Below are 57,671 nucleotides of genomic sequence, written 5' to 3'. Positions count from 1 at the left end.
ACCCATTTTCGTGCTGATATCACTATGGCTGGATAGTACCTTGCAGCTTGTCAGCTTTTCTACGATTTCTTCCGATTCTTCGCTGTACATCTCACGGAGAACCTCGCGCATTTCTTTGACGATGCGGCGACCTTTATCGTGACTGGACAGATGCTTTTCTTCGACGGTGAGAACACCTTTAAATCTGACGATGACCATATCACCGACGATGTAGGTCTTCGCTTCCTGTGGACCTCGTCCAATCAGATCGCGCTGAAATTTTATGAATGCTTCGCTGATTTCGGCTTCCAGCTTTTTTTTGTTAGAGATGGCCAAACGCCATACCTCCCATAATTTATCATTGTGCCTAATATTACTCAGCCGTCTTGGGGCTGTCAACCTACGAAAAAAGAGGGGGGAAACATTCCTGTGGTGATCGTCTCCATTTTTGCTGTTGGTATTTTTCTCTATTTGATCTATGCGTTATTGCATGTGGAGGAGCTATGAAACAATTGATAGGAAAGGCTCTACTTGATAGTTTTCGCAAGCTGAACCCGTTGGTCATGAAATCGAATCCCGTGCTGTTTGTCGTAGAGCTCGGGACGGTTCTGATTTTGCTGATGCTGTTGTTTCCGAAGTATTTTGGTACGGAGGATCAGGTAGGGTGGAATACAGTCGTTTTTTCCGTTTTATTATTCACGGTGTTGTTCGCGAATTTTGCTGAGGCATTGGCAGAAGGACGCGGGAAAGCACAAGCAGATACATTGCGAAGGGCCAAGCGGGATACGGAGGCCAAGCGACTCAAAGCCGATGGCAGTGTGCAGGTGATTTCATCTGGCGAACTGCGTAAAGGTGATCACGTCTTGGTCGAAACAGGAGATATCATCCCAGGAGATGGTGACATTATCGATGGCTTGGCCTCCATTGATGAATCTGCGATCACGGGCGAGTCGGCTCCGGTCATCAAAAGGGCGGGCAGCGACCAGACGTCTGTAACGGGTGGGACACGTGTCATTAGTGACTCTATTATCGTGAAAATTACGACGAACCCCGGGGACTCTTTTTTGGATCGGATGATTATGCTCATTGAAGGGGCCAAGCGTCAAAAAGCACCGAATGAAATTGCCTTGAATACAGTTCTTATCGTCTTTACGCTTATTTTTTTGATTGTCGTCGTCACGCTGGTTCCGATTGCTTCGTATGTGGGTATCGAGCTGGATATCTCCGTCTTGGTCGTTTTGCTCGTTTGTCTCATTCCGACCACGATTGGCGGTTTGTTATCGGCCATTGGCATTGCGGGGATGGATCGTGTCACCCGCTTTGGTGTCATCGCGATGTCGGGTAAGGCAGTAGAAGCGGCTGGTGATGTCAACACGATCATTTTGGACAAGACAGGCACGATCACGTATGGTAACCGACTGGCGGCAGAATTCGTTCCTGTAGCAGGAGTCGACCAGAGGGAGCTGATGGAAGTCGCTGTGCTCACTTCGCTGTTCGATGATACGCCAGAGGGAAGCTCCGTCATGATGCTCGCCCAAGCAAATCAGGTTGTCTGCGATGTCAAAGCGTACGAAGGAGAGATTATCCCGTTTACTGCTGAGGAGCGCATGAGCGGTTTGAATTACAAAGGCGTCCACTATCGAAAAGGAGCAGTTAGCGCCATTAGTGCCTATGTCAGGGAGCGGGGGGGCATGGTGCCACCAGATCTTGAAGAAAAAAGCGCGCGAATCTCGCTGCAAGGTGGTACTCCGCTCGCTGTATGCAAGGACAGTCAGGTTCTTGGCCTGATTTACTTGAAGGATACGGTGAAGCCCGGGATTCGCGAGCGTTTTGAAGAATTGCGGAAAATGGGCATTAGGACCGTCATGTGCACAGGCGACAATCCACTGACAGCGGCCACCATCGCCAAAGAAGCTGGGGTCGACGACTTTATTGCCGAGAGCAAGCCCGAGGACAAAATCAGAATCGTTCGGGAAGAGCAGGCACAAGGGAAAATGGTTGCGATGACCGGAGATGGCACGAATGATGCGCCAGCGCTGGCCCAAGCCGATGTAGGCATCGCGATGAACAGCGGGACAACGGCTGCGAAGGAAGCGGCCAACATGGTCGATCTCGATTCAGACCCGACGAAGATTTTGCAGGTCATTTCCATCGGGAAGCAGCTTCTCATGACCCGCGGTGCATTGACGACCTTTAGTATCGCGAACGACTTTTCCAAGTATTTTGCGATCATCCCTGCGATGCTGGTCGAGCAAGTGCCCGAGATGCAGCTTTTGAACATCATGAACCTGCAGTCTCCGTCCAGTGCTGTTCTATCCGCACTTTTATTCAATGCGATTATTATCCCACTCTTAATCCCGCTGGCATTGCGGGGAGTGCGCTATGTGCCCATGAATGCGAACCAGCTTCTCGTCCGGAACTTGTTGATTTACGGCGTAGGAGGAATCATTTTTCCGTTCATCGGAATCAAGCTGATTGATATGGGACTGCAACTGTTCTGGTAACCAAACAGCTATGAATGACATACGGAGGTGTACTCACGTGAACGTATCGTTGCGTTCCAAAATCATGTGCGGCTTTGTCGCTACGGCCCTGCTAATCGGAGTGCTGGGGCAGCTCTATTACACAAAGCTGGTTGAAATCAATACGCGCTATGATGCCAGTTTGGGACTTGGAGAAGAAGCAATCAGGCAAGTAGAAAAGAGTGTGCTTGAGGAGCTTTCCTACATTTATGTGACGAGTGTTGGGATGTTTGTTTTGATCATCGGATTGGGCTGGATCATCTCTGGAAAAATTAGCCGATCCATTCGTGTCATTGCCGATGCGACAGAAACAATGGCAGCAGGAGATTTGACAGGAGCAGAGATTCAGATCGCCACGCAGGATGAGGTGGGGCAGGTAGCGCAAGCGATTAACCAGATGGCGAGGAATTTACGCAATTTGATCGGGCAAATCAGTACGGGAGCGGATCATGTCGCGAATGCTTCTGAGGAGCTGGCGACGAATGCCTTGCAAGCAACGGAAAACAGCCGATCGGTTGTCGCAGCGATGCAAGAGCTGGTGGATGGAGCTGGGGAGCAAATGAAAGGCTCCGATCAAACCGTCGATTCGATGGAACGCGTAGAAGAAGCTGTGAAACAAATGGAGGAGTACGCGCAGCATGTCTTCGGATCAGCCAAAAGTGCCTCTGCGGCGGCCGAAACAGGAACGGAAGTCATCGCGAAAACCGTGCAGCAGATGGCAGACATTGCGGCTGCTTTTACTACGACAGAGAAAGCCGTGACGCAGCTGGGCACGCGATCAAGGGAGATTGAAGCGTGTGTGGCTATCATTAAGGCGATGGCGAATCAGACAAATCTTTTGGCGATCAATGCTGCGATTGAAGCGGCACGAGCGGGAGCGTCAGGCAAAGGCTTCGCCGTCGTAGCCGGTGAGGTGAGAAAGCTCGCAGATCAATCCAGGCAAGCGGCGGAGCAGATTGCCGACATGCTCGAACAGATGCGACAGGATGTTGCCCGGGCAGTAGGGTCTATTGAAGGAGGAAATACAGAGGTCGCTTCTGGCGTGACGGTCGTAAAGGAAGCAGGAGATGCTTTTGCAAAAATTAGTCTGGCGGTCCAGCAAGTATCCATGCACATTAACCAAGTCGCGACAGGTCTGGATCATACCTCGGGCAAAACGGTGACAGTGACAGCCCAAATGGGTCAGCTGGCACATATCGCGAAGGCGGCGTCTGAGCGGGCTGATCAAGTGGCACAAGCGGCCTATCAGCAAAACAGTGCGGTGGAGGCGTTTCGTGAGTGCCTTGATTCACTCAGCAAGCTGGCTCACCAGCAAAAAAGTTTGATTCGCAGATTCAAGACATAGGTGATGGGTATGGGACTATGGCTAGAGCAGCAACGGATCGAGAGGCAAAAACAAACGGCGCTAAAGCTGGCTGTTGCGGTTGCCGCGCTCATGCTTGTCATCGTCTTGTTGCTGCTCTTCTTGACGGAGGAAACGCGAGGAGGTGTATGGCTGGCTGGGTTAGTGCCTATCTTGATCATCACGGCTATCTGCTATCGCATGGCTCTGAGGTACGCATGTGATACGCATCAGCTGGAACAAACGTATTGGGAGAACGAGGAAAGGAAGATTCACTCGATATTGGAGAGCATCAAAGACGGTTATTACGAATTGGACGAGCGAGGTCGGTTTCTCGCTGTGAATCCTGCACTCTCTGAAATACTTGGAGCACCTGCGCATGAGTTGCTGGGAGCAAGCTATCAGGAGTATGTGGGCAAGCAAGATGCTTTGAAGCTAAAGCACGCGTTTCGGTGGGTGTCGCATACCGGGACGCCTGTCCAGCAAATTGACTGGGCGTTTGTCCAGCGTGACGGTCAGAGGCGCTTAGTGGAGGGCTCCATTGTGAAAATTAGCGAAAAATCGGGTGGTGTCACCGGGCTGCGCGGGATTATCCGCGACGTGACGGATCGCAGGCAGGCAGAGCAGACAATCAATCACATGGCGTACCACGATGCGCTGACTGATCTCCCGAACCGTCGACTTTTCGAGGCGGAGCTGACGATTGCGCTATCCCAGGCGAAGCAGCAAGGACAGATGATGGCGATCCTGTTTTTTGATTTGGATCGTTTTAAATACATCAACGACTCCTTGGGGCATTATTTCGGGGACTGCTTGCTCCAGTCGCTCTCTCATCGATTAAAGGAAAATGTCGGCACGACAGGCATACTGGCTCGCATGGGCGGAGATGAGTTTACGATGATCTTCCCTGCGATTTCTGACGAGACAGAGGTGATTGCGTTGGCAGATCGGATCATTGCGTCCTTGCAATCGCCGCTTCAGGTGGAGGATCGGGAATGCATTGTCACGACAAGTATCGGGATCAGTATTTTCCCGAGAGATGGAGAGGATACGCAAACCCTCATGAAGCATGCAGATGCCGCTATGTACAGTGCCAAAGAAAAGGGCAGGAATCGGTACAACCTGTACTCGTCTACGATGAGCCTTCATGCGGCGGAACGGCTGGCAGTCGAGCAGGAGCTGCGCAAGGCGTTGGAGCGCAATGAGTTTTGTCTGCATTATCAGCCGCAGCTCGATTGCAAAACAAATCAGGTGGTCGGGGTGGAGGCACTGCTCAGGTGGCGGCATCCTGAATGGGGTTTGGTCTCGCCAGCCGAATTTATCCCCTTGGCGGAAGAGACTGGCTTGATTGTGCCCATTGGGGAATGGGTGCTTCGAACGGCTTGTCAGCAAAACAAAGCATGGGCAGAAGCAGGCTATCCTTCCCTGCGCATAGCGGTGAATCTATCCGCCCGCCAATTTCAGCAGGAGAATTTGGTTGGCATGATCAAACAGGTGCTCCAAGAAACGCAGATGCAACCGCAATTTCTGGAGCTAGAGATTACAGAAAGTGCCGTCATGCAAAACGCCACGCATTTCATCGGAATCCTGCATGAGCTGAAAAATCTGGGGATATGGCTGTCCATCGACGATTTTGGGACAGGCTACTCCTCGCTAAGCTACTTGCGCGATTTTCCCATTAACCGCTTAAAGATCGATCGGTCGTTTGTGAATGATATTACAGAAAACGAAGATGCCGTCATCGCCAAGTCGATCATTGCCATGGCGCACAGCTTGCAAATGAACGTACTGGCGGAGGGGGTGGAAAACGAAGTTCAGCTGACCTTTTTGCGTGAGCAGCAGTGTGATGAAATGCAGGGCTACTACTGTAGTAAGCCATTACCTGCGGAGCAATTGGAAGAATGGATGCAGCAATCAGGCACGACTGCTCTCGCAGTATGGGGAAAATAAATGAAAAAAGGAGAGAAACGATGAAATATCATGATCGGATGAGGCCTGATAGGTTTAAATCGCTTACACGGATAAAGAACGCAAAAATCGTGTGAAAAAGACTGAAATAGGACATTAACATCCGATTATGCCGGACGTATAATGAGACTCGTAACCAACAATTGCAAATATGGCCAAATCCCGAGGCACTCGGGAACGGAGGACCCAATCAGTAGGGGTTAATCCCACGCATGAATCGTGGGAGGGATGAGAAACTCTTTCGCCATCCTACCCGTCAGCTAACTTCGTCGGCTAAAGCGAGGGAGGTCTAAAGACCGCCTGTTTGAGGAGGCCTTTTTGTTATCCATTGAGGGACGACAAGGGTTGACTCGAAACGTAATGCAGGTCTTTTCGTTTTGCTCAAAAACGGTCAATGACCGTTGTTACTTACAAGTAAATAACTGTTTTCGGAAAAAGGAAACGGGAGACAAAACGCAAAGAAGGCAACTTCAAGTCGGCTGGGCGTTAGGTAGACCAATGAGTACTTTTTCTCCGATACAAAGGATCGTTTTATTTGCCGCGGGATGCGGGCGACTTCGTTCGTCTGTCCATCTTCAGTTCGGTCAAATGCGGCGGTCTTTCGGGGAAATCGTAAGCATTGGTCTATTTTTTTCCCAAATGGCAGGTTTTTTCAAAAAAGGAAGCCTGTGCAGGGGGAAGCGAGAGAGACGAGTCGGCCAGACTTCACGGAATAGTTAGTACGGCAAAAAAGGAGGGACATTGCATGGACGTGGTTTCCATACTGCTCTTGGCGCTTTCATTCGGTGTATTTTTTGCACTCATCAAGTTTTGTGACGCCGTGGTAAGAGAACAGGGAGGGAAAGAGAAATGATCTGGTTGCTGCTGATTGTGGCAGGGCTTGCGATGTACCTGTGCCACGCATTGATTTACCCGGAAAAATACTAGGGGTTAGAATCATTCGTTTATTTGGAACCATTTTTTAGAGGGAGTAGGAGGAACTGTCGTGGACTTTTTACAAATAGCGTTGGTTTTGGTGGTGCTTTTCGTGCTCGCCATACCGATGGGAAAATATTTGGCACGCTCCTTTTCGCTGGAGACGACCCGATTGGACCGTGTTTTTGGCGGGGTGGAAAAAGCGATATACAAGCTGTCTGGCATTCGCGTAGCAGATATGACCTGGAAGCAGTACGCAATGGCTGTTCTGGTCAGCAACATTTCGATGGTAGCCATTGCCTATCTCTTGCTTCGTTTGCAAGGGATGCTGCCGGGAAACCCAAGTGGAATTACGGCGATGGAGCCGTTGCTTTCCTTTAACACGGCCGTCAGCTTTTTGACGAATACGAATCTTCAGCATTACAGCGGGGAGAGCGGACTGTCGTACCTGTCGCAAATGCTGGTCATTATTTACCTGATGTTTACGACGCCAGCGACAGGGATCGCGGTCGTGATGGCCTTCATGCGCGGGCTGACAGGGCAGCGCAGCATCGGTAACTACTACGTAGACCTAGTACGTGCTCATACACGTGTGTTGATTCCGCTGGCGATTGTCGTGACATTGCTCTTGGTGTCCCAAGGCGTGCCGCAGACAATGGAGCCGACGGCAACAGCGACAACTATTAGCGGAACGGAGCAACAAATCGCTCGCGGTCCGGTCGCTTCCCTCGTATCCATTAAGCATTTGGGAACAAACGGAGGCGGATTCTTCGGAGTAAACTCCGCGCATCCATTTGAAAACCCGACACCGCTAACAAACGTGATCGAAATTATGTCGATGTTTTTGATCCCGGCTTCACTGCCATTCACATTCGGCTTCTTGGCGAAGAGCCGCAAGCAAGGCTGGGTTATTTTTGGAGCGATGTTCGCGATGTTCCTGGCGTTCCTGGTCACGGCGTATGCCAATGAAGTAAACGGTAACCCGGCGCTGGAACGGGCTGGTCTGTCACAAGTAATGGGCAGCATGGAAGGAAAAGAAGTCCGTTTTGGTATCGCACAAAGCGCCTTGTTCACTGCCGTGACAACAGCGGCAACGACAGGAACCGTGAACAACATGCACGATACATTGACGCCACTTGGCGGTTTGGTTCCGCTCGGTGAAATGATGCTCAACTGCGTATTCGGCGGAGATGGCGTCGGAACGATTAACATTTTGATGTATGCGATTTTGGCTGTATTCTTGGCGGGCTTGATGGTAGGGCGTACGCCTGAATTCCTCGGCCGCAAGATCGAAGGAAAAGAGATGAAGCTGATCGCCATTGCGATTCTCGTTCATCCCCTGATTATTTTGGCGCCAACCGCTATTGCATTGGCGACAGAAATGGGATCATCCGCAGTGTCGAACCCAGGCTTCCACGGCATTTCACAAGTGCTGTACGAGTACACTTCTTCGGCAGCCAACAACGGTTCCGGTTTTGAAGGATTGGGAGACAACACACCTTTCTGGAACATTTCTACGGGACTCGTTATGCTGTTCGGTCGATATGTTTCGATCATTACGATGCTGGCGGTAGCAGGCTCCTTGCTCGCAAAAACGCCGGTACCAGAAACGATGGGTACACTGCGCACAGACAATAGTGTATTCACGGTGATTTTGATTGCGACTGTGGTAATCGTAGGCGCACTGACATTCCTGCCTGTGCTTGCTCTTGGCCCAATCGCTGAGTGGCTAACGATCCGTTAATTAGAGGAAGTTCAAAAAGTCGACTTTTGATCACGATGTAATCGTGGAAGCAAATTCGGCATCGAAAGTAGCGTTCACCTTCGAAGTCCGGTGCTCATGTAGGTCCCCTACACTCCGCTCCTCCTTCTTCAGGTTCTCGCCACTTTCTCGGTGCTGAAAAGCCGACTTTTTGAACAAATATCCATACTAGAGGCAAAGGAGTAATTTTCCATGAGTAGAACGCGCACGGTTGCGCTTCCTAAAGATTTGTACCAGCGGGCCTTTGTCGAGTCTTTCAAAAAACTGGACCCGCGTGTGATGATGAAAAATCCTGTCATGTTCGTGGTAGAGATCGGATTCTTCATTACGCTCCTCCTGACGTTTGCACCCAATTTATTTGGGGGAGCTTCGGACCCGTTTTTCAACGGCGTTGTCAGCTTTATCCTGTTCGTGACGATTTTGTTCGCCAACTTCGCAGAAGCCTTGGCAGAAGGGCGCGGCAAAGCACAGGCAGAGAGCTTGAAAAAAACGAAGCAGGACACGCAAGCAAAAAAAGTGGGGAAAGATGGACGCATTCAAGTCGTCAGTTCCACAGAACTGCGAAAAGGCGATCTGGTCATAGTGGAAGCAGGTGAGCTGATTCCATCCGACGGGGAAATCGTCGAGGGTGTCGCCTCTGTGGACGAATCTGCGATTACAGGTGAATCCGCTCCGGTCATTAAAGAAGCAGGTGGCGATTTTAGCTCCGTCACGGGAGGTACACGTGTCGTCAGTGACCGCATCCGCGTCCGCGTGACGACGGATCCCGGCGAATCGTTTTTGGATCGCATGATTTCGTTGGTAGAGGGCGCGAAAAGACAGAAGACCCCGAATGAAATCGCGTTGAATACGCTGTTGGTCAGCTTGACGTTGATTTTCCTGATCGTCTGCACGACCTTGCAGCCTATTGCGAACTATGTGAATGCAGCCATTCCGGTTGCGACACTGATTGCTTTGCTCGTTTGCTTGATTCCGACCACGATTGGCGGACTCTTGTCAGCGATTGGGATTGCGGGTATGGACCGGGTCACACAGTTTAACGTCATCGCCATGTCTGGTAAAGCCGTAGAGGCATCCGGTGACATCAACACGATTATTTTGGATAAAACGGGAACGATCACGCATGGTAACCGGATGGCTGCTGAGTTTGTCACTGTAGGCGACAGCAAAAGCACAGAATTGAACCGTGTAGCTGCACAAAGCTCCATCCATGACGAAACACCGGAAGGACGCTCTGTTGTAGAGCTGGCGAAAAAACAAGGTCTGGCATCTGCTGAACTGGTATTGCCTGGTTCCGAGGGTGTGGAGTTCCGCGCTGAAACAAGAATGAGCGGGACGAATCTGGCAAGCGGCGTCCTCATTCGCAAAGGGGCCGTCGATGCCATCAAAAAATATGTAACAGAGCAAGGGGGCAACATCCCTGCTGACTTGGATGAAAAAGCAAACCGGATTGCAACGGCGGGCGGCACACCGTTGGCTGTAGCAGAAGGAAATACGATCCTCGGTTTGATCTATTTGAAAGATACTGTGAAGCCGGGCATGCGCGAACGTTTTGAAGAGCTGCGCCGCATGGGTATCCGCACAGTGATGTGCACGGGAGATAACCCGCTGACAGCAGCGACGATTGCCCGCGAAGCAGGTGTGGACGATTTCGTAGCGGAAGCCAAGCCGGAAGATAAGATTGCACTGATCCGCAAAGAACAAGCGGCAGGCAAACTGGTCGCCATGACAGGTGACGGTACGAATGACGCGCCAGCTCTCGCACAAGCCGATGTCGGTTTGGCGATGAACACGGGTACGGTAGCGGCGAAGGAAGCAGCGAACATGGTCGATCTGGATTCGGACCCGACCAAGATCATCGAGGTTGTGGCGATTGGCAAGCAGCTTTTGATGACACGCGGTGCATTGACGACGTTCAGTATCGCCAATGACGTAGCGAAATACTTTGCGATCATTCCTGCGATGTTCATGCTGGCGATCCCACAAATGAGTGCGCTCAACATCATGGGTCTGGCTACACCGCAAAGTGCGATTCTGTCCGCGTTGATCTTCAATGCGATCATCATCCCGATCCTGATTCCGTTGGCGATGAAAGGCGTGAAATACACGCCAATGAGCGCGACAAAGCTGCTTAGCCGCAACCTGGTGATCTATGGCTTGGGAGGAATTATCGTTCCGTTCGTGGGCATCAAGCTGATTGACTTGATTTTGGTCGGATTGAATCTGGTGTAACTCATATTGAAAAAAGAAAGCTCAGGTGAACCGATATGATATTGAAAAATTTGCGTCTCAGCCTCGTTTTGCTGCTGATTTGCGGCATTGCCTACCCGCTGGCGATGACAGGGGTTGCACAGGTTATCATGCCTGCGCAAGCAAGTGGTAGTCTCATCACCGATGCGAGCGGCAAGGTGGTCGGCTCCGAGATGATTGGGCAAACCTTCACCGATCCGAAGTACTTCTGGGGACGCATTTCTTCTATTGATAATAATGCGGCAGGCTCTGGTTCGAACAACTACGCGGCATCCAACCCGGCCCTGATCGAACGTACACAAAAGGATATCGCCGCATTTCTAGCAGCGAATCCTGACGTGAAGCAGGAAGACATCCCGGCTGATTTGCTGACCAATTCCGCTTCCGGTTTGGACCCGCATATCTCGCCAAAAGCTGCCCAGATACAAGTAGCGCGTGTAGCCAAGGCGCGCAATCTCGAACCGGTACAACTACAGGCACTGATTGAAGCCAATACAGACGGAAGAAGCTTGGGTGTTTTTGGGGAGCCGCGTGTCAATGTGGTGAAGCTAAATTTGGCCTTGGACGAATTGAAGAAGTAAAGATAGAAGGAGGGCTGCGAGATGGTAGAGCAGTTTCGGCGAAAGTCCCCGGAGGAAATCTTGCAGTCCATCTCCAGAATGCACCGGGGCAGGCTGAAAATCATTCTGGGGGCAGTCAGTGGTTCAGGGAAAACCTATCATCTGCTAATGGAAGGGCAGACGCTTAAGAAAAAAGGGATTGATGTGGTTGTAGCTGGCTCAGGTGAGGCCACTCATCCCAAGCTGGCGCAAAAGCGGGAGGGCTTGGAACAAATCCAGCCAATCATCTGGTATTCTCTCGGGGAAGCGAGACATGATCTGGACGTTGCAGCCATTATCGAACGAGATCCGGAAGTCGTGCTCGTAGACGGTTTGGCTCATCGCAATCGTCCAGATGCCCCGCGACCAACCAGCTTGGACGATGTTCAGTATTTGCTGAACCACAATATTAGTGTGATAGCGACGGTCAACATTTACGAATTGGCCGGGATGAAAGAGATGGCAGAGCGACTGACGAAGGCAGAGGTACGGATCGACCAGTGTGTCCCGGAAGATACGCTTGCCATGGCAGACGAGGTGAAGCTGCTCGATGTTACGCCAGAAGCCATCCTGAAACGGCTGCAAGAAGACGATCGCAACCCGACTCGAACCAAGCATCCGTTGTTTCGCAGAGACAATCTGCATATGCTGCGGGAACTCGCGCTGCGTTTTGTTGCTACGGGCGTAAACGAGGATTTGGAGGACTATCGGGAGAAGCACGGCATGGTGGGGGCTTCAGGAGCCACAGAGAAGGTGCTGGTTTCTGCCCAGTATCATTGGAACGGCTCGATATTGGTTCGGCGCGGACAACAGGTTGCCAAGAGACTCGGCGGAGAGCTCTTGGTCGTCTGTTTTCTCCCTTTATCTAAGAAGTTGACGAAGGAAGAAGCGACTTTTAAGAGATCCATCGGAAAGCTCGTGGACAAAGTCGGAGGTACCTTTGAAGAGCAGATGCTTGCACGTGAAAAAGACGTAGCAAACGAGCTCGTCGCTTATGCGATGGAGAATAATGTGACCCGAATCGTCATGGGGCAGTCCAAGCGTACGCGCTGGGAAGAGATATGGTATGGCTCCATCGTTCATAAGATTCTTCGACAAACGAAAAATATCGATATCTTGATCGTGGCAGATCGTTCTGAGCGGGACGGTGAGCGCGTCATGCCGACCAAGCGAGAACAAGCGGTAACGGCCAATCCGTACCGACGCCTCTCCGATGAGGAGATGCAGGAGGAAATCGGGAAAATCAAGCGTGGGACGCTAAAAGTATATGTAGGAGCCGCACCTGGTGTCGGCAAGACGTACACAATGCTGAGAGAAGGAAACGAGCTCGCCGAAATTGGCATTGACGTGGTGATTGGGCTTTTGGAAACGCATGGACGAAAAGAAACCATTGAGCAGGTAGGGGGACTTCCTCTTATCCCGCGCAAGCGCATTCCATACAAAAACGTGACGCTCGAAGAAATGGACACGGACGAAATTATTCGGCGAAATCCGGAGGTCGTATTGGTAGATGAGCTGGCACATACGAATGTGCCGGGGAGTGCCTATGAGAAGCGATATCACGATGTCGAGAAGATTTTGGCTGCGGGTATTTCCGTCATATCCACGATGAATATTCAGCACCTCGAGAGCTTGAACGACAGCGTCGAGCAAATCACGGGAATCCGCGTGCGAGAGACGGTGCCGGACCATATTCTGCATCAGGCAGATGAGGTAGAGCTGATTGATATTTCACCGAAAGCACTACGTCAGCGGATGCGAGAGGGCAATATTTACGCGATGGAAAAGGTGGAGCAGTCGCTGACCAACTTTTTCAAAACAGGGAATTTGATCGCATTAAGAGAGCTGGCCTTGCGTGAAGTTGCTGACGATGTCGATGAACGCTTGGAGGCGTGGGAGCGACGAACGTTGCGCGGGCCTTGGCGGCAGCAGGAAGTCATTTTTGTCTGTGTGAATTTGCGCGCAGACAGTGAACGATTGATTCGCCGAGGGTTCCGCATTGCCTATCGGCTGAAGGCGTCCTGGCATGTCGCTTACGTGCAGGATCATCCGTCGCTGACAGAAGAGGAAGAGACACAGCTGGCGAAGCTGAAAGCACTAACAGAGCGGCTCGGAGGTCGTTTCGAACGATACGAAGCCCCTTCCCGACGCAAGGTTTTCACCAAGCTGGTCTTGCATATGAACGAAAAAGGAACGACACAGGTCGTCATCGGGCAGTCGGCGCGGACTCGCTGGAAAGAAATTCTCGAGGGTTCGGTCATCCAGCGATTATTGCGGGAGGTCCGACACATGGATGTGCTGGTCGTGGCCGATCACGCACCCGATATGATGTGAGGGAGGTTAATGATGGGCACAGAAAAAGAAGGGCAATGGGACCAAAGTGTGGCAGACGCCTATAGCCGTTTGGAGTGCCTGATACTAGAGCCAACTACGGAGGCAGATTTGTTTTCCAGGCTGATACGGGTCTACCTGGAGGAAGAAGAGGTGCGCATACGGCAAAAGCTAAAGCGCAAATCCTCACAGCGAATCTCTCGCGTCATGCATGAGCGGGTGGGTGAGTTTTTGTCTGGGCAATTAGCCGGGCTTTCGTTTCAAGTGATTGACGGTCTGTTGTTTATGAAAAAAGACGAACAACTGGTAGGAGCACTCAAATGCATCCCTGATCTCGGCAGCTACGATACGCCGTCTTGGAATGCGACACTTGCCCGTTTTGCCAAACAGTATCAGAAGCGATTCAAGCTGGCGCCAGAGAAGCTGTTGTTCGTTGTCTGCTCGCTCGCAAAAAGCTTGGATGCAGCCCATGCCAAGGCGTTGACCGGAATTGACGTGTGGTGTGGCGCGGCACTAACCACTCCAGCCTATCGGGATGCGTTGCAAGTGTATGTCAACAAATATGTAGAAGTCATGGACGCACTCCCGCAACCTGTAAACCAAGTGTATTTCTTAAGTGCAGATGTCCATCCGAATGCGCTTGCTTGCCAATTGCTACGCGGGGAAAAAGCATCCATGCCAGATCGTTGGTTACAGCCGTCTGTCAGTGATCTCATCCAATTATTGCAAACGAAGCTGTGATATACTTTTAGGGATGTTCATACGATGAAATTCCTTGGGAGGGACTGTTTATAAACGTAAAAGTGGCTGGTATCCCGCATTTCACAGGAGCATATGTCTCTGGTACAGAATTAGCTCCGGACGCGCTTCGTACAGCAGGATTGATCGAGCAGTTGCAGCAGCATGGCTTGGATGTGCAGGATGTAGGTAATCTGCATCTTCCCGATGATTTGCCGCGCCATAATATTCCACCGGTTCGTAATTGGCCGGCTCCTCGTATGCTTTGGGATGTGCTGCAAAAGGACGCGCAAGAGTGGCTCGATACAGACGACTTTGTCTTGATGCTCGGCGGCGATTGCAGTTTGGTCGTTGCAACGGCGCAGGCTCATCGGGCTATTCATCAAGAGAAAGCGTATCTGCTGGTGCTTGACGGTCATCTGGATGCAGTAGTGCCATCGGCTTCCCGCTGTATTGGGGCAGCAGGGATGGGATTGTGGTTTTTACTTCAGGATCGCGGACAATGGATCGAACCAAGCGGCTGGGATGCAGAGCGAATCCGCCTGGTCGGCTGTCAGCAGATGCCTGCGGAGACGTTTGGCGTAGAGATCATGACCTTGGCTCAGCTCACAGAAGGAAGCATAGAGGAGCGAGTCTCTCATATGCTCCAATCGATCCCGCCGGACGCGAAAATCCTCGTTCATTTCGACGTAGATATCATGCACAAAGACGCGATGGCAGCTGCCTATTCGCCAAGTGAGATGGGGTTGTCGCTGTCCGAAGCAGAGGCATTACTGGAAACTGTCTTGCGAGATTCGCGCGTGACAAGTATGGAAGTGACGGAATTCTCAGGGGCAAGGGATACCACTGGCGAGTATGCAAGGAAACTGGTAGAGTTGCTCGCTCAGGCACTAGCTGCACGTGCGTAAAGCCCTCCCATCTATGAAATCAATTCGATAGAAAGTGAGCTCGGTAATCCTGATTCGTTCAGGCTGTCGGGCTCTTTTTTTGCGTGCTCCTCGTGAACCGAACGATTGTTTCTCGTGAATATAAAGTGAATCTAGGAAAACAAGGAGTGGAGCAGTTATGAAAAAGATGGCGTTATGTGTGGCAGCATTGGCAGTCGTTGTATCAACGGGAATCCTCGTGTCCCCGGCGTTTTTCACAAGTAGTCCGGCAGTAATGGTGAATGCAGCACCGTCTGTGAATACTAGCTTGTTTGTCTCGCAAAAGGCTGGAGATCCTGGAATTTTGCAAGCCGTTCAAAATGGATTTGCCCAGCGGCTTGATCTGAAAGTGACCGATCAAGGCTTTACCTTGGAAGCAAAAGAGGTTCTGGCAGACCCGCTTCGCATCAGTATCATCGCCGGGGTAAAAGACAAAGACGGCAAGGCAACAGATGTGTATTGGGATAATTTCCACGCCCCCACCCATGAATATCAAGAAATCACGATCAAGGATAAAGCGGGCAAGGTTTTACATAGCTCATCCCCCAATCAAGTGTCGTGGAAAACAAACCAGATAGGCGATTATATCCTGTTTGAACACGAGCTCAGAAGCTATTTTGACGATGGGAACAAGCTGCCGGACGAGCTGGTCGTAGAGTTCCACATGAAAAAGATGGGCAGTACCAAAGGCAACTGGCAGCTGTCAGTACCCGTGAACTTGAAAAAAGCAAAAGCTGCGACCAAAACAGTGGCTGTCAATCAGTCCTATACCTCTCCCCAAGGATTTCAGTTCGATTTGCGAGAGATTACCTTTGCACCGAGTGGAACAGAAGTGGTGATTGATTCGAATAACAAGGACTTCAGCTATCAGCTTGTCAATGAAAAGGGAGTCGTCCTTGGCGCATGGGACTCTGCAGTCGCTATCCATGATGAGAGCATTCAGAAAAACGTAATCAATACGATGAAATGGCGCGAGTCTGCTCCAGTGGAAAAAGGGCTGCGACAATTTCATTACTTCCACGACCTGAAAGAATCGAATGGTCTAACCTTTAAGCTGCATGCTGTTTATACAGAGGAAGAGCCAGGATTCAGCGTAAAACTGGACCCTGCCAGTGTGGGAGCAAAACCAGTTACAGCAGAAAAGAATGGGACTCGCTTCACGTTTCACAAGGTATCTAATGGAAGCAGAGAGGATCGCGACAACATCGAGTTTGAGGGGACGCTAGCGGAAGGAGTTGTGGGAATCTTCCCGTTTGATACATGGTACGTGACGGACGAAAAGGGCAAAAAGTACAGTGCGGTATACCATGTCGAGGAATCCGCCAATCAAAATGGACGGATGAAAGTAAGCGGGAATTTGGAAATCGAGGAGATGAAATTCTTGCCGAAGCAAATGACGATCACCTTTGACAGTATGTTGAAGGAGCATCGCGATGTGAGCTTTGCGGTACCTTTTTTGACAGGAAAATAAAATTTTCCAAAATAACGAGAAAGGATTTTCCAGCCCGTGCGTATTAGTTGTGAATCAACCAAAACGGAAGCTGCGCAGCATTCCCCAAAGGCTGGTCGGTTATAGATGGAGGAGTAGTAGAAATGCCGGACGATCGGGAATTGATCGAGCAAATCCTGGCTGGCAATCATCAGCTGTACAGTCAGATTATCGACAGGTACAAGGGCAAGATCGTTACTTACTTGTACAAAATGATCGGTAACATGCCTGACGCACAGGATTTGGCTCAAGACGTGTTTACCAAAACCTTTTACCTATTGAAAGACTATCGGCCTGAGCACAAGTTTTCTTCATGGCTGTATCGAATCGCGAGCAATCATTGTCTCGATGAAATAAGAAGACGCAAAAGGACAGAGCAGACCGCAATCGTAGAGGATCATATCGTTGATCCAGAGACACCAGAAACCGCCCTGTTAAAAAAGGAGCGAGACGCCCAGGTGGAACGAAGTATCATGCTGCTCGATGAGGAGTATCGCGAGGTGTTCGTCCTGCATTACTTGAAGCGTCTGTCGTATCGGGAAATCAGTGAGCGACTGTCTCTTACGGAGAGCGCTGTTCAAATGCGTTTGTTCCGTGCTCGTAAAGAGATGAAAAAAAGCCTGACGAAAACGATGGGAGGGGGAGATGTTTATGACATGCTTCATGTTTAATCAATGGAAGCTCTATGAAAACGGTGACCTCCCCCCTGCCGAAAGCAAAGGATTGGAGCAGCATGCAGAACAATGCCCACAATGCCAAAGAAAGCTGCAAGAGTGGGTAGATCACATGCTGGAAGAGGAATTCTCCGCCTATCCGGAAGTTCCTGTACCCGATACGTTTACGGATGAGGTCATGAGTAAACTGTTCGAAGAGGTTCCCGTACGTACGGAACGAAAGCGCTCCTCCCGAACCAGAAGACAAAGGGGCTGGGATATTGTGAAGAAGACAGGACTGGTAGTAGCAGGACTTACCGCGTTGGTGGTGACAGGAACCGTCGTATCACCGACGTTTGCGAATTATGTGCATAGCTTGTTCCAGATTGAAAAGGATGCGGATAGCGGCATGAAAAATGCTGTTAATAAAGGCCTTGTCCAAAAGCTGGAGCAGAAGGTAACCGATCAAGGGATTACTTTCGAAGCAAAAGAACTGATGGCTGACTCGATGCGGATTGCGGTCATCTATGATATGTACGACCAGAATGGAAAGCAGATAGAAGACCACTTTATGAAGTTTCAGTTAATTGATTCGAACGGAAAAGATTGGTTGGCGGAGGATGGAAGAGAGGAGTCCGGGAATAATCATGGACAGTTTTTCATCACTGAGGTGGGCCTGAACGATATTTTCGAATCGGCGGAGGCTACTCCTGAACAACTGACTTTGAAAATTGTACCAACAGACATCGAAGGCAAGACAGGGAAGTGGGACTTGGAAATTCCGGTCGATATGAAGAAAGCGAAAGAAGCGACCAAGACGGTTGCGTTCAAAGACGCCGTGTACCAATCACCACAAGGGCTTGAGCTTAAACTGAAACAAATCGAATTCTCCCCAAGTGCGACACGGGTTATGCTGAATTCAACGGTTCCAAAATCAGCTTATGTAGAGTTTGAACGGGCAGTGGTAAATTATGACGAGGATTATCCGAGAGGCTCCCACACCACAATCAAAAAAGTCGAACCTACGGTATCAGGAAATAATATCGCGTTCGAAATTACCAACGAGAAAGGTGAGGTCGTGGCAGCTCGGGATATGTTTCTATTAGATGAAGGAATTGTGAAAGCGAAGAATGTTCTTTACGTCGCTGGATGGAATAGTAGACGAGAAGGCGATATCACGAAGTGGTGGCATACATTTGGCCCGCTACAGGGTGAACAAAAGTTAAAGTTTCAGCTCCAAAAAGTTTATGAGAACAAACTGGCTTCTCCCAAATTCGACCTCATTCCAGAAGACTTAAACAAGAAGGCAGCGACTTTCAAGGATGAGACAGGCAGTTCGTGTACATTCTCCTCTTTTTCGTGGACACCTGCTAGCGGGGAGGAAAAAGGTGAGGCTGTGATAACTGTAGAGGGTACACTAGGAAAAGACGTGGTCTCCATCAAATATTGGTATGTAAAGGATGAGGATGGGAAGATTTACTATGCGACATTGAGATCAGAAAGCACTAGAGACAAAGATGGACGCGTACTGGTCAAAGGAGAGCTGGTCATTCCGGAATTGGAGCAAGCACCGAAAAAGCTTACCATTTCCTATCCTGAATATACAGTGGAGCACGACGTGAATTGGGAAGTACCGTTTGAAATCAAATAGTTCGAATGAGAGAAGAGGCTGAAAAAGCCTCTTCTTTTCGCGTTTAATCAAAATGTTTTTGGTAATTTAAAGAATTTATTCAAATAAGAGAAAGGTTTTTCCAGCCAATCCGTATTAGCTTATGAATCAACCAAAACGGAAGCTGCGCAGCATTCCCCGCTGGCTTGATCTGTGATAGATGAAGGAGTAGCAAAATGCCGGACGAACAGGAACTAATCGAGCAAATCCTGGCTGGCGATCATGAGCAGTACAGACAAATTGTCGACAGATACAAGGGCAAGATTGTTGGCTATTTGTACAGGATGATCGGCAACATGCAAGACGCACAGGATTTGGCTCAAGACGTGTTTATCAAAACCTTTTATCATTTGCACGACTATCGGCCTGAGTATAGGTTTTCTTCATGGCTGTATCGAATCGCGAGCAATCATTGTTTCGATGAAATGCGAAAACGCAAGCGGACAGAGCAGGTAGAAATCGATGAGGAGCAGCTAATTGACCCAGATACGCCTGAGACGACTTTGTTGAAAAAGGAGCGGGACGCCGAACTGGAACGCAGCATCATGCTGCTGGATGAGGAGTATCGGGAGGTATTCGTCCTGTTTTACCTACAGCGACTGTCGTATCGGGAAATCAGCGAGCGACTGTCCTACTCGGAGAGCTCCGTTCAGATGCGTTTATTCCGCGCCCGCAAAAAGATGAAGGACAGCCTGACAAAAACGATGGGAGGGGGAGCTATTTATGAAATGCTTCATGTTTAATCAATGGAAGCTATACGTAAACGATGAGCTTGCCCCTGCCGAGAGCAAAGGATTGGAGCAACATGTGGAAAATTGTCCACAATGCCAGAAGAACCTGCAAGAATGGGGAGAAGGCATGCAGGATGAGGATTTTTCCACCGTTTTGGAGGCTCCTGTACCCGATACGTTTACAGATGAGGTCATGGATAAGCTGTCTGATGCAGTTCCTGCACGTTCTAAGCAAAAGCGCTCCTCCCGAACCAGAAGACAAAGGGGTTGGGATATTGTGAAGAAGGCGGGATTGGTAGTAGCAGGACTTACGGCATTGGTGGTAACAGGAACCGTTGTATCACCGACATTTGCGAATTATGTGAATAGCTTGTTCCAGATTGAGAAGGATGCGGATAGCGGTATGATAAACGCCGTCCATAAAGGTCTTGTTCAAAAGCTGGAGCAAAAGGCAACCGATCAAGGAATTACTGTCGAGTTAAAAGAGCTGTTGGCTGACTCGATGAGGATCGCAGTCATCTATGATGTATACGACCAGAGCGGCAAGAAGATAGAAAACCATATTTTGAATGCGAAACTGATGGATCAGAACGGGAAGAATTGGTTCGAGGATGATGAAGGAGATAATTCGGGAAGTCATGGAGAATTTTTCATCACAGAGCGATATTTGAATGAAATCTTCGAATCATCTGAGGCTATTCCCGACCAACTGACCTTACATTTCGAACAGACCGAAATCGCAGATAAGACAGGAAAATGGTCATTGGAAGTTCCGATCGATATGAAGAAAGCCAAGGAAGCGACGAAAACGGTTGTCTTCCAGGATACGGCTTTTCAATCGCCACAAGGTCTAGGGATTGAGCTGAAAAATATCGAATTTTCCCCAAGTGCGACACGGGTCATGCTGGATACTATTTCTCCAAAATCAGCTTATTTGGAGGTTGAACGAACGTCGATCCTGTACGATCGGAATAATCCGCGAGGCTCCATTATCACAGAAAAAGAGCGTGATCCTGCTTTTTCGGGAGAGAATATGATGTACGAAATCACCAATGAAAAAGGGGAAGTGGTAGCAGCTTGGGATATGAAATCATTGGATGATGGGCTTGATAAAAAGAAGAATGTTCTTTTCACACCGAGAACAGAAGAAGAAGCGGAAGAAGGACCAGAAGGCGATGTCTTGAATTGGTGGCATACATTTGGCCCGATACAGGGAGAACAAAAATTAAAGCTTGAGCTTCAGAAAATTTATGAGAAAAAACTGGCTTCGCCTAAATTTGATCTGGTTCCAACAGAACTAGACAAGAAAGCTGCGACTTTCAAGGATGAGATAACAGGCAGTACCTTTACATTCTCTTCTTTTGCATGGGAGCCAGGTAACGGCGAAGATCTAGGTGAGGCCGTAATGACCATAGAGGGTACATTAGGAAAAGGCATAGTCGAGAACCACGATTGGTCTGTAAAGGATGAAAATGGGAAGAATTACGCTGCGTCAGTGAGTACTGAAAGCACCAGAGACAAGGACGGACGGGTACAGATCAAAGGTGAGATCACAATTCCGCGCTTGAAGCAAGAACCGAAAAAGCTCACGGTATCCTACGCTACCTATATGGTGGAACATGACGTGAAGTGGGAAGTACCTTTTGAAATCAAATAGTTCAAAGAAAAAGAAGAGGCCGACAGTGGCCTCTTCTTTTTCATCACAGGAGCTGGTTTTTATGATTTGTGTACGTAAGGCCCCAACTGTTGACGAGTAAAGGTATAACGCGAATTTTCGTCCTTCAGCCACATATTCCCCTTCACAATAAGAATGTACACCGCAACGATGAAGTAGCCCGTTCCGATGATCCAGTCTGACGTGGTTACCATGCCAGTAGAGATGATATGCCGGATATACCATACCCCGATCGGGATGTGGAAGAAGATAACGGCGAACAAGCCCGGATTGTAGAGCGTTTTTGCTTTTAGATTCGCAAAAACTCCATGCCAGATAAACTGGAAGAAGCCCATGAGAATCGGTGCCAAGCCGAGCCAGACGACCGTCGGGAAGAAGAGGGGAACTAGATAAAAGATATAGGCAATGACGAGGTTGATGATCATCGCAGACTGTGGATTCAGCGGGTATCGTTCTGGATGGCTACTTTTAAAAATCAAACCATTAAACAGTCCGGCAAAATATCCCGGCCAACGGTACTCTTCATACTGATGCACAAGGATGGCGATGAAGCTTAGCCACAACAGCCTCTCAATAGCAGGAATGGTACTCCATTGAATCATCAAGTACAGACCAGCGCCAACTGCCACTAACAGACCGAGATCAGACCAATATTTTCGCAAAAAGCCCATCTGTCTCTCCCCCTATTTCCTATTTTTCATGAAAATAGCGTGCGAATAACAAATCAATCTGTTGTTCTACGGAAGCGACCTCGATGCCAGCGCCAGTAGACAATATCGACTTGAGCAAGGCTGGCAGAAAAATCGCTCCAAACAGCTGCATGATCATCATCATGAGAACTTCATGATTTTCTTCGTGGGTCATTTCCTTCAAAACTCCCTCAATCTTCACAAACCCGATGCTTTTTAGAAATTGGCCGTACTCATATTGCGAGGTAAATACAGCGCCACCAAGTGAGAAGATTCGCGAAACCAGCTCAGGATATTGCTGGATGATCTGCACATAGCTCATGAAAAACTGCTTGAGTCGTTCTTGGGGAAGCAGAGATGTGTTTTCCAAGATATCAAATGTGGCTGTAAAGCTTCCTAAAAATGCACTGAGGGCTTCATTAATGAGCTTATCCTTGGAACCGAAATAGTAGTTAACCAAAGCTACGTTAGTACCAGAATCGGCTGCGATTTTCCGCACCGTCACACTCTCGAAGCCCTCCATCTTGATCAAATCCAGTGTCGACTGCAAAATTTTCGCTTTCGTTTCGTTGTTTTTATCTACCTGTGACATGACCAACCTCCTTTTTATTGAAAGCAAAACGTTTGTGTTAAACAAGGTTTTAAACTTTGTTTAATTAAATGGTATCACTTTCCAACTGAGAAGACAATGATTTCTTGGCACATCAGCGGAGCTTTTCGCGTATACCTAATAGGCAATGGGAAAGAGGTGACCACATATGAGCGGATGGCTCGCACTCCTGCTCGTTTCCCTGGCCATCAGCATGGACAGTGTCAGTGTAGGATTGACGTATGGTTTACGGAACATGAGAATGCCCTTTTTGTCGCTCGTCGTCGTTTCCGGTTGTTCGTTTGCTGTTGTATATGGTGTCATGCTTGTAGGCTCATCCCTCACCGAATGGTTAACCCCCGAGATCGGCAAGTATATTGGTGCCGCGGTCTTGATCCTCATGGGTTTGTTTACACTGTGGCGGCTCATTGCGACACGTTCGGGGACAGAGGCTCAGGAGTCTACTGCTGCGAGCAGCGGTGCCGTTGTAGCCGCAGAAAAACAGGAAGAGCAGGAACCCATCGTATTATTGTCGCAGTTCCGCATTTTTGGTGTCATGATTCAGATTTTAAAAGACCCCTCCAAAGCCGACGCTGACCGCTCTGGGCATATTATGGGCTGGGAGGCCGTCATGTTGGGGCTTGCCCTGTCTTTGGATGCTTTCGGGGCAGGCATCAGCCTTACGTTTTTGGGATACTCGCCACTGCTCGTCGCTCTCTGTATCGCGGTGATGAGTGCCTTGCTTCTTGTGGTAGGAATTGCCCTCGGCAGGCGCGCAGGAAAAGCCAGCTGGTTGACGCGACTCACCTGGCTGCCGCCGATTTTGTTGATTTGCATTGGTGTAGCCAAAAGCTTGAAATAACCGACAAACCAATCACAGACCCGTCCAGATAAATGGACGGGTTGTTTTATTTTCTAGCTCGTCTGCATACACATGAAAAGGAGTGAGATGTGGATGGAGGAGATGTAGGTGGATACACAGCCAATTCGAAAATGGTACACGCTGGCGGCGGCCGACGTGACCGAAGCCCTTCATAGTGATGCTGCGCAAGGGTTGACTCAGCAGGAGGCGGAGCGGCGACTGGCTAAACAAGGTGCCAACCAGTTGGCTGAACAAAAGCGAAAGCCTCTCTACTCGGTCTTTGTTGATCAGTTCAAGGATTTTATGGTACTCATCCTGTTCATCGCAACACTGATCTCATACTTCCTCGGAGAGTACCTGGATGCGATTGCGATTATCGCGATCATCCTCATTAACGGTATCCTCGGTTTTATTCAGGAGGCCAAGGCTGAGCGATCCTTGCAAGCGCTAAAGGAGCTGGCATCCCCAATGGCGCGCGTCATCCGGGGCGGGCACATTTCCATGATACCGGCTTCGCGGCTGGTACCTGGTGATCTGGTGCAATTGGAGGCCGGGGATCGTGTTCCCGCAGATTTGCGTTTGCTTTCGGCCAATCGGCTAGAGGTGGAGGAGTCTGCGTTGACAGGGGAGTCTGTCCCCGTCGGTAAAAACGTGAAAAGACTGGAGACAGCCCAGGCATCTACTGTACCGCTTGGCGACCAAAAAAATCTCGCGTTCATGGGCACGATGGTGACCGGAGGAACAGGGAGCGGCCTCGTTGTAGCGACAGGGATGAGCACGGAAATCGGGAAAATCGCGCACTTGATGAATACAGCGGAAGAAGCAGAAACCCCTTTGCAGCTGCGATTGGAGCAAATGGGCAAAATTCTCGTGGTCGTTGCACTGCTATTGACCATTGTGGTCATCGCTGCTGGTGTCTGGCATGGTCATGAGCTATTTACGATGTTCCTCGCCGGGGTGAGTCTCGCAGTGGCGGCGATTCCGGAAGGCTTGCCGGCAATTGTGACTGTCGCGCTAGCGCTTGGCGTCCAGCGTATGATCCGGCGCAATGCGATCGTACGCAAGCTCCCATCAGTCGAGACATTGGGCTGCGCCTCTGTCATTTGCTCTGATAAAACAGGCACCCTGACTCAAAATAAAATGACCGTTACGCAAGTGTGGCACAGCGATTCCACGTATGAAGTGAGCGGTAGCGGCTACGCACCAGAGGGAGCCTTTCACTATCTAGGGAAGATGGTATCTCCCGCCCGTGACGGAGCACTCTCGCAAATGATCCGAATCGCAGACCGGTGCAACAACGCCCGATTGACATGCGAGGAGCAAAGCACGCGCAATTTGCTTGGAATGGGCAAGACGTCACGCTTTTGGCAAGTCGTAGGCGACCCGACAGAAGGAGCTCTCAAGGTGCTTTCTGCGAAGGCATTGGGCGGCAATACAGAGCGTAGCAACCAGAAGAATCAGGGACAACGTGTGGAGGAGCTCCCCTTTGATTCTGACCGCAAAATGATGTCGGTTGTCGAAAAGGGGACGGACGGTGTGTATTCCCTGCTAACCAAAGGCGCAGCGGAGGCATTGCTGGCGAGATCGACACACGTTTTGTGGAAGGGAGAGCTCATTCCACTCTCCGCGACGCTTCGCCACCAAGTACTGGAGCAAACGGAAAGGATGGCAGGCAAAGCGCTGCGTGTACTGGGCTTCGCGTATAAGACACTGCAAGGCTATCGCCCGGGACAGCCGATCGGCACCCTGGAAAACAATCTCGTCTTTGTCGGATTGGCCGGGATGATCGATCCACCACGTGAAGAGGTGCGTCCAGCGATCAATCTGTGCCATCAAGCAGGAATCAAGACGGTCATGATTACAGGCGACCACAAGGTAACAGCAGAGGCAATCGCCCGGCAGATTGGCTTGATGCGTGGCTACGGAGAGGTGCTGGAGGGACGTGAACTGGACAACATGTCAGATGAGCAGCTCGCAGAGTATGCGGAGCGAGTGACTGTCTATGCCCGTGTATCCCCTGAGCACAAGCTGCGGATCGTCCGTGCCCTGCAAAGCCAAGGCCATGTTGTTGCCATGACCGGAGATGGTGTCAATGATGCTCCTGCGATCAAGACCTCAGACATTGGGATCGCGATGGGGATTACCGGTACAGATGTGACGAAGGAAGCGGCCGACCTCGTGCTCCGCGACGATAACTTCGCCACGATTGTCGCCGCCGTCGAGGAAGGGCGTAACATCTATGACAACATTCGAAAATTCATCCGTTATTTGCTGGCGTCCAACGTAGGCGAAATTCTCGTCATGTTTTTTGCAATGCTCCTCGGACTTCCTTTACCTTTGGTGCCGATCCAGATCTTGTGGGTCAATCTCGTGACAGATGGTTTACCGGCCATGGCGCTGGGCGTCGATCAGGCGGAGAAAGATACGATGTATCAGAAGCCGCGCAACAAGGCAGAGAACATATTCAGCCGAGGGTTGGGCTGGAAAATTATTAGCCGTGGTTTCCTCATCGGGGCCATGACGCTCTTGGCGTTCTGGCTGACTCTCAAAGAGAATCCGAATGACTTGGTGCATGCCCAAACTGTCGCTTTCGTCACGTTGGTTATGGCGCAGCTGATTCACGTTTTCGATTGCCGGAGTCAATACAGCGTTTTTCACCGCAATGTATTTGAAAACAAATATCTCGTCTGGGCCGTACTTTCGTCGATCGTGCTCGTGATCGGTGTCGTATACATGGAGACACTCCAGCCGATCTTCAAAACAACGGATCTGAATCTGCGGGATTGGGCATTAATTTTAGTCGCGGCGGGAGTTCCTACGTTTGTCGCGGGAATCGGTGGGGTGCTTACCAGCGGCAGACAGCGCACAAGCAAAGAGAAACGCCCAGCTATGCGTACGGTTCGTCCTGACTAACCGAGCCGCCAAAGGGGAGAGGGAGCCATTGTGCGCTTGAGAAGGGGAGGATGGAAAAGACGTAGAAGGAAAATTTTCGCTGGGATCCTGCTGATCATGGTGGTATTGATCGTTTTGTTTATCGTTGTGGAACGCAGGGTAGAGCCGACGTTGATGTTGATTGCCCAGGCCAAGGCAGAACAGGTCGCCAAGCTCGCTATTACCGATGCAGTCACCAAACGCATGTCCCAGCAGGGTCTCGACGTCAACGAAGTTGTCATTATGGAGAAAGACGAGAATGGCAGCATCAAAGCGGTGAATTTTAATTTCAAAGAGTACTCCCGGATTGTGGGAGAAACGACAGCCCGTATTCAAAATCGCTTGAAGGAATTCGAGCAGGAGCACGTCCGTACAACCATACCACTAGGCTTGGCTACCAAAAACGTCTTTCTGGAGCACTTTGGGCCTGATATTCCGGTGTCGTTCGTTCCGATTGGAGCCGTCAAAACGAAGCTGGAAACAGGCCTGAAGCAAGCCGGGATCAACATGGTGCTGGTGACTGTCTACATTCACGTCGAGGTCGATTTGCGGGTCATTATCCCGTTTGCGACCAAGCAACAGACGGTCACCACACAAATCCCGGTCTCCGAAGCCCTGATCGTCGGCAAGGTACCGACTTATTTGTACGATAACCCGTCAGGCAAGCCCGATGTGCCGATGCCACGAAACAACCAAATCCCAAGCCAGCCGTGATGTTTTTCGCTTATACGCGAACGATTTACACATCTATGAAAAATTCATTGAAACGTTTCTGAAATGGTGCCGTCCAATGAATAGAGACACACAAAAACAAGCAAGAACATTGGAGGCGTAAACAACATGAAAACAATCCGTACAGGCATGATGACAATCGCGGCACTGGCCGTTTTGGGAACTAGCGTGGTATCTGCAACCTCCGAACCAGTAAAAGAACTTTCCGTTAACATTAACGGTCAAGCAATCGCACAAGATGCGATCTTCGATAAAGGTCAACAAACCGTACTGGTTCCACTTCGTCCCGTTGCTGAAGCTCTTGGCTTCAAAGTAAGCTGGAACGACAAGGAAAAAGCAGCAGAAGTGCAAAGAGGCGCGATCACCAGCTACGCAAAAGAAGGAGAGGATCGCTATCCTTTCGCAAAAATGTACAAAACATTGGGAGCGGAGCCGCGTGTACTGAATGGCAGTACATATGTACCAGTTAAATTCGTAGACGAAATCCTGCAAGCAGAAGTGAATGTAACCGATGATGCAGTGACTGTAGTGGAAGACGAAATCGCTCCTATGCGTACAGGTACCATTACCAACATCAGCAAATCCGACAAAGGCTACTCGGTTACACTGAACATTTACGAGTCTGGCATCATCCTGCACCTGACGGAAGATACGAAAATCACGGATGAAGCTGGTAAAGTACTGAAGCCAGAAGACTTGAAGCTGGGTATGGCTGTAGATGCTACTACCGAAAAATTCATGGCGATGAGCATGCCGCCACAAACGAGTGTGCTCAGCATCACGGTAAAAGGCGGACTGGAGACTCAGGACATCCTGGCAACAGCGGGAAAAGTAGCGAGCATCTCTGCTGATAAAGATGGCAACTACAAAATGCTCGTAGAAGGTCGCGGTATTACCGAAACCTCCCAAGAAAAAATCAACCTGAACATTACCGAGAAAACGGTTATCATCAATGCGCGAGACAACAAAGTACTCTCGCCTGCAGATCTGAAAGAAGATATGCAAGTAGTTGCCTTTTACGGCCCAATGATGACAAAGAGCCTGCCGCCTATCGGCACTGCTGAAAAAATCGTAGTAGAGTAAGAGAAAGAACGGGATGGCATTTGCTATCCCGTTTTTTGCGTTCATGACTAGATCGGGTATTTCATACAGATGACGCGACCGAGTTTTTCCGTCTCTCTTTCCTCGTAGACAACAAAACCGTATCTCTCGTAAAAAGGTACGACCCGGCTATTCTTCTCCAAAACGGCCAGATGCAGAGAGGTGTAGCCGTTTTCCCGGTACCAGGCGATTAACGTATCCAGGAATTCTTTAGCGTAACCATGGTTTTGGTAAGCATTGTGCAGCATGATGAGACCTAGCCAAGGGTGGCTATCTCGCGGATTACGCAAAATGAACTGGGCGATCCCGATGATCTCTGTACCGTGTACTTCTCTTATCGAAAAGCTGTAGGAGTCCGCAAACGCAAGATTATCTTGATGGTCATCTGCTACTGTCTGTAAAGTGACGACCCGTTGTCCAAAGGCAAACTCCATATAATCGGGGTTTGAATTGTACACCGTCAGTAGCTCGGGGAAATCGTATTCCGTGACGGGCTGAAACACCAATCGAGCGCTATGGGCTGGGAAGGGAGTAGTGCTTGGCATGTCAAAAGCTCCTTTCAATATGTTTTATGTTCATCTAATTAGATGATATTCTAATTTAATAAAATGTCAATTCGAATGATGATAAGGGAATTCCCTGATACACTTTCTTTTATGGAAACTTTACAATAACGATAGAATGATTGTCTCAAAAGGAGGAGCGCATGGGTGCGTCGAGTGAAGTGCTCTCCCTGATGCAGTCCATCTTTGCCAACGCTAGCGATGCGATCCTGGTAATTGATCATGAGGGACGAATCGTAAAGGCCAATGCTGCGTTGGAGCAGATGACGGGCTGGACAGAAGAAGAGCTGATTCGAGATAAACATATTTGCGAGCTGTGTCTCGGAATGGCAACGTGTATGGAAGAAACGAGCTGCACGGATTGCTTTTTTAAGCGCGTGCAAATGCCTTCATTCGAGATGAGGCTTCGAACGAAATCGGGTGTGGATTACCCTGTCGCTGCCAGCTCTGCGAGACTAGAGGATGAATCGCAGGGGAAGCTGGTCATGATTTTGCGTGATATGTCTGCGCAACAGCGAGTGGAAAAAGAGCGCTACCAGTACAAGCTGACGAATTTTGCAATCCAAGCACAAGAAGAAGAACGAAAGCGCATCGCCCGGGAGCTGCATGATGGCGTAGGGCAGGCGCTTTATAGTATTTTAGTGGGACTAAACGTAGTCAGACAACGAGAATTGAGCGAGCCGGTTATGCAGCATGTCACGGAATTGGTGAATATGACTTCCAAGGCGATGGAGGAAGTGAAGCGCATGGCGCTGGAGCTGCGTCCGTCTGCACTGGATGATCTCGGTTTACTCCCTGCATTACGTTCGTTGATGAAACGGGTGGAAAAGACGTTTCACATCCAGGTGGAGTTGCATGTTCAGGGGGAGAAACGCAGATACTCCGCTGCGATGGAAACAGCGTTATACCGGATTGTACAGGAAGCCATGACTAATACGGCAAAATACGCAAAGGCGAGCCATCTGGGAATCATGTTCGAGAATAGGGAGAAGGAAATTGTCGTCACGATTGTGGATGACGGCGTAGGGTTTGAAGTAGAGAAAACATTGAACATCGGCAAAGGTCTCGGTGTGTTTGGCATGAAGGAGCGTGCCCAGCTGCTTGGTGGTACCGTTGATATTCGCTCCGCACCCGAGGAAGGAACGACGGTGATCGTCCGAATTCCGGTGCCGAAGGAGGGGGTAGGGAATGACCATTCGCGTCTTGATCGCTGATGATCATGCGATTGTACGCTCTGGGCTGGGGATGCTGATCAACGCCCAGGAGGACATGGAAGTCGTCGGTTATGCAGCTGACGGAAAAGAGGCATGTGAAAAAGCATGGGAAGTCCGGCCCGACGTCGTCTTGATGGACTTGAGCATGCCGCCAGGGGAAAACGGCTTGACGGCAACTGCCAGACTGAAGGAAACGGCACCCGACATTCAGGTGCTCGTGCTTACGATGCATGATGACGAGGAATACCTGTTTCGGGTACTCCAAGCCGGTGCTGCTGGCTATATTTTAAAAAGCGCCCCTGACCTCGATTTGATTACGGCGATCCGTTCGGTCAATCAGGGCATGGCCTATTTGTATCCATCTGCGACGAAATCTCTGATCGAGGAATTTCTGCAAATGGTCAAGAACGGTGAGGAGCAGGCCAAGTACGACATCCTGACTGATCGGGAAAAAGAAGTGCTGGTCTTGATTGCCAAGGGCTTTAGTAACAAGGAAATTGCGGAGCAGCTCACTGTTTCCGTCAAGACGGTAGAATCGCATAAAGCGCATATTATGGAAAAGCTCCATCTGCGTACCCGCCCTGATTTGGTGCGGTATGCGATTAAGAAGGGCTGGCTTGATTTTGAATAGAGTACGATCTCTTGTATTTAGTAAACCAAAGACGATCCCAATAAGGGGTCGTCTTTTTTTGTGTCGAACCTGTGACCAAAAACGGTCATAAAACGGTCGAAATCAGGGGTTTCCCAGAACATTTTAGGGGATTTCCCCGAATTACTTCCAAGGGGTTCCAGCGGTAAAATGAAGGCGTGAATACTACACCGCGCCCATGAGGCACGTAGGAAAGGAGAAGAGCGCGATGGAGACGCAAGTTGACAAGGCGGAGAAAGGCAAGAAATCTAAATCCAGCAAGCTGCAAACGAACCAGGAAGACTTGAAGGGAACGTTTGTCGCGGTTCTGATCGTCGGAGGTATTATTCTTGTCGGTTGGTTGGGTGTATTCGGGCTTTTCCTGGATAGGGCGTAATTAGGAAGTAAAGGAGGGTACTTATGCATTTGCATCGATATGAAAAAATCTGGTTGATGCTTGGCGCAGGTGGTTTGGCCTTATTTATTGTATTGTTGTGCGTCAATGCGTTTGCCATGGGGATGGCTCCGCCAAGTAATATGGAAATGATTGATCCGGAGAAGGTTACGGAGACACCTCCTTTTGATAAACCAGGCTTGAAACAGGTAGGAGACAACGAATACGACGCTTACATGACAGCATTTGCGTTCGGCTTCGCTCCGAACAAGATGGAAATACCTGTTGGCGCAACGGTGAATTTCCACGTCACGAGTCCAGACGTTATTCACGGATTCCAGATTCCAGAGACCAACATTAACTTCATGGTTCTGCCTGGACACATCAGCTCGGCGACACACACGTTTGACGAGCCAGGTGAGTATTTGATCCTTTGTAACGAATACTGTGGCGCAGGTCATCAGGTAATGGCGACCACGATTATTGTGAAATAAAGGTAGGTGAATCCTATGGTAATCGCACGGAAGATCGACGATACACTCCCCCATGTTCCGGTTCAGCGTTCTGCGGCAACACTTAGTTTGGCCTATGTGTGGGTAGCTTATATTGCATTCGGATTGGCAGCTGTGGCAGGGATGGTACAGGGCATGGTTCGCAGTGGAATCATGGAACTGCCGAGCTGGACAAATTACTATCAAATTTTGACCGCCCACGGCGTGTTGATGGCACTTATTTTTACCACGTACTTCATCGTCGGATTTATTTTCTCAGGAGTCGCCCGCACGACAGGTGGTTCCTTGCACGGAGCCGCTCTAAAATTTGGATGGGCCGGCTGGATTCTCATGACGGTAGGGACATTGATGGCTGTTGTTACCATTCTGCTGAATGAAGCCTCTGTCCTTTATACGTTCTACGCACCACTGAAAGCATCTCCGTACTTTTACATTGGTTCTGCCTTGCTCGTAGTAGGTAGCTGGCTAGCGGGATTCGGGGTTTTTGCCAGCTATCGTAAATGGAAACGTGAAAATAAAGGGAAAATGTCCCCGTTGTTCGTCTTCATGGGTGTGACTACCTATGTCTTGTGGATTACAGCGACAATTCCTGTAGCGGTTGAGGTTCTGTTCCAACTTATCCCGTGGTCACTCGGGCTGGTTCCAACGATTAACGTCATGCTCAGCCGTACGCTGTTCTGGTTTTTCGGTCATCCACTCGTTTATTTTTGGCTATTGCCTGCTTATATGGCGTGGTATGTATGCTTACCAAGAATCATTGGCGGTCATGTCTTCAGTGATTCGCTCAGTCGACTTGCCTTTCTCTGCTTGCTCTTGTTCTCCATCCCAGTTGGGTTCCACCATCAATTGATGGAGCCAGGAATTTCGCCAGCATGGAAAATGATACACGTGACATTAACGCTGATCGTCGTTATCCCGTCGTTGATGACAGCCTTCTCGATGTTTGCGGTTTTTGAAACGACCGGACGTAAAAAAGGTGGTGTTGGTCTTTTCGGATGGTTGAAAAAACTGCCGTGGACAGATGTACGCTTCTTCGCCCCATTTGTTGGGATGCTGTTCTTCATTCCTGGCGGAGCTGGGGGAATTATTAACGCAAGTAACCAGATTAACGCGGTCGTACACAATACGATTTGGGTTACGGGTCACTTCCACATCACCGTAGGAGCTGCGGTGGCGCTCACCTTCTTCGGCGTCAGCTTTTGGCTGATACCTGCATTGACTGGACGTCAGTTAACCAAGACTGCGAATCGCATGGGAATGGTACAAACGGTATTCTGGGCAGTAGGAATGTTCCTGATGTCGCTCGCCATGCACGCAATGGGCTTGCAAGGGGCTCCGCGCCGCACAGATTACACGACGTATATGGACCACCCGTTAGCTTTGGGCTGGATGGATTATCAGCGCGTGATGGCGTTTGGTGGCGGACTGCTGTTCGTATCCGCGATTCTCTTGATCGCCATCTTGCTGTATCTGACTTTCTACGCACCAAAGGGAAATACGGAATATCCGATTGCCGAGACAGAAACAACGCAAGAAGTTCCAAAAATTTTGGAACGCTGGCCAGTTTGGATCGGACTCGTTGCCTTCCTGATTATTCTCGCTTACGGTTATCCGATTTTGGAACAAATTCAGCATCAGGCACCAGGCTCGCCGCCTTTTGTGACTTGGTAAGACGATACGTACGAAAAAAGCCGCTCATTCCGTTTGGAAGCGAGCGGCCCTTCTTTTTAAAAAAGCTCTAGCGCTGCCAATTCGGTAAAGGCAAGAATCAGATACCCGATTGCCAAAAGCCATAGGGCGAGAATTCTGAGGTCTTCCTCTTCAAATGGCATACAACTCCTCCTTTATCTCTTGTTAGCACAATATATTCAAGAGGGAGGACATTGGTTTAGCTTATGGCTCATATATCATCTTGCGGGTCATTCCGCCATCTACAATCAGCTCAGTACCCGTAATGAAATCGTTGTCCTTTTGCGTCAAAAATAGGCACGCACGGGCAATATCATCGGGTGTACCTACGCGACCTGCCGGATGCTGGGCATGATCCTCGGGTCGAAGAGCGGCATAATCGTGGTGTTCAATCCAGCCGGGAGAGATCGCATTGACACGAATTCCATCGGGGCCGAGTGAGACACCAAGCGCATGGGTTAAGGATAATATGCCTCCTTTGGAAGCCGCGTATGCCTCTGAGTGTGGCTCGGACATGTGCGCCCGCGTCGAACAAAGATTAAGGATAGCGCCTCCACCATGGCGACGCATGATTTTGGCTGCTTCCCTCGATGCGAGAAAGACACTGCGCAAATTCGTGTTCAAGATATGGTCCCACGCTTCGACGGTCAGTTCATAGGGGGATTCCCATACGGACAAGGCCGCGTTGTTGATCAAAACATCGAGGCGTCCCCAACGTTCATCGACGGTTCTCATCAATTGTTCGATCTGCGCTGGCACGCTGACGTCAATGTGCTCGAAGTGGGCTGTGCCTTTCACTGCTTCTGTCGTGTTGATTAGCGAGGCCGTTTCTTCTCCCGCTGCGCGATTGTATTCGGCGATGACGACATGTGCACCTTCGGCAGCATACATGGTGGCAACAGCCCGTCCAATGCCTTGGCCACCGCCAGTGACGATGACAATGTTATCCGTGTATTTCATCGAGAGTGCCTCCAAACAATAGAGTATGAAGCGAAATGAAAAAAGTAATTGCAAAATGTTCGTAACGATAATAAAGTAAGTAGTATCTTTTTAACAGCGTACTATACAGTATGGAGGAGATTCAACCATGAATACAGAACTGAAAATTACCGCTGAACAGGTAATGGAAGCCCGTCACAGCGTGCGTAAATACGATCCCAATGAAAAAATTCCACAAGGCGAGCTGAACGAAATTCTGCGTCTTGCAGCAAGTGCGCCATCATCCTGGAATTTGCAGCATTGGCGTTTTCTTGTCGTGACTGATCCGGCTATCAAAGAAAAACTGCTCCCAATTGCATACAATCAGCAGCAGGTAGTGGATGCTTATGCTACCATCATCATTCTCGGCGATCTGGAGGCTTATAAGTCTGCTCGCCCTGTTTATGATGAAGCATTGGCAAAAGGATACGTTACAGAGCAAGTGCGTGAGACTATGATCGCGCAAATCGAAGGGGCTTACAATAGCAACCCAGAAATTGCGCGTGATGAAGCAATCCGTAATTCGTCCTATGCAGCGATGCAGCTCATGCTGGCGGCAAAAGCAAAAGGGTACGACACGTGCCCAATGGGTGGCTACAACCGCGATGCGCTCATTAAAGAGCTGAACATCCCATCCCGCTATTTGCCAACACTCATGCTGACTTTGGGGAAAGCAAGCGTGCAAGCTTATTCAACTTCCCGTTTTGGCCTGGACGAACTGGTCATTCAAAACAGCTTCTAATATCGTGTTCCAACAGCAAAAAACTCATCCACGCCTCATATTCAATGCGGCAAGGATGAGTTTTTTTGTCATATCTTCTCCAGGAGAGCTATTCGCTCTTCCTGCCTTATTGATTCGCCAACAACGGTAAATCCACCATAATCGATGTTCCTTGACCAAGGGCGCTGCTGACCGAAAACCGCCCGGCATGGAGTTGAATGATCTCTTTGCAGATCGCCAATCCCAGACCACTACCGGAGAGCTTGGAGCGTCCCTTGAAAAACTTTTCTGTGACATGCGGCAGGTCTTCCGGGTTAATGCCTTCACCAGTATCCGTGACGGTGACAAGGAGCCTATCGCCTGACAAGGAAGCTGCGATGACGATCGAGCCATTTTGTGGCGTGAATTTCAACGCGTTGTCCAATAGATTCACAAAAACTTGCTTCAGCCGATTCGGGTCTCCCAAAACCATGAGTGGGGTAGGGGGAGTCTCTAGCTTCAACTCGATTTGTTTCGCATTGGCACGTACTGAAAATTGAAGATGCAAATCATTGAGAAGCTCTCGGACATCCATGCGTTCGCGGGACAATTTCATCTCACCGGATTGAAACTTCGAGAAATCGAGCAATTCCTCGACGAGCCCGATCAAACGATCTGTCTCCTTGGAGATGACTTCCAGACCGAGCATCGTCTCTTCAGGCTCTTCCAGACCGCCCGAAATGAGCGTTTCGCCCCATCCTTTAATCGACGTAAGTGGGGTACGCAACTCATGGGAGACAGAGGAGATGAAGTCATTTTTCAGCTTTTCGTTTTTCCCGATCTCTGCTGCCATGTAATTGAAAGTGTCCGCGAGGGTTCCTACCTCATCTTCGAATCGTTTTGGCGCGCGGACAGCGAAATTTCCTTCCGCCATTTGTTTAGCCGCACTCGTTAAATCTTCGATAGGGTCGACGATTCGTTTTGCCATGAGTAGGCTGAGCGCAAAAGCGAGGACGACTACACTTGTCCCAACGCCTGCCCCGTACAAGGCAATGCGATTGACTGCTTGATAGAGCGGTTCAGCGGAGATCGTGTATCGCAGAACGCCTACAAATTCTCCGCTGTACGTTAGTGGATTGGACACCGCGATGACACGCTCCCGCGACTGTGGACTTTTCCCGATGTAGAGACCACTTTGTCCCTTGATGGCATCCATGACGTCAGGGGTATTGATGATCTCGCTGGTCTGAAAGCCGTAGGAGTTGAGAATGACTTTTCCTCCTGGGTCCAAGACCTCAATTTTGGCGTATTCCTGATTCGAAACATTTTCCAAAATGTAGCGTGCTTTGTCTTTTAACCGATAGCCAGTGGCGTACTTGTTAATAAAATTGGTGAAGGTCGTGCTGCGGGTCACTAATGCTTCGGTCGCAGTCCCGATGTAATACGTATGAACGGCCCAGTAAAACAGTCCTTCCAAGAGCAGTACGATTAAAAGGAGGATCAGGCCGAAATGAAGAACCAGCCTACTCTTAATGCCTTTCATCGGGGACGTCCTTTCGCCACAGGTAGCCATACCCCCAGACTGTCTCCAAGAAAGCTGGATGAGCCGGATCGTCCTCAATTTTTTGCCGGATTCTGCGGATATTCACATCCACGATTTTTAAGTCCCCGACAAAAAATTGACCCCAAACTGCTGTCAAAATCTCGTCGCGACTGATGGCTTTGTTCGCATTTTCAGCGAGTAGTTTGATGATGGCAAATTCTTTTGGCGTGAGGTCAATTTCTTGTTCCACCCGAATCAGCTTGCGTTCATCGAGCAACAGCGTGAAGGGGGCAATGTTAATTTCATTTTTGTCCTCAGCCTCAGGAATGGGTGTCAATCTGCGGTGCAACGCTTTGACACGGGCCAGCAGTTCCGCAGGGCTAAACGGTTTGGAGACGTAATCGTCTGCTCCGAATTCGAGACCCATGACTTTGTCCAGCTCCTGGCTTTTAGCTGTCAGCATAATGATCCCGAGACGCGGATATTTTTTGCGCAGCTGCCCGCATACTTCGAAGCCATCAATGCCGGGGAGCATGACGTCGAGAATTGCAATGACGATGTCCGATTGTTGATCTGCGAGATCAAGTGCCTCTTCTCCGGTGCCAGCCTCGATTACCTCATAGCCCTCGCGTTTGAGATTAATGCGCACAAAATCTCGGATGGATTTCTCGTCTTCCAGTAATAGAACCTTCATAGGGCAAATCTCCTTGATAAGGATTTACTATTTCACTTTATTCCCGGCTCGTTATCGGTTTGTAGAGCTGACGAACTTCCTCTGCGGTAAGCTGCATCGATCGATATTCCGCGAGAGCAGCCTTTCCAAGGGTAGGTGTCGTTTGCGGTAAAATGGCGATTAAGACTTGTTTTCCCTCTTCCTTCAGCAAAATGTAGGGAACTTGTTTTTGCTTCAATCCGTTTTCAAATTTCACCCATTCGTTTTGGGGGATGCTTTGCAGCGTTAGTAATTCTGCCTTATTTTTTCCATTCGCTCCGTAATAAAGGAATCGGACGAGAAACGGATTCGTATCATGGTTGATGGAGATGGTGTATTTTTCGCCCCATTTTGCCGGAATCTTGAGGTCAAACCCTTGTGTGTAATTTTGATAATGATCCTCGATGTGTTTCAAGCCCGTTTTCCCGTCCCATTGGAAGTAGGAGGAGACCCAAGGGATTTCTGCCATGGCCAAATCCTCTGTCCCAGCCGGTTGTATTTTCGTGCCGATCTCGATGATGCCATCACCGTTGATATCTTCACTTTCCAAAGAATATGGCTTGAAGGTCAGATCCATCTCTCCTTCTATTTTTGCCAAAGGGTTGGAGAGTTGTCCATTGTCCCAGAGGAGTAGTTCAGTAGAAGCAGAGTGAGCACCTAATCCAGCATCAATAAATAGTCCGTTTCGGGTTGGCGAAGCTTTTCCGATGATAGCCTGATAGTAACCATTTACATATCCGTCTAGGGCTAACTCAGTCTTTTTAGCGATTGTGCCGCTCGCCGCCCCATACAGCTCGGCTTTGGATGTGAAGTTATTTTTATCAAGAACAACGAGAGCGAGATCCGCGTGATCATCTCCTGTCAAATCACCTACTGCCATAATGGAATAGGGCTGCTTCATCAATTCCTGAGTCATATTATTGGCTAGCGAATAAACGGAGAGTTCCTTGTTCAAATCTTCGCCGCCACCCATTCCAATCAGCATATCCGGAACTTTGTCACCTGTGAGATCTTGAAAGGAGACGTAATCCAATTCGCTGCCAACACCAGTAAAGGAGGAGAGCTTTTCCCAGTTTCCTTGCTTTTGGGTAAGCACAAGCACACCGATTTCGTAGTCGGTTTTTTCTGTTTTGTAAAAAGCGACTACCTCCGCAATCCCATCTCCGTTTAGATCCTGTAGGGAGACGGCACTGGCTTCTGCGGGATGTAGAGGAACAGATAATTGTGACCCAGCCGGCAAAAATTGCATGACGGCCTGATTGATCGATTTTTGATCGCCGTCTGCTGATGGGGCGCGCATCAATTCATTGGGTGTATCTGTGAGTCCGCAACCGCTAACAAGCGAGGCGCAGAGTGCTGTCGTTACGAGCCAAGCCTTTTTCATTTCAAATGTTCCTTTCTGTTGCTGCATCCATTTGACTATATTGTAGCTTGCCCATCCAGCAAAATTGTTGCAAAACGGTAAAAAAACCCGTTTTCGAGCTTTTTCATAAAATAGCGAACGTGCTCTGAGCTTCCTTATACAGGAAAAAAGTGCGAAAGAACAGGTAGTATATTACTAGCAACAATTGACCTAACAATTTCGTTTAAAAATGTAGGATCGGAGTTGGATGTTATCTATACGAAGGAGGAGAATAGGATGAAAGCATGGCACAAAACGATGGCGGCAGTTCTTTGCAGCGGCGCGGTTCTCATGGCTTCGGGCGTTGGGGCTGACCTGGTTCAAGCGAGTGGCACCCAATCGCAAGCGTACGCGCCAGTAGTTTTATTGCAACCAGAGCAAAATATCCCGTTCAGCATACAATTTATCGATGGATTTGTGGCAAAAGTAACGAATGCAAAAACGAAAGCGACGAGTACAGTAGATATATCGGACAATAAGGCTACGTACGTGAGGCAAGGGATTTATCATGCCAATGGAAAGCTGCAAAAGGCAACCGATGGATATACGCAAAAGCTGGTGGAGTTGGTGCCATTCCGGGATACGAAAGGCAACCTGCGTTATATAGGCAAGCAAACCTTGTGGGGGCTGAATACGGAGGATCGCTTGGCAGTGGCGACCAGTGTGTGGAACATCGTCAATAAACAGCCGCAGCTTTTACAGGTAACGGTTCAAAAAGCAGACTGGGACAATATGCCGTCGCCAGATGTGACGATCAATAGCGGCTTCAATTTGGGCAACGATAGTACCTTTGTCCTTGATTCGAAGTATGCAGATGTGACCGGAGACAATATTAAGGATCACATTTTGCTTGTAGGCGATAAGATGGGCGTATCGATGAATCAGACGGCCCATAACCTGCGTGTCGTGGTTCGCGGAGGAAAGGATAATCACCAGACGTTTATCTCTGTAGGAAAACGAGACAGCGGTGTTCTTCCGAAGCTCGCCATCACGGATGGCAATGCCGATCAGGTAAAAGACATCCTCGTCACGATGCCGACTGCGACAGGTCATGTATACAGTCAACTTACATGGAAAAAAAATAGCCTGCAGCCAGTCGTCGAGCAGGGGAAATTAAATGATCGTGAGGCGTATCAGCCAGTTATTGGGGTTTATGGGGAAGCGATTGGGATGAATAAGGCGAAAAAACAATAATGGAGTAGGTGTGGAGGAAATCAGTCAGAGTGAAATCTGGCTGATTTTTTTTAATACAAATTTGCAGGCATTAGCCATCTTGCAGGATTATTCGTGAAAAGTCATTCCGAAAGGAGAAATAAAGGTTATTCTCTGGTGTTTAAATCGTAATTATTACGTTTTATATTGACTTCGGATATTTCGATGCGTTATGATAACAAACAAATCGTAATGATTACGCTTTGAGTAAAACAAAAAGGAGAACCCAGCATGAACATGAAAGAAACGAAAATCCCCGTCACAGTCCTGAGCGGGTACTTGGGAGCGGGAAAAACGACGCTACTGAACCATGTCCTGAACAATCGGGACGGGCTACGAGTCGCCGTGATCGTTAACGACTTGAGCGAAGTAAACGTAGACGCCTCTCTGATCCTCTCGGGCAGTGGTCTTTCACGCGTGGACGAAAAGGTCGTGGAGCTCTCGAATGGCTGCATTTGCTGCACCTTGCGAGAGGATTTGCTGACAGAGGTAGAGCGTCTGGCTTTGGAAGGACGGTATGACTACATATTGATTGAATCGACGGGAGTAGGCGAGCCGGTTCCTGTCGCCCAGACTTTCACATACGTAGACGAAGAAAATGGCATCAATTTATCGTCGCTGTGCCGCTTGGACACGATGGTGACCGTAGTGGATGCATACCGCTTCTGGCATGACTTTTCGTCCGGCGAAAACCTTTTGGACAGAGGGCAGGCAGTTGGCGAAGAGGATACCCGTGAGGTGGCCGATCTTTTAATCGACCAGATTGAATTCTGTGATGTGTTGATCCTGAACAAATGCGATCGTGTCGCTCCAGACGATTTAATACAGCTGGAAGCCGTTCTGCGCAAGCTACAGCCAAATGCTCGCTTCATCCGCGCTGTTCGTGGGCAGGTAGACCCGCAAGAAATTTTGAATACCAACCTGTTCGACTTCGAGGCTGCCAGTCAATCAGCGGGATGGATTGCTGAGCTGCAAAAGGAAGAGCATACACCTGAGACGGACGAGTACGGAATTTCCTCCTTCGTTTATCGCAGTCGCAGGCCCTTTCATCCAGCCCGTTTAGAAAAGTGGTTGGAGGAGTGGCCTGAGGAGGTCGTGCGTGCCAAAGGCTTTTTCTGGTTGGCGACACGGAATGACGTGGCGATGTCACTCAGCCAGGCGGGGCCATCCATTGAAATCGGAACGGCTGGCTATTGGACAGCAGCATTATCGGCGGAAGAGCAAAAAGCCATTCTGGTAGAAGAGCCAGACTGGCAGCAAACATGGCATCCCGTACATGGGGATCGAACTATTGAACTCGTCTTTATCGGGATCGATCTGAACCAGGAGCAAATCGTGAAGCAGCTCGATGCATGCCTCCTGAACGATGAGGAATACGAGGCGGACTGGAGTAAGCTGCCCGATCCACTCCCAACAGCAGATGCTGTAATCGAGACGACATTGTAACCAAAACAGAGGAGGCTGACATCCATGCGCGTGAACGTTACCCTGCAATGCACTGAAACCGGAGACCGCAACTATATCACATCCAAAAACAAGCGGAATCATCCCGAGCGATTGGAACTGAAAAAATACTCTCCGCGTCTAAAACGCTATACCCTTCATAGGGAAACAAAGTGATTCTAAAAAATGTCTGAAGACCATAGGCACCCTGCCCAACACCTTCTTATCACCAAAACATAAAATGTACGTGTGTCTATCGAATGAAGAATTCTTCCCGGATGCGATGGGCACTTGCTTTAGTGAGGAGCATCGGTCCTTTTTTGCAGGAACTTGATGAGTATGCTGCAAGTCCTAGCTCTTAAACAGGAGAGGGTTCGGTATGAAAATCGTGATCATCGCCCCCGAGCAAATTCCCGTCCCCCCCATTCTTGGGGGGTCCGTCGAAATTACGATTCTGGCGATCGCCAAAGAATTGAGTAAGTGGCACTCGGTCTCGATCATCAGCAGAGCGCATCCTCGTTATCCGAAGTATTCTGTTATTGATGGGGTGCACATTTATCGCGTTCCTACCGGCAGTCCTGCGAAATATTTGACCCATGTGAAAAAAATCCTGAAAAAACGCCGATTTGACGTTTTACAAATTGATAACCGTCCGGAGTTCGTCAGGCAGATTAAATCGATGTTTCCGAATGCAACTGTGTCCTTGTATCTTCACTCGCTGACTTTTGTCAACTTTCCCCATACTAGTCGAGCAGAGACCTTGGCCGGATTACGAAAAGCAGACTTGATTATTACCAACAGTTCTTCGCTTGAAAGTCGGCTTTCTGCTCGTTTTCCTAGTATGTCGAGAAAAATCCGGGTTGCATGGCTTGGCGTGGATACATCTCGCTTTTCCCCTATTCAAAAAACCTCTCATTGCGGTGCCTTCACCTTATTGTTCGCAGGCAGGCTGATTCCGCGCAAAGGCGTTCCCATATTGCTTCAAGCAGTTAAGCTCGTGAATAAACAGGTAGCCCAACCTGTCAAAGTAATGATTGCAGGAGGAACACCAACAAGCAAATATGCAAGGCAATTGCAGTCGCTCTCTCGTAAAATTGGGGTACATGCCGAATTTCTAGGTACGATTCCCCATTGTCATATCCACCGTGTTTTTAGAAAGGCCGATTTGTTCATTTGTCCTTCGCAAAAGCATGAATCGTTCGGCCTTGTTAACGTCGAAGCGATGTCTTCCGGATTGCCAGTCGTTGCCTCGAAAAACGGGGGCATAAAAGAAGTGATTCAGCATGGCCGTTCTGGATTGCTGATCAACCAATATAAAAATCCGCAAGCCTTCGCCGATGCGATTTGTTCGCTGATCATGAATAAGCCACTGTATTTGAAAATGAAGCAAGAAGCTCGTCAAATTGCCTTGGAGAAATTTAGTTGGCGTGCAACAGCAGATAGACTCAATCACATTTATGAATCTGAAAAAGCTTTACAAAAGGATGAGCTTCCAAAAGACCAGTGCACCGCTGTCGATTGCCATGAACGTCAAGATTTACACGAATGCCTTGGTACCGAGCATGGCGTCCAGCCCGAGCGAAGGCAAGCGGAGCCTGACAAGGGTGGAGATAATGACGAGAAAAGCAATCAATACTGTGATACCATCCTGCAACCATTTAGCATCGTCCACGATTGGAGTTGCTTTGATGATGACAACCAAAGCATCACCAGTACCGGAGTTTTCCAAAATTTTGCCGATCTGTGTACCGAAAATGGTGATGAGTTCGATGGGAGTGATTCCGCCGAAGCCACTTTCGATTTCTTTTCCGATATCGGCTATCAAAGGCTTGTCAATGCACTCCTATACGGTTAACACAATGCCGCTCAGGATTTCAAGCTATAAATCCGCATGACCTGTTCGGCTGTCTGCTCCAAGAGCGAGGCAGCTTCGCGCATTGATTGATCCAGCGTCATCGGTTTGTTGGTGATGCTGACAACGGCAGAAACGCCTTTTTCATAAAGGGCGTCGATGCCAGTTCCAATGGAGCCAGCGAGGACGATGACGGGAATGCCGTATCGTTTTGCGACTTGGGCAACTCCACATGGCGTCTTTCCTTGGGCCGTCTGGAAGTCGACTTGTCCCTCACCTGTGATCACCAGAGTGGCTTTGTCCATGGCTTCCGCGAGTCCTGTCGTCTCGATCACAATCTCAATCCCAGAACGCAGCTGGCCATTCAGAAAAGCAAGAAGGGCACCAGCGACACCACCCGCAGCACCTGTCCCAGGTAAATCGTGAATGGCGATGCCGCGGGTCTCTTCGATCAAGTCAGCGAAATGGCGCAAATGATCATCTAATTGCAGGACCATTTCCGGTGTGGCTCCTTTTTGCGGGCCGAAAACGTGAGAAGCGCCATTGGGTCCAACAAAAGGATTGGTGACATCACACGCAATGACGAACTGACAGTCAGCCAGCCGCTTATCAACCTGACTCGTATCAATACGGCTCAGTCGTGATAATTCACCACCTCCAAAAGAGAGGGGCTGATCGTCTTGATCGAGTAGCAAAAATCCGAGAGCTTGGAGCATGCCAGCGCCTCCGTCATTGGTAGAGCTGCCACCCAGTCCCAGGATGAACTTGCGGCAGCCTTGATCCAGTCCGGCCGTAATCAATTGACCAAAGCCATAGGTCGTCGTGAAAAGCGGGTTGCGATCTGCGGCAGAAATTAAGTAAAGACCAGAGGCAGCAGCCATTTCGATCACACAGGTTACACCGTCACCCAAAATGCCGAATTCAGCAGAAATGTCCTGTCCGAGCGGGTTGTTTACGGTGGCGGTCAGTATTCTTCCGTCTGTGGCATCGACCAGGCATTGCATGGTACCTTCGCCGCCGTCAGCCATCGGTTTCACGAGGAGTTCACTTTGCGGGAGTACGCGTCGAATACCTGAGCGAATGGCTTCGCCTACTTGTTTGGCAGTCAGGCTACCTTTAAAGGAGTCCGGAGCGATTACAATTTTCATGCCAGTGTTCCTCCTATCAGTAAAGAGGGTATTTTTTCCATCATAAAAAAGACTGTCCCCCGCGTCTAGGCGAGAAACAGTCTTGGTTGTGTTAGGCGTTCTTTTTCAATGCTATTTCTTCTGGCTGTGCCGTTTTCGAGAAGAACCATTTCATCATCGGTGGAGTGACGATGGTCGTCAAGAGTACGACGACAATCAGAACGGCAAACATGTCTTGTGTGAGCAAATTGCTCTCCAGACCAATTGCGGCGATAATGAGTGCCACTTCCCCACGGGATACCATCGCTGCACCAATGGCCATCGAGTTTTTCCACGGGAAGCCTGTGATTTTTGCACCAAAAGCACCACCGATGAGCTTGGAAACAATCGCGATGACGCTCAGGAGCACAATCAGTCCGAGATTTTCCCAGATACCAGAGAACTGTGCCGTTACCCCGATCGAGGTGAAGAATACTGGCACGAAAACCGCGTAGCTGATGGTCTCGACCTTGTGCGTCACTTCTTGCTTGTAATTGGTCAAGCTGATGGCAACACCGGCGATGTAGGAACCGATGATGGCGGCAACCCCTGTATATTCAGCAAAATATGCGAACAGGAAACAGATGATAAGCGCTGCGGAAATGACTGATTCTGTGACCTGCAACGGAGCGAATTTTTTCAAAATCCATGGGACAACTTTCCAAGAGAGAACGATGACGATGGCAAAAAACGCGACCTTTTTCAAAACCACCATGCCGAGATTTACGTCGCCGCCAGCAAAGCTCATCAAGAAAGCGAGTGCCAAGATGACCAAAACGTCATCAATAACAGCGGCTCCCATGATCGTTGCACCTTCTCTTGATTTTAGCTTGCCCAATTCCTTCAACGTTTGTACGGAAATACTCACGCTGGTAGCAGAGAGCAACAGGCCCAGGAAGATCGCTTCGATGTTGGAGAGACCAATCGCAATCCCGGCACCATAACCGAGTGCAAGCGGCATGACAATCCCTGCGACGCCTACGCTGGTTGAAGACTTGGCGGTGCGTTTGAACTCATCAATATCAGTCTCTAAGCCCGCGATAAACATGAGCAGGATAACCCCGATTTGGCTAATTTCCTTGAGGATTTCTGTGTCTGTGACCAGCCCGAGAACGGTAGGACCTAAAACGATACCGATGAGCAGTTTCCCCAAAACGGATGGCTGTCCCAGCCGCACGCTGATGTCACCAGCGATTTTGGAGGCGATCAAAATGACAGCCAGCTGAAAAATAAGCATGTGGTTTCCCCCTTTTACGAAATAAAAAAGAGCCCGCGATCACAGCTTTCTTTTTGTCGGCTAAAAAAGACAAAAAGAACCCTATGATGACAGGCTCCTCCAGTAACGAATCAAATATTCACTTACAATACACAAATATTTTAACATACTGGGCCGAAAAAGTAAACACTTGGTGACAAATGCTCCTCAGCGTGTGAAGATAGAGCAAAAAAACGGAGGAGGAGCAGGCATGGCGAAAATCAGCAAAGAGAATGCAGAGCATTATCATTGGGGCGATCAATGCGATGGCTGGCATCTGGTCAAAGGCCAAGAGCTCAGCGTCATTCATGAGCGGATGCCCGGAAATACCGCAGAAGTGCGCCATTATCACGAGCGGTCGCGTCAGTTTTTCTTCGTACTGTCAGGACAAGCTATGCTGGAAGTGGATGGCGTGCGTCATGTGTTGGGCAGGCAGGAAGGCGTAGAAGTCCCACCGGGAGTCAAACACCAGATGAAAAACGAGGGAGCAGAGGATGTAGAGTTTCTTGTGATCTCGCAGCCGACAACAAGAGGAGACCGCATCCAGGCAGATTAAAGAAAGCCTGACCGTCAAAAGAAGCGGTCAGGCTTTTATATGCGTCAAGCTTATTTGAAATTGGTGAAATCGGACATTTGAGCGAAGATATCTGCCAATGCGTGCATTCCTTCGAATGTTTGATAAGCGAAAATAGGCAGACCCACAACAAACAACAAAACTTCTCCGATATATTTGGCGATCATATGATCAACCTCCTTTTGGATGTTTGTTACGCTACGCGATCCAAAACGAAGGAACCATATGTATCCATTTCGCCGTCTGTATGCTGTATGCGCCTGAATAAGCGATGGCGCTGCGGTTGCCTTGCCGCCATTGGATAAGTCTCAACCAACAACTTGTTAATGGAAGGTCGGTACGTATCCGTGACGTTCTGATGAAGAGTCCGGTTTTGCAGGTAGCACTGTCTGAGACAAAAAGCAGAAGTGAAGCATCCTACAAAAAGCGCGACCAAGGCGAAGAAATCTTCCAGCGAAAACAGCAGCAATAGCATATCTTCCATGGCGATTCTCCTCCTTTCGTATTCATCATTCTACTCTTGTTCACAATATCGAGCAACCCCGAAAATTCATGAGAGCGGCTACATTGCCAAACTGCCAACTATTTCAATTTGTTAATCGATAGGTTGACACGATAGTTCCCAAAAGGAAGCAGGGCATCTAAAAAATGATTGAGGGCCTCTTGATCTGGCACGTGTACCATCATGGTATAGCAGCCTTCTCCGCTAATGCGATGGGCTTCGACGATCTCGCTGCGGCTTTTGATAAAACGAGTGAAGAGTGAATGATCGGTAGTGGTCATGAACATGGTGACCAAAGCAGTGAGGACTGGGGCGATTTTGGCTTCATCAATGAGCGTTGTATAGCCTTGAATAATGCCCTGCTCCTCCATTCGTCTAATGCGGTTGCCGACGGCTTGACCACTTAGATGTACCTGTTCGCCGATGTCCTTCCACTGCAATCGGCTGTTTTTGCGTAGCAAGGCAAGGATGGAGAGATCGGTTTGATCGAGCATGTGTATCTCCTTTCACGGCGAAAGTCGGTAGCCAGCAATCGTTTCGCGGCAACCGTTCATGGCCTTATACAATAAACGTACATCCATTATATCGATTACGAGGAAAGGAAGAAATGACATGGAGATTCAGCTTGTAAGACATGCTACCTTGCGCGTGGAATATGCAGGGCTGACATTTTTGATCGATCCAATGTTTAGCTCTAAAGGCGAAATGCCAGCAGTACCAAATACGCCGAATCAGCGCCCAAATCCAGGAGTAGAATTGCCCCTATCCGTGGAGGAAATACTTGCTGGCGTGGACGCTCTCTTGGTGACGCATACCCATTTCGATCATCTCGATGAAGCGGCCATACGCCTTCTCCCGAAGCATTTGCCTGTATTTTGCCAGCCACCTGATCGAGACAAGTTGGTGCAGCATGGCTTCGAACAAGTCATTGCCATCAAAGAGGAGTATACATGGCAAGGGGTTCACCTGCATCGGACAAGTGGTCAACACGGAACAGGGGAAATTGGGCAGCAGATGGGGCCAGTATCTGGCTTCGTTCTGGAGCGAGCTGGTGAGCCGACGCTGTATGTGGCGGGTGATACGATTTGGTGTGAGGAAGTGGAGCAGGCTGTTGCAGCATATCGTCCTGATGTGATCGTCGTTTTCGCAGGTGCGGCTCGTTTTTTGACGGGAGATCCGATCACGATGGCGAAGGAGGATATCGTCCATGTCGCAGATACCGCGCCTGACAGCCGTATTCTTGTTGCCCACATGGAGACATGGAACCATTGCTTGCTCAGCCGCCAGGAATTGAATGAATGTTTGCAGGAAAAACAGCTGTCCGGTCGCGTACATGTTCCGCAGGATGGCGAAAGTATCTCTTTTCAATGAGCGAACTGAATATAGATGAAAAACAAAAGCTCCGCAGGTCATAGCGGGGCTTTTGACGTTGTCGAAAAAAAGGCTTATCCATCATTTGACAAACAAAAACGAACGTAATAAACTATTTTTACGTAAATTATTAATGTCATGAGGTGTTGTTGTGGCGCACGAACAACTGGAAACATATGTAGTCGAGAAGCCGGAACAGGCGATGGCCTTATTGAACCCGCTCCGTGCCGAGATATTAAGCCGTTTGGCAGAGCCTGCTTCAGCAGCAGAAGTCGCACGTGGTATCAATGAAATCCCGCAGCGTGTCAATTATCACTTGAAGGCCTTGGAAAAGGTCGGATTGGTCAGACGGGTAGGAAGTCGACAAGTTCGCAATCTCGTCGAGGTGCTTTATTTGGCGATTGCGCGGACGTATGTGCTCTCGGAAGGACTGAACTGGGGCAACGATACCATTCAGCAAATGAAGGATCAAGGGTCATTGTCTCATCTGGTCCAGACAGCAGAACGGATCAAGCGGGATGCCATGCTCTTGCTGGAGCGTTCCGATCAAGAGGTGGAGGTTCCAAGTGCCTCACTGAACGCGAGTATTCAGCTTGCCAGTGCGGAACAGCGCAGTGCTTTTGTAGAGGAGTACGTCCAACTGGTGAATCAGCTTGTGGCAAAGTATCAGCCAAAAGAAAAGGGACAAGAGACGTATCAGGTCGTTCTTGCGGTTTATCCAAAACAAGGAGGAGACGAGGCATGAAGGCACAAGTGACAGAGTCTAACAAGTCCAAACCCGTAGTCATTTGGGAAAATCGTATCCAGCCACAAGCTGATCAGGTTATTGTCATGCCAGCCCGAAGCGGAAATGGGGTTGCGGTCGAAAGAGAAGCAGCTGTTCAGACATGGTCAGTAGGTCCGGCGAGTAATCCCGCAGTGGTGACGCAGGTTTCATCTGGATTTAACAAAAAATCAGTGGCAATGCCACAAGCAACCAGCATGCGTATGGCCGCGTAAAAACTCAAGCGTAAACAAGCGAAGGAGGGTTTTTCATGAATCTCATTCCGGTAGTAGTCGAGCAAACGAGTTATGGAGAGAGGTCTTATGACATTTACTCCCGGTTGTTAAAGGATCGCATCATTTTTCTCGGCAGTGCCATCGATGATCAGGTAGCCAATGCAGTGGTAGCTCAGCTGCTGTTCCTGGCAGCAGAAGACCCGAAAAAAGACATTCACCTTTATATCAATTCGCCAGGAGGCTCTGTCACAGCAGGGATGGCGATTATCGATACCATGAAATTCGTAGCACCTGAGGTGTCCACGATCTGCACGGGGATGGCAGCGTCTATGGGCGCGATGCTTCTCGTAGCAGGAGCGCCGGGCAAACGGTATGCGCTGCCTAATGCAGAAGTCATGCTCCACCAGCCGTGGGGAGGCAGTCAAGGACAGGCGAGCGATATCAAGATCGCAGCAGACCGTATTATGCGACATCGCAACATGCTGTATACGATCATCGCGGAGCGCACGGGAAAGACAGTCGAGCAAATCGAAAAGGATGCAGACCGCGACTATTTCCTTACCGCCGCAGAAGCGCTCGAATACGGCTTGATTGATAAAGTGATCGAAAAATTGTAGAGCTGGGGGTGCCGGAGTGAAGATCCTATTTTTGGGGGGAACGCGTTTTATCGGCCCACATGCAGTGAAGCGTTTGGCAGAAGCAGGTCATGAGGTTGCTGTATGTAATAGGGGGCTTTCCCTCGGCGCAGCCTCTCTACCACAAGGTGTCGTCTCTATTACGGGAGATCGTGCCCGCCTGGGTGAATACCGGGAGACTTTTCGCTCCTTTGCACCTGATGTCGTTATTGATCTGTTTCCGTACACAGAAGCAGATGCCCGCCTGCTGATAGAAACGTTTCAGGGTATAGCAGGTCGTGTCGTAGCGATCAGCAGCTGTGACGTGTATCAGGCGTTCGGACGGGTGAACAAGATCGAGTCCGGTCCGATTACGACAGAGCCGCTTACGGAGCAGTCTCCACTTTGCGAGAAGCGCTATCCGTTCCGCGGGGCCAGACCAGATCGCGAATATTATGACAAGGTACTCGTGGAGGGAGTCGTGATGGGGCAACAGAGTCTACCGGGCACGATTTTGCGCCTGCCGATGGTGTATGGCCCGCATGATTACCAGCATCGCGTCTATCCGTACCTTCAGCAGATGCGTGACGGACGTCCGTTTATTTTGCTCGAAGAAGGCTTTGCTTCTTGGCGTTGGGCACGCAGCTACGTAGAAGACATCGCGCATGCCATTTGTCTGGTGGCTACCGACGATCGAGCAAAAAATCAGATTTACCATGTAGCAGAAGAGCAATGCTTGTCGATGCGAGAGTGGATTGAACGAATCGGCAGTGTTTACGGTTGGAATGGCAAAGTGATTACAGCGCCTTCTGCTGAGTTGCCAAATGAGTGGGTTCCGCAGATCGAATCGAAGCAGCATGTTCAGCTGGATTCAGCAAAAATCAGGCGTGAGCTAGGGTATACGGAACAAGCCACCGCAGAGGAGTCTATGCGACGTACGATTGCATGGGAGCTCGACCATCCACCTGAAAACATGTTGCAAGAAAACAACTATATAATAGAGGATAAACTGCTCGCGAAGCTCGGTGTCTAGTATGTAGCACGGAGTTTCGTGCATAGTCTGTTTGAACCGTCAGGATGGTATCTGGCGGTTTTTTGTTTGCACATCAAAGTGTTTGAAGGAAGGAGGAGCTGGGTATGAACAAGAGTAGCAGATGACGGGAGGCTCACCTTGTGAAAATCAGAACAAAAATCATCCTGGCTTTTGGTATCATATTGGCAGTCATGTTCGGTTCAGGTACGTATATGTACGTGCAAATGCTAGCAATGAAGGCATCCTATACAAAAATTATCGAAGAGGAAGAATTATTGACAGACCTGCGAGAAATGCAGTTTATCATGACGGGTCGAAATAATGACGAACGAGCCTATTTGTTAACGGGCGATGAAGAATTTCGGACGGAATTGAAGGAAAAGGCAGCAAAGGTGGACAGCCTGTTTGCCAAAATGAACAGTTCTCTTGAGCCTTCTCACCATCTTGAAGAAATGGGGGAGGCAAAGAGACTATATAATTCCTATCTGGAGTCAAGCGATAAAGTGGTAGAGGCACTGGATAAAGGATTACGTGAAGAAGCCATCTCTCATCATTTCGGTCAGGAACGGCAAGCGAGAAAAGAAATGGATTCGGTTGTGAGTGGATTGGTTGAAGAGGTGCGTAATGAAATCAAGGTAGATCAACAGGAGCTGGCGGAGAACGAAGGAATTTCGGCCATGATTCAGTTGTTTTTTAATGTAGTGGGAATTCTCGTTGCGATTGTGGTTGGGGGTCTTCTGATTCGCTCGATTGTGGCACCGCTGCATCGGGTGAACAAACAGCTCCATGATATCGCTGACGGAAAAGGAGATTTGACGCAAGAGTTGACCGTCTTTTCAAAAGACGAGATTGGACAGTTGGCAGGCTCATTCAACCGGATGCTCGCCAATTTACGAGAGCTGATTTCTCAGGTTCGCGAGCATGCCCAGCAGGTTGCAGCCGCAGCTGAACAACTGACAGCGAGCTCGAAGCAAACGAGCCAAGCTACGGAACAGATCGCCATCACGATCCAGGAAATGACGGAAGGAACGGACAGGCAATCCCAAAACGTAGAGGAGAGTCAGCAGGAAGTCGAGGAAATATCAGCAGGCATTGAAAAAATTGCGGCCCGAGCGCAAAGCGTGTCTGCTGCGGCTGCCAGTACTTCGGAGCTGGCGACGGAGGGGGATCGAACCATCCAGCAGTCGGTTTCCCAGATGAACGGGATTGGAGAAACGATGGAGCATTTGACTGCACTGGTAGGTGGTTTAGGAAAACGCTCCGAGCAAATCGGCCAAATTGTCGAAGTCATTACGCAGATTTCAGGTCAGACGAATCTCTTGGCATTGAATGCTGCGATCGAAGCGGCGAGGGCGGGCGAGCATGGCAGAGGCTTTGCTGTCGTGGCGGATGAAGTGCGAAAGCTAGCGGAGCAGGCATCTGCATCGGCACAAGAAATTTCCCAGCTGGTAGCCTCGATCCAGATGGAGACGAACGAAGCGGTCCTCACGATGGAAAAAGGCTCTCAAGAAGTATCAGATGGGATGGGGGGCGTCGCAAGAGCAGGAGAAGCGTTCTCTCAAATTCGCGACGCTGTTGTGGGCGTGACAAATGAAATCCAAGAAGTATCGACTGCCGCACATACCCTTACGGAAAGTACAGGCAAGGTCGGACAATCGATGCAGATGATTGCCACTGTAGCGCAATCGGCTGTCTCTCACTCGGTGGGAGTCTCGTCTGCTACAGAAGAACAGCTTGCCTCGATGGAGGAAATCTACTCCTCGGCTGCATCGCTGGCGAGTCTTGCGGATGATTTGGAAAAACTGATAGGACATTTCAAGGTATAATGCTTCGCCACAAGAAATACCCCTTAGAATCGACAGAATGATTCTGAGGGGTGTTTTTTCGTTTTCGCCAATCTCCACAAAGCCAATCTTCGATACACGAGAAAAACCACGAGATTCCCCACTGCCGCTGCTAAAAAGACAGCCCAAGGCACGAAGGACAAAGTGGCTTTGTTGTTTTTTTAGTTAAATTTCTCAATAATTTTATAGAACATACGTTCTTGTTATGGTAAACTCCTCCTGTGAAGAGGTGAATCGCGATGCTCCGTAAAAAAGGTTCCATTTTCGAATTTTCCCTAATCAGGAACAAGCCGTACTCACCTCGAAAACATTGGGGTACAAACAAACGGGCAAAGGGTTATTCTACCATGCCTGTGCGGTTCAACTGCCACTGTTGAAAAAGGAACTGCCCTGGCTCCAAGAGGTAGATAGCACCGTCATTCAATCCTTCCTCCAATACCTCGCAGATGCATTCACCCGATTTTTCAAAAAACAAAATGAAGCACCGCGTTTCAAAAGCAAGAAGAATAAAGTCCAGACTTATACGACGAAGCATACGAATGCAAACATCCGAATCAAATATTTGGTTTCGGAAGTAATCGTGGAAGATGAGTCTGTCATAGCACCACTAGTTGCGCTATGATAAGGCTTACACGTCAAAAGGCGGAGGGGAAAGTATGAGACGATTCCGATTTGATCAGCAAGTAGGCAAAACGATTGATCGCTATAATTCCGTCCATGCGACGATTTCTCGTGTCTTACGCACACCTGATTCAGTTTCGATTGGGTGTATCCATTTGGAGGCAGGCGGAATTGTCGGCTATCATCCGGCGACTTGTCCTCAGCTGTTTCTTGTGGTGAGCGGTGAAGGCTGGGTACGCGGTGAAGGTACATCGCGCATCCCGATCCAAAGTGGACAAGCGGCATTTTGGATCACAGGGGAAGGACACGAATCGGGCAGTGAAACTGGAATGACGGCAATCCTGATCGAAGGAGATGGACTTGATCCGGAGAGCTTTATGTCCTTGTTGGAAACCTAGTATTTGTATGTATAATGGGTTTGCCATTCCACCAACCGTACATAAGCTCATTAGACTATCCTAGAAAGACGGTGTGAAAGGCGAATGAATTGGAAAACACATATGGCACTCGGTGCCATCGCAGGCTACTGTGCCTATCCTTCTTGGAAGGGCAGCGTCATTGGCGCGACGATGGCACTCGTACCTGATATTGATCAAGCAAATAGCAAGCTCGGAAACTTGATGGGGCCTGTATCCAAAATGCTGCAAAAAGGATTCGGCCATCGTACAGTGACACATTCATGGGTAATATTGTTCCTTCCATTTCTGCTATTCGGTGATTCTCCGGCTGCCATGGCAGCGCTGTGGGGGATTTTGTCCCATCTGATCAGCGATATGCTGGTGGGACGCATTCAGTTATTGTGGCCGTTGCGAGTGGGATGGCTCGGCATTCGGATGTCCAAGTCGATGTATCGGACTGTAGATCGAATCGTGTTTTATGTAGCGATTGTGTATATTGTGATCAAAGGTTATCAGTAAAAGGAATGGACATTGAGAAAGGACCTCCCTCTGGAGGTCCCACTATTAATCAGCATGATAGTGATTTATAATCAGCAGAAAAGTATTTGTACGTAATTTGACGATTTGTCCTATCTCTACATATTCATTAGGCTCTTTCTCAATGGACTCCATATGTTCATAAAGGACATCGACAATATCACTCTCTTGTTTATTTTGGCATTCCAAATAAGCATATGTCTGTTTTATTTTTTTCATAGAGGACCCTCTTTCTCTACTTGTTAGAGTCGCTTCCGATTTCTGGTTGATATCATAGCTATTTAGTGAAAACAATAACGATTTTTGACTGATTTTTGTAATTTGATCGACTTCCATGTATTCGTCAGGTTCGGTATCAAGATATCGAATGACATCTTTTATTTCTTCTAAAACGTTACGGTTTATCCCAACCCTGGATCTTGAGTGTACATAACTTTGCCCTGCTTTATGCATGTTTATCACGCATCCTTATTTTGTTGCATTTTCTATTCGCTTAACTCCAGAGAAAATTGAATATTTAGTGATTCGGTTGTTTTAATTTCCTCTAGTGACTTTTAGAAGAAGAGGTACTTGGTTCAAAGAGTGAGTTTTTCTAGAACATTGGGTATTGTGTGCTTCTATCAGGAACCGAATTATTTATGATAACGACATGTTGATCAGTTGGAGTATCGCTTGTACTTATATTATTCTTGAAACTTTTATAATAAAATGTAACATTGTACTTCGTACTTCTAACTTTTTTCACGTCATCAGCTTCATTCATCGTTATTTCACGTAATTTTTTTACATTTACGTTTTTTCCGTACTGAGTTTTTGAACTCGTAGATTTAATTGACGGATCATACTTATGTTTATTGTAAGCATGATCAGTGATAAAGTCTTTTGCGTCAAATCCACCATTCGTTTTAGTTGGTACCGAAGCTGGTCTCTTTCTCTTTTTCTTTTTAAATGCATCTATTTGTTGAGGAGAATGCGCACCATCATTGACATATGTTATCTGTCCACTAGCATTCACTGTTACAAAGACAGTAAACTCTTCACCAGTTATCTCATCCCAATCAGTAAACTCTAGAGTGTCAGAAAAAATAAGCCCTGATGTTTCAATAGCAGCTAAGTCATATGTTTCTATCTTTTCTTGTAAAGACATCGCCAAAGGTACTACATCTGTATCATTAGGAGTATTTACACTCGCTGTCGTAATGTTTAAAGCAACTTGTGATCTCAAACCATTTTTAGCTAAAGCATAGGCATCATTGGTTACAATTAAGTTAGATAAGGAAAGTAAGGACATAACTGTAAACCAAATAAATCCCTTTTTAATTTTTTTCATTTTTTACCTCCTGAGATATTTTTATTAATATAAAATATCAAAAAATAACATTATTGTAAATATTTGCGAGAGTGATAAATGCGTTGATCATTGTTAGGGTAAATACTCAAAGAATAAGGAGTTAGGGGGATAATATCGATTGAGTGTGTTTATTCTGCAAAATAGTCAGCGTGTTGGCGATTGTTCGCATATTTAGAATACTTAGGAAACTGAAAAAAAGCTGACATCAGTTGGGGACCGATGTCAGCTTGCCACTTTTTCAATGACTATCATATAGCTTTGACCATTATGAGCAGATTCTTCTTATCACGAAACAACTAAGGCATCATGAACTGTTGCACGAGTTCAGCGTTTTCAGTCATGAATTTTTCTGCGTTTTGCATGACTTCTTGTTGTGCTTCCATCATTTGTTGGTCAGTCACAGTAGCGAAGTTGATGGAGTTGTCAGCAGTCATAGCTGGAATTTCCAGTGCTTTGCCGAATTCTGCTTTGGACTTCAGCTTGAAGCTAAAGCCTTTTGGCATATCTGGAGTAGGGTTCGAGAAGTTCACTTTTACCGTGCCGTCAGAATCTACACCATTGTCCGTCTTCGTCTCGTTCACGGTAACATTACCGGTCAGAGCAACAGGGTTGGAGGAATATTCGTCTGCTGCTACGAGTGCAAAGTCATACTTTCCGGTTTTTTTCTTGTCTTGCTTGGTTGTCTCGAAAGTAGTCGAGAAGTCCAGAATTGGCTGGTCGGTTTCTTTCGCCAGGATGCTGAACTTGCCCTTTGTCTTGTCTTTTTCTTCTGTCGCTCTGTAGGTGAAGGACATTTCGCCACTTTGCAGATCAGACAGGTTGTGCAGGGAGTAACGGTAGTACGTTTCTGCACCTTTATCGTAGGAAACACTGCTGTAGACCAGCTGATCTTTTTTCTCTTTGTCATCGAACAAGAGCTTGCGGGACAAGATTTGATGGTCGCCGTCCACGAGCACGACCATTCTCAATTGATCGGTTGATTTCGTGTCGGTGTCTTGTGTGTCCTTGATGATGTCATCGAAGGCTTGCTCGTAATTTTTCTTGAATTCTTCTTTGCTGATTTCTTCTACTTTATAGCCGCTGTCGAGCATCAGTGTAGCCACATTGTGGTAGCGACTGTAGATCAGGTCAAACAACTTTTGGTCAGCTTTTGCCTTCTCTGCGATTTGCTTGGCCAGAGCCGCACCTTCTGCGTCATTAAAAGTAATCGTGATCTCACGTGCATCTTCCTTGAGTCCTTCTTCGGAGAAAGGAACACCTTTTTTGATGCTTACCTGGCTGTCTTTGATGCTTTCAGCATACAGCACGGCATACGGAGTCATTACTGTTTTGAGTTCATCTTGATTAAAATTGATCGCTTCATGCAAATCGCTATAGCTTACAATGCGTTTTGGCAGTTCTTCGCCCATCTTTTCCTTAAGAGCATCGCTATCTTTCAGGTCCATATAAGCGTATTTCGAGTAAAACTCTGGCAGCTTGAAGCCCATCACGGAATCATTCATGAAGTACTCAAGAGTAGCCAGCTTTTTATCTTGAAGGTGAACTTCCAGGTTACCTGATTGCTGATTTTTCTGTTCATCGATGTTGCTTTGCATCACGAGCTTCGCTTTGCCCAGCATGTCGACAATTTTTTGTGCTTCCGGGTCTGGGATCGTTGCATCTAGGGCAATTTCACTTACCTCAGCAGTGGAGTGAACTGGTTTTTCCAGGTATGGCTTCATGTAGTCTTGGTATTCCCCGTAAGCTTTGGATACGTCGCTTGAAAACTTCATCATGCTCTCCGCTTCAGCTTGCAGGTAAATCGTTTTAGCGCTCTTAAATAAATCGTACTTGGCATAGGCGGTACCTAATCCACCCAACACAACGACAGCCGCTGCCCCCGCGATCAACCATACTTTTTTCTTGCTTTTGCGCGGTGGGTTCACGTTTGTTGCAGTTTCCATCATTTCTCTCCCCTTTTTGCTCTCTCTTTGGTGAGTACGATGTGCGTAATGATTTTGCGCACTCGATTTTGTATTGTACCATAAGGAGGATGAAGGGGAACGATTTCCAGTAAAATTCTTCAAAAAAGAGGAAGAAAGACCCAAATGGTTGCATTCTTCCTTCTTTTG

54 protein-coding genes, 1 pseudogene and 1 riboswitch (1 of these 56 only partly in view) are annotated in these 57,671 nt (G+C 48.8%); of the genes and pseudogenes, 39 read left to right on the top strand and 16 right to left on the bottom strand.

Annotated elements, in window-relative coordinates; all coding sequences use genetic code 11:
• A protein-coding gene (locus POF51_RS27800) for a DUF2294 domain-containing protein (protein WP_017247174.1) crosses the window boundary here: on the bottom strand, positions 1–315 show its 5' portion. The gene continues 54 nt to the left of window position 1, outside the view; 315 of the gene's 369 nt are visible here — the first part of the coding sequence; its start codon is at positions 313–315; the stop codon falls past the left edge of the window.
• Between the two features lie 167 nt (positions 316–482).
• Here POF51_RS27800 and kdpB (POF51_RS27795) point away from each other — a divergent pair, with 167 nt between their 5' ends.
• The 15 genes from kdpB (POF51_RS27795) to POF51_RS27730 all read left to right on the top strand — a co-directional run bounded on the left by kdpB (POF51_RS27795) (position 483) and on the right by POF51_RS27730 (position 21,531).
• Positions 483–2,483, top strand: a complete 2,001-nt coding sequence (kdpB, locus tag POF51_RS27795) for a potassium-transporting ATPase subunit KdpB (protein ID WP_069851937.1) — start codon at positions 483–485, stop codon at positions 2,481–2,483.
• 37 nt (positions 2,484–2,520) lie between these two features.
• Positions 2,521–3,846, top strand: a complete 1,326-nt coding sequence (locus POF51_RS27790) for a methyl-accepting chemotaxis protein (RefSeq protein WP_069851939.1) — start codon at positions 2,521–2,523, stop codon at positions 3,844–3,846.
• A gap of 9 nt (positions 3,847–3,855) precedes the next feature.
• Complete coding sequence (locus POF51_RS27785; protein ID WP_271756523.1) at positions 3,856–5,793, top strand: putative bifunctional diguanylate cyclase/phosphodiesterase; 1,938 nt, start codon at positions 3,856–3,858, stop codon at positions 5,791–5,793.
• 161 nt (positions 5,794–5,954) lie between these two features.
• A riboswitch (cyclic di-AMP (ydaO/yuaA leader) is annotated at positions 5,955–6,101 on the top strand.
• Between the two features lie 559 nt (positions 6,102–6,660).
• Positions 6,661–6,738: a K(+)-transporting ATPase subunit F gene (gene kdpF, locus POF51_RS32240; RefSeq protein WP_111914364.1), complete on the top strand. Its 78-nt coding sequence runs from the start codon at positions 6,661–6,663 to the stop codon at positions 6,736–6,738.
• A 58-nt stretch (positions 6,739–6,796) separates the two neighbouring features.
• Positions 6,797–8,470, top strand: coding sequence for a potassium-transporting ATPase subunit KdpA (kdpA, locus tag POF51_RS27780; RefSeq protein WP_271756522.1), 1,674 nt, complete (start codon positions 6,797–6,799; stop codon positions 8,468–8,470).
• A 210-nt stretch (positions 8,471–8,680) separates the two neighbouring features.
• Positions 8,681–10,720, top strand: a complete 2,040-nt coding sequence (gene kdpB, locus POF51_RS27775; RefSeq protein ID WP_069851945.1) for a potassium-transporting ATPase subunit KdpB — start codon at positions 8,681–8,683, stop codon at positions 10,718–10,720.
• Between the two features lie 35 nt (positions 10,721–10,755).
• Positions 10,756–11,319, top strand: a complete 564-nt coding sequence (kdpC, locus tag POF51_RS27770; RefSeq protein WP_069851947.1) for a potassium-transporting ATPase subunit KdpC — start codon at positions 10,756–10,758, stop codon at positions 11,317–11,319.
• 21 nt (positions 11,320–11,340) lie between these two features.
• Positions 11,341–13,671: a universal stress protein gene (locus tag POF51_RS27765; RefSeq protein ID WP_069851949.1), complete on the top strand. Its 2,331-nt coding sequence runs from the start codon at positions 11,341–11,343 to the stop codon at positions 13,669–13,671.
• 12 nt (positions 13,672–13,683) lie between these two features.
• Positions 13,684–14,409 (top strand): hypothetical protein, encoded by a 726-nt coding sequence (locus POF51_RS27760; protein WP_017247184.1) that lies wholly within the window; start codon positions 13,684–13,686, stop codon positions 14,407–14,409.
• 62 nt (positions 14,410–14,471) lie between these two features.
• Positions 14,472–15,314, top strand: coding sequence for an arginase family protein (locus tag POF51_RS27755; RefSeq protein ID WP_069851951.1), 843 nt, complete (start codon positions 14,472–14,474; stop codon positions 15,312–15,314).
• 157 nt (positions 15,315–15,471) lie between these two features.
• Complete coding sequence (locus POF51_RS27750; protein WP_069851953.1) at positions 15,472–16,803, top strand: DUF4179 domain-containing protein; 1,332 nt, start codon at positions 15,472–15,474, stop codon at positions 16,801–16,803.
• Between the two features lie 122 nt (positions 16,804–16,925).
• Complete coding sequence (locus tag POF51_RS27745; protein WP_069851955.1) at positions 16,926–17,492, top strand: RNA polymerase sigma factor; 567 nt, start codon at positions 16,926–16,928, stop codon at positions 17,490–17,492.
• A complete protein-coding gene (locus POF51_RS27740) occupies positions 17,473–19,125 on the top strand; it encodes a DUF4179 domain-containing protein (RefSeq protein ID WP_069851957.1) in 1,653 nt (550 codons plus the stop codon). Before POF51_RS27745 ends, POF51_RS27740 begins: the two co-directional genes overlap by 20 nt.
• Before the next feature lie 194 nt (positions 19,126–19,319).
• On the top strand, positions 19,320–19,886 hold the full coding sequence (locus POF51_RS27735; RefSeq protein WP_069851959.1) for an RNA polymerase sigma factor: 567 nt from the start codon (positions 19,320–19,322) through the stop codon (positions 19,884–19,886).
• Positions 19,867–21,531, top strand: a complete 1,665-nt coding sequence (locus tag POF51_RS27730; RefSeq protein ID WP_069851961.1) for a DUF4179 domain-containing protein — start codon at positions 19,867–19,869, stop codon at positions 21,529–21,531. Before POF51_RS27735 ends, POF51_RS27730 begins: the two co-directional genes overlap by 20 nt.
• A gap of 59 nt (positions 21,532–21,590) precedes the next feature.
• On the opposite strand, the gene POF51_RS27725 is transcribed toward POF51_RS27730, so the two are convergent.
• Both POF51_RS27725 and POF51_RS27720 read right to left on the bottom strand, forming a co-directional pair.
• Complete coding sequence (locus tag POF51_RS27725) at positions 21,591–22,220, bottom strand: HXXEE domain-containing protein (RefSeq protein ID WP_069851963.1); 630 nt, start codon at positions 22,218–22,220, stop codon at positions 21,591–21,593.
• Between the two features lie 19 nt (positions 22,221–22,239).
• On the bottom strand, positions 22,240–22,830 hold the full coding sequence (locus POF51_RS27720; RefSeq protein ID WP_069851965.1) for a TetR/AcrR family transcriptional regulator: 591 nt from the start codon (positions 22,828–22,830) through the stop codon (positions 22,240–22,242).
• Positions 22,831–22,996: 166 nt separating this feature from the next.
• Here POF51_RS27720 and ytaF point away from each other — a divergent pair, with 166 nt between their 5' ends.
• The 4 genes from ytaF to POF51_RS27700 all read left to right on the top strand — a co-directional run bounded on the left by ytaF (position 22,997) and on the right by POF51_RS27700 (position 28,435).
• The gene (ytaF, locus tag POF51_RS27715; RefSeq protein ID WP_017247193.1) at positions 22,997–23,689 is read left to right on the top strand and encodes a sporulation membrane protein YtaF; all 693 of its coding nucleotides are present in this window, start codon (positions 22,997–22,999) and stop codon (positions 23,687–23,689) included.
• Between the two features lie 108 nt (positions 23,690–23,797).
• Positions 23,798–26,602: a calcium-translocating P-type ATPase, SERCA-type gene (locus POF51_RS27710; RefSeq protein ID WP_017247194.1), complete on the top strand. Its 2,805-nt coding sequence runs from the start codon at positions 23,798–23,800 to the stop codon at positions 26,600–26,602.
• Between the two features lie 30 nt (positions 26,603–26,632).
• Positions 26,633–27,334: a sporulation protein YunB gene (gene yunB, locus POF51_RS27705; RefSeq protein ID WP_017247195.1), complete on the top strand. Its 702-nt coding sequence runs from the start codon at positions 26,633–26,635 to the stop codon at positions 27,332–27,334.
• A 126-nt stretch (positions 27,335–27,460) separates the two neighbouring features.
• A complete protein-coding gene (locus POF51_RS27700) occupies positions 27,461–28,435 on the top strand; it encodes a copper amine oxidase N-terminal domain-containing protein (protein ID WP_017247196.1) in 975 nt (324 codons plus the stop codon).
• Between the two features lie 47 nt (positions 28,436–28,482).
• Here POF51_RS27700 and POF51_RS27695 read toward each other — a convergent pair whose 3' ends face one another.
• Positions 28,483–28,998: a GNAT family N-acetyltransferase gene (locus tag POF51_RS27695; protein WP_069851969.1), complete on the bottom strand. Its 516-nt coding sequence runs from the start codon at positions 28,996–28,998 to the stop codon at positions 28,483–28,485.
• 161 nt (positions 28,999–29,159) lie between these two features.
• Here POF51_RS27695 and POF51_RS27690 point away from each other — a divergent pair, with 161 nt between their 5' ends.
• The 5 genes from POF51_RS27690 to POF51_RS27670 all read left to right on the top strand — a co-directional run bounded on the left by POF51_RS27690 (position 29,160) and on the right by POF51_RS27670 (position 33,435).
• Positions 29,160–30,230: a PAS domain-containing sensor histidine kinase gene (locus tag POF51_RS27690; RefSeq protein WP_106834876.1), complete on the top strand. Its 1,071-nt coding sequence runs from the start codon at positions 29,160–29,162 to the stop codon at positions 30,228–30,230.
• Positions 30,205–30,861 carry a response regulator transcription factor gene (locus POF51_RS27685; protein ID WP_069851973.1) on the top strand — a complete coding sequence of 219 codons (657 nt, stop codon included), beginning with the start codon at positions 30,205–30,207 and terminating at the stop codon, positions 30,859–30,861. Before POF51_RS27690 ends, POF51_RS27685 begins: the two co-directional genes overlap by 26 nt.
• A 226-nt stretch (positions 30,862–31,087) precedes the next feature.
• Positions 31,088–31,255: a hypothetical protein gene (locus POF51_RS27680; RefSeq protein ID WP_017247199.1), complete on the top strand. Its 168-nt coding sequence runs from the start codon at positions 31,088–31,090 to the stop codon at positions 31,253–31,255.
• 23 nt (positions 31,256–31,278) lie between these two features.
• Positions 31,279–31,746 carry a cytochrome c oxidase subunit II gene (locus tag POF51_RS27675; protein ID WP_017247200.1) on the top strand — a complete coding sequence of 156 codons (468 nt, stop codon included), beginning with the start codon at positions 31,279–31,281 and terminating at the stop codon, positions 31,744–31,746.
• Between the two features lie 15 nt (positions 31,747–31,761).
• Entirely contained in the window at positions 31,762–33,435 is a 1,674-nt protein-coding gene (locus POF51_RS27670; RefSeq protein WP_069851977.1) for a b(o/a)3-type cytochrome-c oxidase subunit 1, read from the top strand.
• 222 nt (positions 33,436–33,657) lie between these two features.
• Here the strand turns inward: POF51_RS27670 and POF51_RS27665 are convergent, their stop codons facing one another.
• Positions 33,658–34,413 (bottom strand): SDR family NAD(P)-dependent oxidoreductase, encoded by a 756-nt coding sequence (locus POF51_RS27665; RefSeq protein ID WP_069851980.1) that lies wholly within the window; start codon positions 34,411–34,413, stop codon positions 33,658–33,660.
• A 127-nt stretch (positions 34,414–34,540) separates the two neighbouring features.
• Between POF51_RS27665 and POF51_RS27660 the strand changes: the two genes are divergently transcribed.
• Entirely contained in the window at positions 34,541–35,173 is a 633-nt protein-coding gene (locus POF51_RS27660; RefSeq protein WP_069851982.1) for a nitroreductase family protein, read from the top strand.
• A gap of 106 nt (positions 35,174–35,279) precedes the next feature.
• Here POF51_RS27660 and POF51_RS27655 read toward each other — a convergent pair whose 3' ends face one another.
• From POF51_RS27655 to POF51_RS27645, 3 genes are read right to left on the bottom strand one after another with little or no spacing between them, the layout of a single operon-like run.
• Entirely contained in the window at positions 35,280–36,674 is a 1,395-nt protein-coding gene (locus POF51_RS27655; RefSeq protein ID WP_069851983.1) for an ATP-binding protein, read from the bottom strand.
• The gene (locus POF51_RS27650) at positions 36,661–37,368 is read right to left on the bottom strand and encodes a response regulator transcription factor (protein WP_017247206.1); all 708 of its coding nucleotides are present in this window, start codon (positions 37,366–37,368) and stop codon (positions 36,661–36,663) included. Before POF51_RS27650 ends, POF51_RS27655 begins: the two co-directional genes overlap by 14 nt.
• 37 nt (positions 37,369–37,405) lie before the next feature.
• On the bottom strand, positions 37,406–38,770 hold the full coding sequence (locus tag POF51_RS27645; RefSeq protein ID WP_026042946.1) for a VCBS repeat-containing protein: 1,365 nt from the start codon (positions 38,768–38,770) through the stop codon (positions 37,406–37,408).
• Between the two features lie 255 nt (positions 38,771–39,025).
• Here POF51_RS27645 and POF51_RS27640 point away from each other — a divergent pair, with 255 nt between their 5' ends.
• From POF51_RS27640 to POF51_RS27625, 4 genes are all read left to right on the top strand, one after another.
• Positions 39,026–39,982, top strand: coding sequence for a hypothetical protein (locus tag POF51_RS27640; protein WP_106834869.1), 957 nt, complete (start codon positions 39,026–39,028; stop codon positions 39,980–39,982).
• 249 nt (positions 39,983–40,231) lie between these two features.
• Positions 40,232–41,446 carry a GTP-binding protein gene (locus tag POF51_RS27635; RefSeq protein ID WP_106834868.1) on the top strand — a complete coding sequence of 405 codons (1,215 nt, stop codon included), beginning with the start codon at positions 40,232–40,234 and terminating at the stop codon, positions 41,444–41,446.
• Positions 41,447–41,470: 24 nt separating this feature from the next.
• Positions 41,471–41,620: a 50S ribosomal protein L33 gene (gene rpmG, locus POF51_RS27630; protein ID WP_007726139.1), complete on the top strand. Its 150-nt coding sequence runs from the start codon at positions 41,471–41,473 to the stop codon at positions 41,618–41,620.
• 202 nt (positions 41,621–41,822) lie between these two features.
• Positions 41,823–43,298, top strand: a complete 1,476-nt coding sequence (locus tag POF51_RS27625; RefSeq protein ID WP_069851985.1) for a glycosyltransferase family 4 protein — start codon at positions 41,823–41,825, stop codon at positions 43,296–43,298.
• Positions 43,299–43,309: 11 nt separating this feature from the next.
• On the opposite strand, the gene POF51_RS27620 is transcribed toward POF51_RS27625, so the two are convergent.
• Both POF51_RS27620 and POF51_RS27615 read right to left on the bottom strand, forming a co-directional pair.
• Entirely contained in the window at positions 43,310–44,443 is a 1,134-nt protein-coding gene (locus tag POF51_RS27620; RefSeq protein WP_069851987.1) for a glycerate kinase, read from the bottom strand.
• A 91-nt stretch (positions 44,444–44,534) separates the two neighbouring features.
• Complete coding sequence (locus POF51_RS27615) at positions 44,535–45,698, bottom strand: cation:proton antiporter (protein WP_069851988.1); 1,164 nt, start codon at positions 45,696–45,698, stop codon at positions 44,535–44,537.
• Positions 45,699–45,927: 229 nt separating this feature from the next.
• On the opposite strand from POF51_RS27615, the gene POF51_RS27610 reads away from it, so the two are divergent.
• The gene (locus POF51_RS27610; RefSeq protein ID WP_007726152.1) at positions 45,928–46,272 is read left to right on the top strand and encodes a cupin domain-containing protein; all 345 of its coding nucleotides are present in this window, start codon (positions 45,928–45,930) and stop codon (positions 46,270–46,272) included.
• A gap of 50 nt (positions 46,273–46,322) precedes the next feature.
• On the opposite strand, the gene POF51_RS27605 is transcribed toward POF51_RS27610, so the two are convergent.
• From POF51_RS27605 to POF51_RS27595, 3 genes are all read right to left on the bottom strand, one after another.
• Positions 46,323–46,457 carry a hypothetical protein gene (locus POF51_RS27605; RefSeq protein WP_017247216.1) on the bottom strand — a complete coding sequence of 45 codons (135 nt, stop codon included), beginning with the start codon at positions 46,455–46,457 and terminating at the stop codon, positions 46,323–46,325.
• A gap of 26 nt (positions 46,458–46,483) precedes the next feature.
• The gene (locus tag POF51_RS27600; RefSeq protein WP_271756514.1) at positions 46,484–46,774 is read right to left on the bottom strand and encodes a hypothetical protein; all 291 of its coding nucleotides are present in this window, start codon (positions 46,772–46,774) and stop codon (positions 46,484–46,486) included.
• A gap of 98 nt (positions 46,775–46,872) precedes the next feature.
• Positions 46,873–47,286, bottom strand: a complete 414-nt coding sequence (locus POF51_RS27595) for an Lrp/AsnC family transcriptional regulator (protein WP_069851992.1) — start codon at positions 47,284–47,286, stop codon at positions 46,873–46,875.
• A 118-nt stretch (positions 47,287–47,404) separates the two neighbouring features.
• On the opposite strand from POF51_RS27595, the gene POF51_RS27590 reads away from it, so the two are divergent.
• The 9 genes and pseudogenes from POF51_RS27590 (at position 47,405) to POF51_RS27550 (ending at position 54,191) form a co-directional block, all read left to right on the top strand.
• The gene (locus POF51_RS27590) at positions 47,405–48,163 is read left to right on the top strand and encodes an MBL fold metallo-hydrolase (RefSeq protein ID WP_069851994.1); all 759 of its coding nucleotides are present in this window, start codon (positions 47,405–47,407) and stop codon (positions 48,161–48,163) included.
• A 151-nt stretch (positions 48,164–48,314) separates the two neighbouring features.
• Entirely contained in the window at positions 48,315–48,908 is a 594-nt protein-coding gene (locus tag POF51_RS27585) for a winged helix-turn-helix domain-containing protein (RefSeq protein ID WP_017247220.1), read from the top strand.
• Entirely contained in the window at positions 48,905–49,162 is a 258-nt protein-coding gene (locus POF51_RS27580; protein ID WP_069851996.1) for a hypothetical protein, read from the top strand. The genes POF51_RS27585 and POF51_RS27580 overlap by 4 nt, the downstream gene beginning before the upstream one ends.
• Positions 49,163–49,197: 35 nt before the next feature.
• Positions 49,198–49,779, top strand: a complete 582-nt coding sequence (gene clpP, locus POF51_RS27575) for an ATP-dependent Clp endopeptidase proteolytic subunit ClpP (RefSeq protein WP_017247222.1) — start codon at positions 49,198–49,200, stop codon at positions 49,777–49,779.
• A gap of 16 nt (positions 49,780–49,795) precedes the next feature.
• Complete coding sequence (locus POF51_RS27570; protein WP_069851998.1) at positions 49,796–50,809, top strand: NAD-dependent epimerase/dehydratase family protein; 1,014 nt, start codon at positions 49,796–49,798, stop codon at positions 50,807–50,809.
• Between the two features lie 140 nt (positions 50,810–50,949).
• Positions 50,950–52,635, top strand: a complete 1,686-nt coding sequence (locus tag POF51_RS27565) for a methyl-accepting chemotaxis protein (protein ID WP_271756511.1) — start codon at positions 50,950–50,952, stop codon at positions 52,633–52,635.
• 286 nt (positions 52,636–52,921) lie between these two features.
• Positions 52,922–53,209 (top strand): annotated as a pseudogene (locus tag POF51_RS27560) (IS200/IS605 family element RNA-guided endonuclease TnpB); the annotation flags it as partial.
• 100 nt (positions 53,210–53,309) lie between these two features.
• Complete coding sequence (locus tag POF51_RS27555) at positions 53,310–53,672, top strand: cupin (RefSeq protein ID WP_271756509.1); 363 nt, start codon at positions 53,310–53,312, stop codon at positions 53,670–53,672.
• An 84-nt stretch (positions 53,673–53,756) separates the two neighbouring features.
• The gene (locus POF51_RS27550) at positions 53,757–54,191 is read left to right on the top strand and encodes a metal-dependent hydrolase (protein ID WP_271756508.1); all 435 of its coding nucleotides are present in this window, start codon (positions 53,757–53,759) and stop codon (positions 54,189–54,191) included.
• A 45-nt stretch (positions 54,192–54,236) separates the two neighbouring features.
• Here the strand turns inward: POF51_RS27550 and POF51_RS27545 are convergent, their stop codons facing one another.
• The 3 genes from POF51_RS27545 to POF51_RS27535 all read right to left on the bottom strand — a co-directional run bounded on the left by POF51_RS27545 (position 54,237) and on the right by POF51_RS27535 (position 57,506).
• Positions 54,237–54,662, bottom strand: coding sequence for a hypothetical protein (locus POF51_RS27545; RefSeq protein ID WP_271756507.1), 426 nt, complete (start codon positions 54,660–54,662; stop codon positions 54,237–54,239).
• 139 nt (positions 54,663–54,801) lie between these two features.
• Complete coding sequence (locus POF51_RS27540; protein ID WP_271756506.1) at positions 54,802–55,539, bottom strand: hypothetical protein; 738 nt, start codon at positions 55,537–55,539, stop codon at positions 54,802–54,804.
• 317 nt (positions 55,540–55,856) lie between these two features.
• Complete coding sequence (locus POF51_RS27535) at positions 55,857–57,506, bottom strand: DUF6583 family protein (protein WP_318533236.1); 1,650 nt, start codon at positions 57,504–57,506, stop codon at positions 55,857–55,859.
• Between the last annotated feature and the right edge of the window lie 165 nt (positions 57,507–57,671).

It is taken from the genome of Brevibacillus sp. AG, from assembly GCF_028369215.1.
In the GTDB taxonomy this organism is placed as follows: Bacteria; Bacillota; Bacilli; order Brevibacillales; family Brevibacillaceae; genus Brevibacillus; species Brevibacillus porteri.
This window is presented reverse-complemented; position numbering and strand designations above follow the sequence as displayed.

Coding starts and splice junctions, on each gene's coding strand:
- kdpB (WP_069851937.1), top strand. CDS start 483: ATGAAACAATTGATAGGAAAGGCTCTACTTGATAGTTTTCGCAAGCTG.
- POF51_RS27785 (WP_271756523.1), top strand. CDS start 3,856: ATGGGACTATGGCTAGAGCAGCAACGGATCGAGAGGCAAAAACAAACG.
- kdpF (WP_111914364.1), top strand. CDS start 6,661: ATGATCTGGTTGCTGCTGATTGTGGCAGGGCTTGCGATGTACCTGTGC.
- kdpB (WP_069851945.1), top strand. CDS start 8,681: ATGAGTAGAACGCGCACGGTTGCGCTTCCTAAAGATTTGTACCAGCGG.
- kdpC (WP_069851947.1), top strand. CDS start 10,756: ATGATATTGAAAAATTTGCGTCTCAGCCTCGTTTTGCTGCTGATTTGC.
- POF51_RS27765 (WP_069851949.1), top strand. CDS start 11,341: ATGGTAGAGCAGTTTCGGCGAAAGTCCCCGGAGGAAATCTTGCAGTCC.
- POF51_RS27760 (WP_017247184.1), top strand. CDS start 13,684: ATGGGCACAGAAAAAGAAGGGCAATGGGACCAAAGTGTGGCAGACGCC.
- POF51_RS27750 (WP_069851953.1), top strand. CDS start 15,472: ATGAAAAAGATGGCGTTATGTGTGGCAGCATTGGCAGTCGTTGTATCA.
- POF51_RS27745 (WP_069851955.1), top strand. CDS start 16,926: ATGCCGGACGATCGGGAATTGATCGAGCAAATCCTGGCTGGCAATCAT.
- POF51_RS27740 (WP_069851957.1), top strand. CDS start 17,473: ATGACATGCTTCATGTTTAATCAATGGAAGCTCTATGAAAACGGTGAC.
- POF51_RS27735 (WP_069851959.1), top strand. CDS start 19,320: ATGCCGGACGAACAGGAACTAATCGAGCAAATCCTGGCTGGCGATCAT.
- POF51_RS27730 (WP_069851961.1), top strand. CDS start 19,867: ATGAAATGCTTCATGTTTAATCAATGGAAGCTATACGTAAACGATGAG.
- POF51_RS27725 (WP_069851963.1), bottom strand. CDS start 22,220: ATGGGCTTTTTGCGAAAATATTGGTCTGATCTCGGTCTGTTAGTGGCA.
- POF51_RS27720 (WP_069851965.1), bottom strand. CDS start 22,830: ATGTCACAGGTAGATAAAAACAACGAAACGAAAGCGAAAATTTTGCAG.
- ytaF (WP_017247193.1), top strand. CDS start 22,997: ATGAGCGGATGGCTCGCACTCCTGCTCGTTTCCCTGGCCATCAGCATG.
- POF51_RS27700 (WP_017247196.1), top strand. CDS start 27,461: ATGAAAACAATCCGTACAGGCATGATGACAATCGCGGCACTGGCCGTT.
- POF51_RS27695 (WP_069851969.1), bottom strand. CDS start 28,998: ATGCCAAGCACTACTCCCTTCCCAGCCCATAGCGCTCGATTGGTGTTT.
- POF51_RS27690 (WP_106834876.1), top strand. CDS start 29,160: ATGGGTGCGTCGAGTGAAGTGCTCTCCCTGATGCAGTCCATCTTTGCC.
- POF51_RS27685 (WP_069851973.1), top strand. CDS start 30,205: ATGACCATTCGCGTCTTGATCGCTGATGATCATGCGATTGTACGCTCT.
- POF51_RS27680 (WP_017247199.1), top strand. CDS start 31,088: ATGGAGACGCAAGTTGACAAGGCGGAGAAAGGCAAGAAATCTAAATCC.
- POF51_RS27675 (WP_017247200.1), top strand. CDS start 31,279: ATGCATTTGCATCGATATGAAAAAATCTGGTTGATGCTTGGCGCAGGT.
- POF51_RS27670 (WP_069851977.1), top strand. CDS start 31,762: ATGGTAATCGCACGGAAGATCGACGATACACTCCCCCATGTTCCGGTT.
- POF51_RS27665 (WP_069851980.1), bottom strand. CDS start 34,413: ATGAAATACACGGATAACATTGTCATCGTCACTGGCGGTGGCCAAGGC.
- POF51_RS27660 (WP_069851982.1), top strand. CDS start 34,541: ATGAATACAGAACTGAAAATTACCGCTGAACAGGTAATGGAAGCCCGT.
- POF51_RS27655 (WP_069851983.1), bottom strand. CDS start 36,674: ATGAAAGGCATTAAGAGTAGGCTGGTTCTTCATTTCGGCCTGATCCTC.
- POF51_RS27650 (WP_017247206.1), bottom strand. CDS start 37,368: ATGAAGGTTCTATTACTGGAAGACGAGAAATCCATCCGAGATTTTGTG.
- POF51_RS27645 (WP_026042946.1), bottom strand. CDS start 38,770: ATGAAAAAGGCTTGGCTCGTAACGACAGCACTCTGCGCCTCGCTTGTT.
- POF51_RS27640 (WP_106834869.1), top strand. CDS start 39,026: ATGAAAGCATGGCACAAAACGATGGCGGCAGTTCTTTGCAGCGGCGCG.
- POF51_RS27635 (WP_106834868.1), top strand. CDS start 40,232: ATGAACATGAAAGAAACGAAAATCCCCGTCACAGTCCTGAGCGGGTAC.
- rpmG (WP_007726139.1), top strand. CDS start 41,471: ATGCGCGTGAACGTTACCCTGCAATGCACTGAAACCGGAGACCGCAAC.
- POF51_RS27625 (WP_069851985.1), top strand. CDS start 41,823: ATGAAAATCGTGATCATCGCCCCCGAGCAAATTCCCGTCCCCCCCATT.
- POF51_RS27620 (WP_069851987.1), bottom strand. CDS start 44,443: ATGAAAATTGTAATCGCTCCGGACTCCTTTAAAGGTAGCCTGACTGCC.
- POF51_RS27615 (WP_069851988.1), bottom strand. CDS start 45,698: ATGCTTATTTTTCAGCTGGCTGTCATTTTGATCGCCTCCAAAATCGCT.
- POF51_RS27610 (WP_007726152.1), top strand. CDS start 45,928: ATGGCGAAAATCAGCAAAGAGAATGCAGAGCATTATCATTGGGGCGAT.
- POF51_RS27605 (WP_017247216.1), bottom strand. CDS start 46,457: ATGATCGCCAAATATATCGGAGAAGTTTTGTTGTTTGTTGTGGGTCTG.
- POF51_RS27600 (WP_271756514.1), bottom strand. CDS start 46,774: ATGGAAGATATGCTATTGCTGCTGTTTTCGCTGGAAGATTTCTTCGCC.
- POF51_RS27595 (WP_069851992.1), bottom strand. CDS start 47,286: ATGCTCGATCAAACCGATCTCTCCATCCTTGCCTTGCTACGCAAAAAC.
- POF51_RS27590 (WP_069851994.1), top strand. CDS start 47,405: ATGGAGATTCAGCTTGTAAGACATGCTACCTTGCGCGTGGAATATGCA.
- POF51_RS27580 (WP_069851996.1), top strand. CDS start 48,905: ATGAAGGCACAAGTGACAGAGTCTAACAAGTCCAAACCCGTAGTCATT.
- clpP (WP_017247222.1), top strand. CDS start 49,198: ATGAATCTCATTCCGGTAGTAGTCGAGCAAACGAGTTATGGAGAGAGG.
- POF51_RS27555 (WP_271756509.1), top strand. CDS start 53,310: ATGAGACGATTCCGATTTGATCAGCAAGTAGGCAAAACGATTGATCGC.
- POF51_RS27550 (WP_271756508.1), top strand. CDS start 53,757: ATGAATTGGAAAACACATATGGCACTCGGTGCCATCGCAGGCTACTGT.
- POF51_RS27545 (WP_271756507.1), bottom strand. CDS start 54,662: ATGCATAAAGCAGGGCAAAGTTATGTACACTCAAGATCCAGGGTTGGG.
- POF51_RS27540 (WP_271756506.1), bottom strand. CDS start 55,539: ATGAAAAAAATTAAAAAGGGATTTATTTGGTTTACAGTTATGTCCTTA.
- POF51_RS27535 (WP_318533236.1), bottom strand. CDS start 57,506: ATGATGGAAACTGCAACAAACGTGAACCCACCGCGCAAAAGCAAGAAA.